Raw genomic sequence first — 45,458 nt, 5'->3', positions numbered from 1 at the left:
TTTTGTGATATCGTCTTGGTTAAACTATTTTCAGTCATTGCCGTTACTGTCCAATTTTTTAAATGGGCATCGATTCCTATATAAATGTTTTGTCCCTGAAAACTAATTGTTTTAACTTTCCCTTGCATAAGTGTTCATCTTTTTTTGTTTCGCAAAAACTAATTTACAAAACTTGGATGCTTATGCACTTTTACAAACATACAGCCTTTCGGGAGCTCCCCTCACGAGGGGAGCCGGCTACCAGGTTACACTAAGCGTTTCAATGAAGCTGTTTTCCCTTTTAAGGGAAAATGTCGATAGACAAAAGGGTAGTGTTTTTAATCAATCTCTTGACCCTGCACCCTTTCGGGAGCTTCTCTCGCGAAATGTCGATAGTTGAGCTTGCGAAATCCCGTACTTTACGTCGGGGACAAAGGGGTAGGGTTTAAAATTGCTGACGGCATCAACAAAATCCGGCCCACCCCAAAAAGGGCAGGCCGGAAAGATCAAAAATTTATGTCAAATAAGAAGATCTCGGTTGGATTGAAACTTATTCCGTGTCGTCGTTATCGTTCTCGTGGTTGCCACTGTTGTTTTGACTTTGTTTGGCAGCGGCATTGGCTTCGGCGATGTATTGCGACACTTCGGCCACCACCTCGTCGATGTTTTGTGGTTCTTGCATGGCTTGCATGGTATTCAGAATATTTTCCAGCAGTTCGAGCGATGTTTTCAGGTCTTTAAAAACCTGGGCATCTTGTACGGTATCGTCGGCCGAGCGGGCAGCACTGCGTTGCGTTGTTGCCGTTACATAAGCCTTGTTATCGTTATCCAGCTCGGTAAGCCAATCGGTAATGTGGGTAGTTGCCAGGTGTGGGGCGTTTTTGGGTTTTCGCAGGTCGGCCAGCAAACTCTCAGTAGCCGCAGTTTGTTTATCGCGGGACATGTTATAAAGTTTTAGGTCATTTTTTTCAAACTCGGGCCAAAGCGCTTCGCAGGCGGTGCGATAGGCTTCGTTCTGACGGCGTAAGCCGGCTTGAATTGTATCGCGCAACGAGCGGTAGGTGTTATCACGGCGTAAATCGGCTGCTGTTACAATTTCGGTAAGCGGTGTTTTTTTAGTACTGCCAATGGCCTGAACGGCGGTTTCGGCTTGTTGGATCAGGCGAGTAAGTATGTTCGCCATTAGTGGACTTTCGGCAAGATTTGAGCCTAAAAGCATAACGATTTTTTGAACCAATGCAGTTAATGCTGCAAGTGTAAAATAGGAGAAATAAATTTTTTTCATGATTTAGAAATTTATTATGTGTTAAGTAATTAGTCTTCAATTTACGGGCTATAGTTCAAAAAGACAATAGCTGGCATAATTTTTTTACAATACCAGTTGGTGATGGAAGAATTTGATGGCTTATTTTGTTGCCGACGGCTGTCGGGTTGAAAACTGACGGTTTATTTTGTTGCCGACGGCTGTCGGGTTAAAAACTGATGGTTTATTTTGTTGCCGACGGCTGTCGAGTTAAAAACTGATGGTTTATTTTGTTGCCGACGGCTGTCGGGTTGAAAATCGATGGTTTATTTTGTTGCCGACGGCTGTCGAGTTAAAAACTGATGGCTTATTTTGTTGCCGACGGCTGTCGGGTTAAAAACTGATGGCTTATTTTGTTGTCGACAGCTGTCGGGTTAAAAACTGATGGCTTATTTTGTTGTCGACGGCTGTCGGGTTAAAAACTGACGGTTTATTTTGTTGTCGACGGCTGTCGGGTTCCAGCTCAACGGTGATTTCTCCTTACGCTGTGCGGTGCAGAAAGCTTATGTTAACAGTTTTTACCCCCTAACTGCCTGAAACATAAAAAATATGTTTAGCTTTAAAGCACTAAAAACCAATAGTAGTGAATACTCGCCCTGCAATAACAGTAAAAAACAAGAAGAATAGATTAAGTGTGTTTTGCATTCCTCATGAGGAGTGGAAAAGCATTTTTTGTAATACGATAAGGAAAATTACAGCACTTGATGGCGGTATGCAGTAGCTAGGCAGCATTATGAAAAAACCAAGATTCTACTAATCAATGAATCCAATGAAAAAAATGATAAATTTGAGCTAAATCAAAAAAAGCAAGAATGAAAAATTTTGACACAAGAACGTACAACATATCTGATTTTATTGAATGGAGTGATAATGGACTTTTAGAACTTTCGCCAGATTTTCAAAGAAGGTCCGTTTGGACAGAAAAAGCAAAATCATATTTGGTAGATACAATTTTAAGATGCAAACCTATTCCTAAGATTTTAATTACGCAAAATTTGCAAGGAGCCAAGAATGTTCGTGTGGTTGTTGACGGGCAGCAAAGATTAAGAACGATTCTTGGATTTTATAATGGCGATTTCAAAATTAGTAGAGTTCATAACAAAGATTTTGGTGGTAGAACTTTTGATGAGTTACCAGAGGAAGTCCAAAATGAATTTCTAAAATATGAACTTGGAGTAGATATTTTATTTGATTTACCATATGAAGATATACTTGATATTTTTGCAAGAATAAATTCTTACACTGTTAAGTTAAAACCACAAGAAATCCTTAACGCGAGATATGTTGGGTATTTTAAACAAATTGTTTTTGGATACGGATTGAAATATGTAAAATACTACATCGACGGAAGTGTTTTAACTCGTGCAAATGTGACCAGAATGGCAGAAGCAGAATTAACAGCAGACTTATTTGTTGCTTTAATTGATACTGTTAGGACAAATAAAGGTATTGAGAATTATTACAAAAAATATGAAGAAGAAGAGGATAGTTTGCCTGAAGCAGCCCAAATGTTTGACAAAACTATGTCATATATTGGTTCTATCTATCCTCCTTTAGAATTAGCAAATACAAATTGGAAAAGACCTCAATTATTTTATACCCTTTTTACAAGTATTGCTCATTGCTTATATGGATTAAATGGTCTTAACAAAGATTCTCGAATAAAAATCAATGAGAAATCCATTGGTAAATTAAGAGTAATTCTTGATGAAATTTCGTTGAAATTTGATGAGTACACAGAGGATAAAGACGCTGAAATCCCAACTGGATATAAAGATTTTATTAATTATTCTAGGAGAGGCACAACTGACACCGCAGCAAGAACTTCAAGGGCAAATTTTCTTTGCAAAAAAATCCAAAATTCTCTTTCAGAATAATGGTAAGAAAAAGGATAAAAATATCTGCAGCTTATAATGATTTCAATAAAGAATTGAATAGACTAAAGTCATTTGATAGACAGAATCAAATTAACTTCCAAAATAGGTCACTTTCAAAAAAACAACTTCATTTTTTAACTGAATCCATTTTTTTCAATAGTTTCAGAGAATATGAAAATTTTGTTAGAGATGTGTTTTTATTATATACACAGGAGAAGAAAAACTCAAATAATGACAATGTTAAGTCATATTTAAAACCAAAAGATTTTGAACATGCAGAGCAATTAATTCAATCATCAATGAGTATTGTTGATTGGAATAGTCCTGATAGAATCATCACGCGTTCTGAATTATACTTAAAAGATGGCTTCCCGGTAAAAATCCCTTACTCATCAAATCGCACAAAGCTTTCTTCATATCGGATTTTAAGAAATCAAATCGCACATAATTCAAGCGTATCTTTAAAAAATTATATAAAAGTCCTGCGTGCATATTATGGCACTAATCCTTTGACAATTCCTTCCGTTGGAGAATATTTATTATTAAACTCACATACAAATCCTCATAACTATAATTTATTAGATTTTTTTGACACACTAGAAGATATGGCAAATAGATTAAAATAACGACTGCCAAGCAAAAGCTTTATCTAATGCGGGGTGCAGTGCGTAATCAAACGGCTGTGCTTCGTTGCAACACCGCCAATTCGTCTTTGACGATTTGGCTATAAAAACAAAATTTGAATAAACGAATTGGCTCAGTGGCAGACTGACAGGGAAGTATTTCAAAGTCGCGCACTACACTAGGTACTACCCAAAAAGCAAAAAAGCCAACGAAAATCATCGTTGGCAATTTTTTATTTCCTTCTTTTCTTCCTTTTCTGCCGTTCTTTTGTTCGCGAAAATTTATCTTCGAACGAACGTTTCGATGAGCCTTTTCGTTTTTTCTGATGAAAAGCGCCCTGAAACGTAGGATCGTCGATTTTTCGCTGACGGTCGATCTCGCGCAGCATATCCTGGCTTTCTTTAAACTCCGATTCAACCACTTCTATCCCTTCGGGCAAATCCAGCAGCTGAATTTCCTGGCGCATTAAACTTTCAATCTTTTTCCAGTGCCACTCGGCCGACGGGTCGATTAAAGTAATGGCATCGCCTTTATTTCCGGCACGTGCTGTTCGGCCAATCCGGTGAATATAGTCGTCGTAATCATTTGGCAAATCAAAGTTAATAACGTGGCTCACCTGGCTCACATCCATACCCCGCGCCGAAACATCGGTAGTAATCAGTATTCGGACTTCACCACTTTTGAAAGCCTGAATGGAATTAATCCGCGAGTTTTGTGCTTTGTTTGAATGGAGAATTCGTTTTTCGCCTTCCGCTTTTCGCTGAACCACTTTAAAAACGCCCTCGGCATGTTCTTTTGTTTTCACAAAAATTACCACACGCGTAAATTTCTCTTCATCCTGAAGCAGGTGTTTGATGAGGTTTAGCTTTGTACGATAATTCGGCACTTTGTAGCAGGTTTGCGTTACCAGCCCAACCGGTGTTGCCGATGGTGCTACTTCCAATTTATCGTAATGATCCAGAAATTCTTCTGCAAGTTTTTCAATTTTTTCCGAGAAGGTAGCCGAGAACAACAGGTTTTGCCTTTTCGACGGAATAATTTCCTGCAGTTGTTTGATCTGGGGTATAAATCCCATGTCGAGCATACGGTCGGCTTCATCGATTACCAGGTATTTTACCTTTTTTAATCGCAGCGCACCTGCCTGGTACAAATCCCACAGACGGCCGGGTGTAGCCACCAGAATATCGATTCCCGGCTCCAGCAAAGCTGCATGTTTTGTCCAGCCAATACCGCCAAATACCGCAGCATGGCGCAACTCCGAGTAACTTGTTAATTCGGCAATATCTTCACCTACCTGAATTGAAAGTTCGCGTGTAGGAACAAGAATTACCACGCGCGGATCAGTTCCTTCAGGCTTTTTTAAACGGGTAAGTAAAGGAAGCAGGTAAGCCGCCGTTTTTCCGGTTCCGGTTTGTGCCACACCAACAATATTCACCCCCGAATTAATTTTCGGAATTGCTTTTTGCTGAATAGGAGTGGGTGTTGTAAACCCAATGTCATCCAGCGATTTTAATATCGATTTTGCAACTTTTAAATCTTCAAAAGTCTTTTCCATTCTATAAAATTTAGAAAACAGCATTGTCTGTTTGGGTGCAAAATTAGAAAATAAAGCCGACTTACCTCAATTTGTACATTTTACCGGGAAGCGCGGTTAGCAGGTTTTTGAATTCGAGGTTTAATAACATCGCTGAAACACGACTCACCGGAAGTTTTATTTCTGCCGAAATCTGATCGATAAAAAGTTCGCCTTTTGCTTTTAACAGATCTACAACTTTTTGTTCATCGGGGTTTAAGTCGATAAACAAACTCGATTGCACGGCGTCAACTTTGTCGGTTTTTTCCCAGCCCATAAAATATTCCAGATCGTTAATGCCTTCAATTAATGTAGCGCCGTTATTTCTGATCAGCAGGTTACAGCCTTTCGAGTAAGTGTCGCCGGCGCGCCCCGGGAAGGCAAAAACATCGCGGTGATACGATGAGGCAATGTCGGCGGTAATTAGCGAGCCTCCTTTTTGGGCCGATTCCACCACAATTGTTGCATCGGCCAATCCGGCAATAATACGGTTGCGTTTAATAAAATTGGCCGGGTCAATTTTGGTGTTGCTCGGGAAGTCAGTAACAATGCCACCACATTCCAACATTTTTTGTGCAGTTTGCTGGTGTATAGCGGGGTAAAGCGTGTCGAGGCCATGAGCAATTACTCCAACAGTTGGCAGCTTGTAATTCAGGGCACAACGGTGGGCTTGTACATCAATGCCATAAGCCAGACCACTTACGATAACAATATTGTATTTCCGTTCGGCAAATTCGCGGCAAAGATTTTCTACGATTGACCGCCCGTATTCGGTAGCGTTGCGCGTGCCCACAATGCTGATTACCCGCTCCGAATCAAGATTCATATTCCCCTTCGTGTAAATAATAAGCGGTGCATCAATACAGCCTTTTAAGCGGCGCGGATAAGTGGCATCGGTATAAAAGTGAAGGTCTATTCCGTTTTTATCAATGTATTCCAGCTCTTTTTCAGCTTTAGGCAATACATCGCTTTTCTTTATCTGGCGGGCGTAAGCTTCTCCAATTCCGGGAACTTTTGTTAAGGCTTTGGCCGATTGCGCAAAAACACCTTCGGCGCTGCCAATGTAGGCCACCAGGTTGCGGGCAAGAATGCCTCCAATATTGGGAAGCATCGATAGGGCCACTTTGTATTTAAGTTCTTCGTTCATAAGTGCAGGGAGCTCCGATTTATGTTTTTAGGATTGAATTCAGCGATTCCTGAATACGTTTACGATCTTCAATATTTAAACCAGCTAAGCTTACAGTCGGATATTCAGCTATTCCTCTGTCGGTTTTTATTACCAAGGTTAAATCGGATAGGTTTCCAAAAAATGAATTTTCGAAGAGTGCTTTTCTTAAACGGTACTGTGGAAATTCAATGGAATTATAGGCCTTCCCGGTAAAACTGATCACTTTGTAATAACGAAGAATAATTTTGTCTGCATCGTCGGAATATTCGATGTATTGATAATCGGCCACATGAAAATAAAGGTACCACATGGAAAAGATGCCCAATCCGGCCAGTGCATACATAACATGGTTGAGTAAAAATAGCGCCAGAATACCCAGTGCAATTAGTATGGAAACCAGGAAAAATATTTTTTTGATCTTCGAAACCTTTTCGGTGTTTTTTATTGTCATTGTTCGTTATTAAATATCTAAAACTATTATCGCGAGCATCCTCAAAAAAAGGCAATGCCATTTTTATTGTAACTTTATCGCAATTTAGCAGCTACTTATGGGAAATTCAAAAATTTACTCTAAAATAATTTACAGCCGAAAGTTGGAACAGGAACTTCAGGCTTATATCAATAACTATCCGAAGGGCAAAGTATTTCTGGCAACAGAAGAAACTGTGGATAAACTTTGGATAGCCAAACTGGATAATTTTCTGGCAGAAAACAGCATAAAAAAGGTTGTTGTTCCGGCCGGTGAGAACAATAAAAAGATTGGCTCGGTTGAAATCCTCTGGCAGTTTTTGTCGGAAAACGAGGGCGACCGCAAATCGTTGCTTATTAATATTGGCGGCGGAATGCTTACCGATCTTGCCGGTTTTGCAGCCAGTACCTTTAAACGCGGAATTGATTTTTTGAACGTTCCAACAACCTTACTTTCGCAGGTTGATGCATCGGTTGGCGGAAAAACCGGGTTTAATTTTAACGGCCTAAAAAACGAAATTGGCGTATTTAAAGAGCCGGTTGCCGTTGTAATCAATACTGATTTTTTGAAAACCATCGATCGCAACAATTTTATTTCGGGTTTTGCTGAAATGATCAAACACGGACTGATTCACAGTCCGGAGCATTTGGCAGAGCTTAAAGAATTTGATTTCGACCATATTGATTACGACCTGTTGCAGGAGATTATCCGCCATTCGGTGAATGTGAAAGAACATTTTGTGGCTAACGACTTAACGGAAAACAACATCCGTAAAGCACTGAATTTTGGGCACACGGTTGGCCATGCTTTCGAAAGTCTGGCCATGAAACAAAACCGGCCAATACTACACGGTTATGCCGTTGCTTATGCCATGATAGCCGAACTTTTTCTATCTGTAAATAGGTGTGGGTTCCCGCAAACCGATTGCGATGAGCTGACCAAATGGATGCTGGATATTTACGGTAAGTTCGAAATTGAAGAATCAGATTTTGAAGCTTTGTATCAATTAATGACGCACGACAAAAAGAACGAATCGGGACGAATTAACTTTACACTGCTTCCAAAAGTTGGCGAAATTGCCATAAATCAGAATTGCAGCAAAGAGCTGATTCTGGAAGCGCTTAAATACTATAAAAGTCTGTAATCGACAGACCTAATTAACCTCATTATTACTTCTGACATGATTTACCAGGTAAAAACCGATAGAAAAGAAATTAAGGGAACCATTAATCTTCCGGCATCAAAAAGTATTAGCAACCGGGCACTAATTATAAATGCTTTGAGTTACAGCCCGTATCCGATTCGAAACCTGTCGGACAGCGACGACACCAAAGTGTTGCAGTCGGCACTGTTTTCCAACAGCAATAAATTCGATATCGGACATGCCGGAACAGCCATGCGTTTTCTTACCGCCTTTCTGGCAAAAATTGTTGGCGAGTGGGAGATCACCGGATCGGAGCGCATGCAGCAACGCCCCATTTCTATTTTGGTAGATGCGCTAAATCAGTTGGGAGCAAAAATTGAATACCTTGGTAATGAGGGGTGTCCGCCACTGAAGATTTTGGGTTCGCATTTAAAAGGACAAACCATTGAGTTGGACGGAAGTGTATCGAGCCAGTATATTTCGGCGCTTTTGCTCATTGCTCCAACCATTGAAAACGGACTGACCCTAAGGCTGAAAGGCAATATCACGTCGCGCTCGTACATAAAACTTACGCTGGAACTGATGGCAAAATTTGGCATTCAGTACCGTTGGGACGATAACGAGATTTTTGTGCCGGAACAAAAATATTTTGCCCTGGATTTTACCTGTGAAGCCGATTGGTCGGGAGCTTCGTACTGGTACCAGATTATGGCACTGGTTGACAACGGTGAAGTTTTGCTGGAAAATCTGTTACTCGACAGTTTGCAGGGCGATGCCCATATTGCATCCTGGTTCGAGCAGTTTGGCGTTACTTCAACACAAAAAGCAGAGGGGGTTCTGTTGGCAAAAAACAAAAACCGACAGCCGGAGAAACTGGTGCTTGATTTTATTGAAAATCCCGATGTGGCGCAAACCATGGCGTGTTTGTGTGTAGCTAAAAATATTCCGTTTCACTTTTCAGGTTTAAAAACTTTGAAGATCAAAGAAACCGACCGGATTGCGGCGCTGCAAAAAGAGCTGGCAAAATTTGGAGCTTCCATAGCCGAACCTGAGTTTGGAGAACTGGCCTGGGATGGAAAGCTGGATCAGGAACAAAAGGAAGAAAATCCAATTATAAATACTTACCACGATCACCGGATGGCCCTGGCTTTTGCCCCAATGGCTTTGGCGGGCTTTTCGATGCGAATTGATGATCCGATGGTAGTTACCAAGTCGTATCCGGGCTTTTGGGAAGATTTGAAACAGGTGGGTTTTTCGGTTGAAGCGGATTAGAACGCAGATGACGCTGATTGATAAGATAATCGCTGATAAAACGCTGTGAAAATCATTTTTATCAGTGTCATCCGTGTTCAAATCTTATAATTTTATAAATATCTTCTTTTTATAAAGTATCCAGGCCGGGATAAAATTAAAGCCAATAAACAGGGCGGCAAATAAAAAGCTACCCAGTTCCAAACTCCAACCGGCGTTTTCAAACCAATTCATCCAGTGGTTGTTTAGGCTGCTTCCGCCAAATTTCCAGGAGTAAAAAGGCAGACGCCAAACATCAGCCAAAACATAAACGGCAATGGCGTTCGAGCCAAATATAATTCCCGGTTTGGTTAAACGCGTGCGGCCAAGCATATCAACAAAAAAGATGCTCGCTGCCAAAACCATTCCGGCCAATCCGGAGGTAACCAGCACAAACGAGCTGGTCCAGATATTCTTATTAATTGGGAAAATATAATTCCAGAAAAAACCAATGATAAAAGCAAAAAACGAGAAGGCGAAAAGGTAAATGACTTTTCGTTCGGCAGTCATTTTGCTGAGTATTAAATGACCTGCGAGCATGCCGGTAATTCCGGTTGCAATGGCCGGAAGTGTACTTAAAAGTCCTTCAGGATCCCAGGTTTTCTGCCATAAATAGCCGGGCAGAAATTTACTGTCGATCCAGGCGGCAATGTTGGCACCGGGCTCCAGCATAACTTTTCCGTAACCGGGTGTTGGTATGAATAGCATCACCAGCCAGTAAATTACCAGTATAGCTCCGGCAACTATGGCCTGTGTTTTCCATTTCGAGTTCAGAAACAGAAAGGCACAGGCTAAAAACACGATGGCAATTCGCTGCAGTACTCCGGCAATCCGTACCTCTTCGAAGCTGAAGCTGGGGAACAACCAAAGCAAAATACCAACTGCAAATATTTTTATCGAGCGAAAAACGATTTTTTTGTACATCGGGCCTTTAGCAACTCCGGCGTTCAGGCGTTTTGTATATGCCAATGCAATTGATACACCAACGATAAAAATGAAAAAAGGAAATATCAGGTCGGTTGGTGTTAAACCATTCCAGCTGGCGTGTTTCAGTGGCGGATAAATATGTGCCCATGTTGCAGGGTTGTTAACCATAATCATTGCGGCAATTGTAAATCCGCGGAAGGCATCAAGCGAAATAAGTCTTTTAAATTCAGTCATTTTATTTAATTGGTATGGTAAGGAATTCTAATAGGTCTAAAATTGTTTTAGAAAATATTAGAAAGTCAAACTTAGCAAAAATATTGAGAGGAGAAAGATGGCCGTTTTAAATTATTCGAGGAGTTCAAAGATATGAGAACGAGACTTGATTCTAATTTGCTCCTCCTGCCAGGAGGAGTGCACGTCTATGCCGGGCACTGTCATTACGTTAAGGCTGTAAGCCTATGTTAATTCAGCCCAAGGCAACGCCTTGGGGACAAGGATTGATGTTTTTTGGTCGCCCTGATAGGGCGGCTAAATTGCCCTTTCAGGGCGCTGTTCTTGTTTGTCGCTTATTACCCAATGCGTTGCATAGGGTTAAAATAAATATAATTTTCAGTCATTTTGTTCATTAACTTAATGACATTGCTATGCCCGGGGGAGGCGGTGTAATGGATGTTACAGATGATGTGGTCTGAGCTTTTTATTTTCGTTTTTTCTGAAAAAACTCCTGCAATAATTCAGCGCACTCGGTTTCAAAAACACCACTAACAATCTCTGTTTTTGGGTGAAGTGCTTTGGCTGCAAACTTTTTAAAACCACGTTTTTCGTCGGAGGCACCATAAACGATTTTTCCAATTTGTGACCAACCCAGCGCTCCGGCACACATTACACAGGGTTCGAGTGTTACATAAAGCGTGCAGTCGTTCAGGTATTTTCCGCCCATCAAGTTGGCAGCAGCAGTAATGGCCTGCATTTCGGCATGCGCAGTTACGTCATTCAGGGTTTCGGTAAGGTTGTGGGCACGTGCAATTATTTTTCCTTTTGATACCACCACGGCTCCCACCGGAATTTCGCCTTCGTCAAAAGCCTGAACAGCTTCTGCAAAGGCCTTTTTCATAAAATATTCGTCGTTAAACGGTTCAATCATAATCCAGAAATATTACTGCGAAGTAAATAAATCTTTGTGTTACTTCGTATCTTCTTCGAGTAACTTTGTGGTTAATTTCTCTTTTCGGCTACAAAGATTCTCCAATAACAAGATAGAACTACAGAATTCGCTGAAAAGCTGCTAAATGTTTCAGGTATAATTGCCAAAATATCACTATTTTCGCACCCTGAATAATATTGCAAGAAAACGTAGGTGTCTGATAAGAAAAGCGCAAATTCAAGGCTTGCGAAGACCGAAAAAACGGAGTTTACTAATGTAATCGAGTATTTTTCGGGCTGGCATGATGCCGAGGTTGAGCTTTTGTTGCAGACATTAAATAAAAGAAAGATATCATGTACAGAACACATACTTGTGGCGAACTTCGAATAGAGAATGCAGGAAATGAAGTAACTCTGGCCGGTTGGGTGCAACGCGTCCGCGACCTGGGAGCCATGACTTTTGTTGATTTACGCGACCGCTACGGGATTACCCAGCTGGTGGTTGACGAGAATACCGATAAAGCAGTTGCCGAAGCACTTGAGCAGTTGGGACGCGAATTTGTGATCCAGGCAAAGGGAACAGTTCGCGAGCGTCAGAGCAAAAACAAAAATATTCCAACCGGCGAAGTGGAAATCGCTTTATCGGAGATAAAAGTGTTAAGCCCGGCAGAACTTCCGCCGTTTACCATTCAGGACGATACAGATGGTGGCGACGATTTGCGGATGAAATACCGTTACCTCGATTTGCGCCGCGATGTAGTACGTGAAAACCTGGTGTTACGTTCGAAAATGGCTCATGCCGTTCGCAATTACCTGAATGCAAAAGATTTTATTGAAACGGAAACGCCGGTATTAATTAAATCGACTCCTGAAGGAGCACGCGATTTTATTGTTCCATCGCGTATGAACGAAGGCCAGTTTTATGCATTGCCACAGTCGCCGCAAACATTTAAGCAGTTGTTGATGATTGCCGGTTTCGACCGCTACTATCAGATTGTAAAGTGTTTCCGCGACGAAGACCTGCGTGCCGACCGTCAGCCGGAGTTTACACAAATCGACTGCGAAATGTCGTTTGTAGAGCAGAAAGATGTGCTGGAAATGTTTGAAGGATTAACCCGCCACATGTTCAAAGAAACGCTGAATGTGGAAGTGGATGAATTCCCTTGGATGCCTTATGCTGAAGCCATGGAGAAATACGGATCGGACAAACCCGACACCCGTTTCGAAATGCTGATCAACGATATTACCGAAACTGTAAAGGGAAAAGATTTTGTGGTGTTCGACTCGGCCGAATACATTGGTGCCATTTGTGCCAAAGGATGCGCCGAATACACACGCAAACAACTTGATGGCCTGACCAATTGGGTAAAACGCCCGCAAATTGGTGCCAAAGGTTTGGTTTATGTGAAGTGTAACGAGGACGGTTCATTCAAATCGTCGGTAGATAAGTTTTACTCGCAAGACGACCTGAAAGACTGGGCCGAAAAAACCGGTGCTGAAGCCGGCGACCTGATTTTGGTAATGAGTGGCGACAAAAAACACATGCTGGATGCATTGGGTGAGTTGCGCCTTGAAATGGGTAAACAACTTGGATTGCGCGACAAAAATGTGTTTAAACCATTGTGGGTTGTTGACTTCCCGTTATTGGAGTGGGACGAAGATACCAAACGTTTTTACGCGATGCACCACCCGTTCACCTCGCCAAAACCTGAGGATATTCCACTGATGGAAACAGATCCGGGTAAAGTACGTGCCAATGCTTATGATCTGGTTATTAATGGTGTTGAAATCGGTGGTGGTTCAGTTCGTATTTTTGATGCTGAGTTGCAATCGAAAATGTTTAGCCTGCTTGGTTTTACCAAAGAAGAGGCCGAAGCACAGTTTGGATTCCTGATGAATGCCTTTAAATATGGTGCGCCGCCACACGCCGGAATCGCTTTTGGTTTCGACCGTTTGGTGTCGTTATTTGCCGGCTTGGATACGATTCGCGACGTTATTGCTTTCCCGAAAAACAATTCCGGCCGCGATGTAATGATCGATTCACCATCGGCAGTTGCCGAAGCTCAGTTGGAGGAACTAAATCTGAAACTGGATTTAAAAGAAAAGAAGTAATTTCTACCACATACAATTGATTTAAAGGAGCCTTCTCGGGCTCCTTTTTTGTTGAAACCGTTAAATCTGACGAAGAATAACAAAAGTTTGTATCGTTGATTAAACTTCCGGTTAATTTTGCACGAAAATCAAAAAACAGAAGGCCAACCTTTACTCATAAAAATTATGCATAAAATAGTACGAAAAAGAATACTGAACCCTGCCGTTGAGGAGATCGTTGTAGAAGCGCCTTACGTGGCCAGGAAATGTCAACCCGGACAATTTATTATCATTATTGTTGAAGAAGGTGGCGAGCGCATTCCTTTAACGATTGCCGATTATAATCGTGAAGAGCAGTCGGTAACAATGATTTACCAGGTTGTAGGGCACTCAACAAAGTTGCTTCAGCAGAAAAATGTGGGTGATTATATTAGCGATGTTGCCGGCCCGCTGGGATTACCTTGTGTGGATCACAAGCCCAAAAAAGTACTTGCAATTGGCGGTGGCGTTGGTGCCGCTCCGTTGTATCCGCAAATAAAAATGCATGCTGAAAACGGCGCTGAAATTGATGTGGTTCTGGGAGGTAGAAGCTTCGAATTTGTAATTCTGCAGGAAGAATTCTCGAAACTGGCAAACCATGTATTTGTTGCCACTGATGATGGAAGTCTTGGAACGAAGGGTTTTGTTACTACGGTTGCGCAAAAATTGTTGGAGGAAGGAAATCAATACGATGAAGTAATTGCCATTGGACCGATTCCGATGATGAAAGCGGTGGTTAATGTGGTAAAACCATTTAATATTCCGATTTCTGTTTCCTTGAATCCTTTGATGGTGGATGGAACCGGAATGTGCGGCGGTTGCCGTGTAACCATTGCCGGAAAAACAAAATTTGCCTGCGTTGATGGCCCCGATTTTAATGGTTACGAGGTAGATTTCGACGAGATTACAGGCCGTCAGGGAATGTACAAAGATCAGGAAAACGGCCATAAATGCAGAATCGGCTTGTCGGGTGAAAATAATAAAGCAGCAAAGCCTGCTGCGCCACTAGCTGCCCAAATGAAAGGCAAATTTAATATGCAGCCACAAAGAACGCCAATGCCGGAGCTCGACCCGATTGAACGCAGTAAATCGTTTGGTGAAGTGGCCATGGGCTATTCGGTGGAAGAGGCGATAAACGAAGCTAAACGTTGTATTCAGTGTAAACGACCTTCGTGTGTAAGCGGTTGCCCGGTAAATGTGAATATCCCCGAGTTTATTGGTCATATTGCACAAGGCGATTTTCAGGAAGCGTACAAAAGCATCAAATCATACAATAGTTTGCCGGCCGTTTGTGGCCGTGTGTGCCCGCAGGAAAACCAGTGCGAAGCCATTTGTGTGCGCGGCAAAAAAGATGAACCTGTGGCCATTGGCCGTTTGGAGCGTTTTATTGCCGATTATGCACGTGAACATATTTTTGAAGAAGAAATACCACAGCACAATTCGGGAAGAAAAGTGGCTGTTATTGGCGCCGGACCTGCCGGAATTGCCTGTGCCGGCGAACTGGCAAAAAAAGGCCACGAGGTGGTTGTTTTCGAAGCGCTTCACACGCCCGGTGGGGTATTGATGTATGGTATTCCGGAATTCCGTTTACCCAAACAAATTGTGCGTGAAGAAATTGACTCCATTAAAAAGATGGGTGTTAAAATTGAGAAAAACGTAATCGTGGGAAAATCGCTTACTGTGGAAGATTTAAAAGTAGATGGTTTTGAAGCCATATTTATTTCTACTGGTGCAGGATTGCCACGTTTCCTGAATATTGAAGGCGAAAACCTGAATGGTGTGTATTCGGCCAACGAATTTCTGACCCGCGTGAACCTAATGGAATCGTTTAAGCGCGAAACACCAAGTCCTGTGCAGAAAGGCGACAAAGTAGCCGTTGTAGGTGGCGGTAATGTAGCAATGGATGCCTGCCGGACTGCCCTGCGTTTAGGAGCCGAAGAAGTTTTCATCATTTACCGACGTGGTGAAGATGAATTGCCGGCGCGGGCTGAAGAAATTGAACATGCCAAAGAAGAAGGCATTCAGTTTAAGTTGCTGGCCAACCCGGTAAAAATTCATGACAATGGTAACGGTTGGGTAGGAGCCATCGAAAATCAGCAAATGGAACTGGGCGAGCCCGATGCATCGGGACGGAGAAGGCCGGTGCCGGTTGAAGGCGAGACTTTTATGCTCGATGTAAATAAGGTTGTAATTGCGGTGGGGCAGTCGCCAAACCCCTTAATTACGCAAAGTACAAAAGGGCTTGATTTGCATTCGTGGGGCGGAATTATTGTGGATGAGCAAACCATGAAAACCAGCAAGGAAAATGTATATGCAGGAGGCGACGTGGTAACAGGTGCAGCAACCGTAATTCTGGCCATGGGAGCCGGAAAAACCGCAGCACAAGCTATCGATGAGCAATTGAATTCGTAGAGCCGTGATGGTTTCACTAAAAGTGAGGCTATCACTAGTGGCAAGTCAACTATGTTGTTACTTCGCTACGTCATGCTGAATTTATTTCAGCATCTCTTAATCAATAAGGATTCCGAAACAAGTTCGGAATGACGAATCCGAAGGTTGAGGATTGACTCAACACTAGTCTGGTACACTCTGGAGATCACAGAATATAAAATAGAAAGGAGCTTTCGGGCTCCTTTTTTATGGGAATTTTACGAAAGTTACTGTGTTTTACTGCCCCCCCCCTAATCCCCCGACTACGGTGTACACACAATTATTCTAGGGATCCTGTTTTACAATCGACCTTTAATATGCGGCGCAAGATAGGGTTGTATTTCAAAAACCGGTAGCAGTTGCGCCTTTGTCATTTTTCTCTTCTGTCCCCGGGGCTGCGCTCCCTGCGGGTGCTTCCCCCGGGCTATTGATTACGCACCCTTGGTGCTTAAAGCCCCGAAGCGGGCGACAGGCAATAGCCCGGTGCGAGTGGCTGAGTTTACGAAGACACAAAGCGCCGGGTAAAAGATCGATAAAAAATCGTTCGGCGTCTAAAATTGATTAGAATTGGTCAGCTTGTTCCGAACGAAAAATCGTTGCAGAATCATTTGAAAAATGGGAATATTTAGGTTGTGTGTACACCGTGGTAATCCCCCGAAGGGGGACTATTCCTCTCCGCCAGCTGGCGGAAGGTTAGGTGCGATGCAAATATTATTGGAATTGATATCTAAAGTTTATTTCTCAACCGTCAAAACCAAAATTTTATCACCAGCCTGCAACGAGCACTCAGAAGAGAACAGTCTGATCTTTCCTTTTTTATCCTCAATCAGAATGGGCAACGTTTCTTGCAGATTAATTTTGTTATCGGCTATCCATTGTTTGCACGACATTTCCTTTTCAACGAGAAGGCTACTTTCCCCGGCTTCATCGAGCTGCATTTTGTGCATCCACTCATCGAGGCCAACCGGCGCAGCAAACAACAGATTTCTGTTTTCAGGTTCTGTATCATTAAGCTCCCCTGACGGTGATTGGCTTATAGCAATTTGTGGCACAAGGAACTTTTCTTTTGCCATTTTACCAGCCAGGTAGTTTACCCGGTTATTGGTTGTCATTCCAACAACTGTTGACACGTTATCAGCATGAATATCTTCCCAGGTGGTTTCATTTAAGGCATTTCCAAACAGGCTGTTAAATCCGGCCTTTTCGGCCCTGGCAACCTGTTCCGGGTTGTTATCAATAAGCGTAACCGGCTCCTGGTCTTTGAAATATTTGGCCAGAATAAGGCTCAGCGGATTCACCCCCAGGAAAACAATTCCGTTTCGTTCTTCCATGTACACCAATTCGCCCCGTTTGCGTAGCCATTTGGTGGTCCAGCTTAAAAGCACAGGTACGGTAAGTGTGGTAAAAATGGCCATAAACACCAATATGGAGAAAATAGTTTTGTCGATAATGCCCATTCCAAGGCCGATTTCTGCAATAATAATTTCAACAGCTCCGCGGCCATTCATCCCCGTTCCAATGGTAAGCCCTTCGCGCCAGCCATTTCGCGAGGGGAGGTAAAACAAAGCAGTACCCACAATTTTACCCACAATTGCCAGTGATGTAATCAGTATCAGCAATCCCAGGTCGGTTTGAAATACGGTAACATCAACAAAAAATCCGGCTGTAACAAAGAATATCGGGGCCATAAATCCGATCGAGACATCGTAAAATGCTTTGTTCAGTTCTTTCGAAATCTTTTTGGGGAACAGGTTGTCTTTAATAAATAAACCGGCCATAAATGCTCCTAAAATGCTGTGCATTCCGGCTAGCTCTGCCAGCTCGCAATAACCAAAAGTAACGATCAGGATTATGGTGAAATAGGCAGTGCTACTTTTCATGCCCGAACGCGAAATATACTTTCCGAGGCGGGGCAAAAGGAAAACGCCAATGGAAATGGTAAGCCCAAAAAATACCAGGATTTTCCCGCCAATCAGGAGCAGTTCGCTAATGTTTAGCACATTGGTTTCGGCAAAGTTGGTGATGCCCGAAAAGATAACCAGTGCCAGCGTATCGGAGATGAGTGCGCCGGCCATTAACACATAAGCAATACGGGTGTTCAGCAGTTTCAGGTCGATAAGAATTCGGCTTTTGGTGGCCAGCGATGTTACACCAATGGCAATGGCAACAAATAGCCCGGCAATGGGCGTTCCGCCCGTCCAGACGATCGCAAAATAGCCCAAAACAAAGGGGACAAAAAATCCACCTATGGCGGCCAGCAATCCCGCCCAGGAAGCTTTCTTCAGGTCGCGAAAATCGATTTCCATCCCGATGTAAACCATCAACAGGATAATACCAATTTCGGCCAGCACTTTAACGGCCTCGGAATATTCGAGCCATCCCAACACGGCAGGTCCCAGCACAATACCTATCAGCAATTCGCCGAGAATGGCGGGGTAACCAATTTTTCGTATCGCTACACCTCCAAGATATGCCGCAAGTAATACCGCAGAAATATTAAGAATGTTAATGTGAAATTCTTCCATCGTGCTGTTTTTAAGTTATACCAATTGTTTTTCAGTGTGAGCCTTAAGCAAAACGGTGAAATGACATTGGTTAATGCCGATTGAAGAGGTGAATTATCATAGATAAGGCTCATTCTGATCTCACATCTGTATTATCTCCCTGCTACAATATATGAAATTTAGTCCAAATAGAATACCTGCTAGTATTAAATGAATTGTTAATGTGTTAGCAGCTGTATTACTGCATTAAGAAAGGGGAGGAGCGGGTTGGAAAATAATGATCCGGCTATTAATCCGGGTTTTCGTTTTTTCCAAATGGCGAAGGAATATAGGGTTCGCCATTCAGTACTTTTACGGTATTTGTAATTGAAAGCAAGGTGTTTATCAGAAGCACCCCCAGGAGCGGAGTAGTAACATTTGCTTTCCAGTAAACCCACAGGCAACCTATAAGAACGCCACAAATCATAAGTTGAAAGCTGATAACCGAACGGTAGTGGCGTGACATCGCTTTTGTTTTGTGCTTTTTTGCCCGCCACATCAGCACCGTTGGAAACACTATCGGAATAATGCCACTCAAATGTAAAAATCCTAACCAGGTGTTGTTGTTGTGTTCCCTTTCCTCACTTTCCCCGGCTTCATTGGCTGTGAACAAACAAAAATCGACTTCCAGTGCTTTTGCAATCATCTGCAGGGTATAAGCCCGCGGATCAACCTGCCCGTTTTCAATACGCTGAATCGTTCGGGTGCTCACTTCCGTTTTTTCGGCCAGCTCTTCCTGGGTCATGCCCTTTTTAATTCGCAGTTCTTTAATGAGTTTTCCGGTTTCCATAATGGTTTTTTTATTACTTCAAATGTCTCACTCCTTCCGATAACTTACAACAGCACATGCACGACATTTACACGACATATTAATTTTTCCAGGCCTTTCTTAGCCTATATCAACTGATTTTTCTATTCAATTTTCGATGCCTTCCTTCCCTGTACATTAAAGCCGCTTATTAAATCTCCGTCGTTGGTGAAATTGATATACTCGCCATCGTTTTTGTCAAAGAAGGTATATTCCGATTCGGGTAGTATAAAAACTGGTTCGTCGAGGAAGTCTGCTGAAAGTTCCAGCCCGTTATTTTTTACTGTAATCTGAACCATCCCCAAGCCCTCTAATGTGTAGTTTCCTGCAAATTGTTGAAGTTGTTCTTCCGACTGTTCTTTTATTTCCCGAATCATTGGATCAACTCCCGGTAAATCATATTCCCTGGCTATACTCAGTAATATCTCCTGTATAATACTCCCATTATCCGAGTTAACCATAACAACAACTGCATGTGGAGTTTCTTTCCAGGCCACCAATTGTGCACGGAAACCTTCATCAGCCCCTCCATGTCCGAAGGTATGTTCGCTAATGCCCGGGCCAAGTCCGTGATTATTTTTTCCCGGTGTAAGCATTTCATTAACCGTTTCTGTTTTCAGCAATCCGTCTTCCTGCTTTTGATAAATGTGCTGAATTTCTTTTGCCCACAATATTAGTTGCGATGGAGTTGTCCAAAGTCCTGCAGCCGCCATTTCGGGGTAAATAGGCCATTTCCCTTCAACTTCATCGCCGTTACCCCGGTAACCTGTTGCTGCTATGTAATGATACTTTTCCGGCAGCGGATTTTCAAAAGTACTTGATTTCAGGCCCAGCGGATCGAGAACATTTTCCTGCATTATTTCAGGGAAAGGCTTTTGCCCGATATCCGTAATCATTAGTTGCATAATGGTATATCCGCCTCCCGAGTACATCCAGCTATCTCCGGGTTCTTTGTATACCCGTACCGAATCGGTGTTACCTTTCCCGTCAAGCACATCGGCAACAGTTGGTATTGTGTCCCCTTGGTCGTATCCAGGAAATCCCCAAACGGTCAAGCCGGCGGTGTGATTCAGAATTCTTCGTGTAGTAACTTTTTCTTTTTCAGTAAATTCATTCTCGGGCAGTTTCCAGCTGGTGAGGTAATTATTAATATTCGAATCCAGACTGATTTCCCCGGTTTCGGCCAGTTGATGTGCCCTGAGTGCTGCAACCGGTTTGCTTATAGAACCCGCCAGAAACATGGTTTCGGCAGTTACTTCGCGGTTTTCGGAACGATCGGCCATTCCGTATCCTTTAGCCCATTCAATTTCGCCATTCACCAGCATTGCAATACTTGCCCCGGGAATATTAAGCTCTTTCAGGCGTTCTTCAATATTGTAATGGGGCACGCTGTCTCCTTCTATCTGCAAATTGGGTTGAAGTCCGTTTTCGATTCTAAGAATCTTTTCTTCCAATAATTGCTTTTCCTTTTGCTGAGAGCAACTAGTCAGAAGTAGTAAACCGAGGAAAAGATAAGGTATACGCATCGTTTTTGTTTTAATTATTTTGATTTAGAACGGTCACTTGCAAGTTGTCGTTGCGGATTTCGAAGAGCGTCAGCGTCCGCCAGGACGAAGACGGCCAGGAAAGGAGCAGTGACTACATGCCGAACTATTCCCGAAATGAACTTTGCTAATTGTTAGTTTGAATTAATTTTCACTGATCGGGCAAAATTAACCTGTGCAGGTTTTCAATCGTTCAATTTTTGTTTCTATTTTATCTTGTGCACCAGCTGTTTTAGGTATGTCTAATGCTTCAATGCTAAAACATATCGTTAACATTATTTCTAAATGTTGTGAAACATGCATTAAATCAGTATGTTCACATATTTACCCAGCAGCCTTATCAATTTATTTGTTTCGATGGGTTTTGAGATATAATCGTTACTTCCTATTGCTAAAAACTTATTCCTGTCGGTGGGCATTGCATAAGCTGTTTGCGCAATAATAGGAACGTTTTGATTAAAAGTTCTGATTTGCCGGATGGCTTCTTCGCCATTCATAACAGGCATTTTAATGTCCATCAGCACCAGTGATATTTCATTGTCATTCCGAACCATTTCAACCGCTTCTGCTCCATTTTTAGCATATGCAATCCTGAATCCCTTTTGCTTCAACAGATTTTTAAGGAACTGATAACTCATTTCATCATCCTCGGCAACTAAAATCTTGTGGTTGTCTTTCACGCTTTTTTCTATAGTTTCAGGTATAATTGTTTCGGGTTTCTCCGGCTTTGCTTCAGTTTTTGGCAGGTTAAAAAAGAAAGTACTTCCTTTCCCTACTTCCGATTCCTCCCATAAATCGCCACCAAGCAACTGTGCATAAGCTTTGGCAATCGACAAGCCTAAGCCCGCTCCTTCGTGTGCCCTGCTTAATGATAAATCAGCCTGCACAAAGCGGTCGAAAATGGCATGAAGTCGATTTTCCGGGATGCCTACACCCGTATCTTTTACAAAAAATACAATGTCATTCTCTTTGTCGTAGCTTCCAATTTCTATGCTTCCGTTGTTGGTAAATTTTATAGCATTACTTACCAGGTTTATAAAAATACCTGAAAGCAGGTTTTTATCCGTATGTAACATGGTATTTGTGTCCATGTATTTGCTGGTGCATGTAATTTTATTACTTTTTTGTGCAGCGAGAGGTGTACTTGTGCTTACTATATTTTCCAATATATCTGAAATAATAATACCTGATTTATGCGCTTTTATTTGTTGGGTTTCTATTTGAGAAATATCAATTAAATCGTTAACAGTAGTGAGTAGTCGTTCGCCACTTTTGTTTATTATATCATAGAAATGTATCCGCGTTTCTTCATCAACCGGCGAATCTTTTAACAGGCTCATAAAGCCAATAATGGCATTCATTGGGGTGCGAATTTCATGACTAATGTTTTGCAGGAACACACTTTTTAAGCGGTTACTTTCCTCGGCTTTTTCCTTCGCTTCTTTCAGTTTGGTAATTATCGCATTTTTTTCGGTAACATTTTCGCCCAAAACGGATATGCCTTTCATTTTTCCCTTTTTGTCTTTTACCAGCATGATGTGCGACATTACATGAAGCAATTTATTGTCTTTGGTTCGAATTTTTCCCTCGTGGTAATACACATCTCTATTGGTTTTTAATAATTCAGTGACAAGGTTTTCCGCTTTTTGTTTGTCATCATCAGGCACAAAAATTTCTTGGGCACTTTTTCCAATCAGCTCTTCTTCCGTATAGCCTGTATTTTTAATCAGGTAGTTGTTACAGGATATAAAATTGCCGTTTAAATCGAGGTTGAAAAAGAACATATTAATGTTTTGCATTATGCGCACAAACCGTTGTTCCGGTTCGATAAACCTGTCTTTTGCTTTTTCGTTTTCCCAGTTTATCAGTTGCCTGTTCATTAATATTCCTATAAACCAGGGTGATAAGCGGATATATTAACATTACCGGGAAGACTAATCGTTGCAGAAAATTAACGAATTCTTCTTTGGGCAATATAATCAGCCATAAAAGCATAACAGCATGTGTTAAAATGCCCAAAATATATAGCGATAAAATGCCATTGGGCTTGCCTCTTTTTTGCTGAAAATGGCGCCACCCAATGCCCAGTAAACCCGACGACGCAATTAATAGAAGGCCAAGAACCACAAGGTCGCCGCCAATTATAATCCGGTAAATAGCCATAAGAAGCATGGCAACAATAGTAGGTATAGCCCCAAGGTATAAACCCGAAATGGATAATAAAACAGTACGTAAATCTAAACTATGTCCCGGCTGATACATCCAGCGGTTATACATAAAAAACATACCAATAACCCCCACAACAACCCCAATTAATACCTTCGGTAAAATACGCTCTGATCGGATGTTTTCAATCCACCGTTTACCATAGAAAAAAGTAAAAACCAAAAGAAAGGCTACATTTTGAATCAATTCTACAACAAATGATTTTTCCATAGTTTTTTGTTTACAATGGTCTAAATATACGAATTTGGCTTTGTATTGAGAAGTTCCCCAACGAATCAGTATTTATTTACCGGCCAGTTCGCGAAGGGTTTGCCGCAGAATGGTTACTTCCAGCTCGAGCTCCCGTACCCGGTTGTGCAGATTTTCATTTTCTTTTAGCAATTCGGTATCGGTGCAGTCGGGTTCCGAAGTGGAGGCGTAAATATGGTTTTTTAATAAAAACCATTGCGTGGCCACTTTGGTATTATATTAGAAATAAAGCGGTAAATATCACCGCTTTTAGTGGCTGCTACAAATCTTCAATATCGCAATTATACCACGTTTTGTCTACTGTAAATCCGCTTTTTTCGTAGAGTTTGATTGCCGACTCATTCCAATTCAGTACTTGCAGACGGAAGCGTTTGCACTTTTCGGCTTTGGCTACTTCAAACATTTTATCCATTAAGCGGGTGCCCAATCCGTTGCCGCGGTAGGCTTCTTTTACGTACAGGTCGTCGAGGTACAAGGTTTTTCCTACCCAGGTATAGTACGAGAAATAGTAAAGTGCCATTCCTATAATTTCTTTTTCTTCGGTTTCGGCCACATAACAATTAAAGTAGTCTTTCTGCTTGTACATTAGTTCCAGCGAATTACTCACCTTGTCAAGGCTTTCTTCATATTCTGCCAGTTCCGTAATCAGCCCGAATATTGCCGGGAAATCTTTATCTGTCGCTTTTCTAATATTAATATCCATGTATAAAATTTAATTAAGTTGAAGTTTGGCCGAAGCTTTTATAGCTCCGTTTATAACAATTTCGAAAGTATGCTGGCCGGGGTAGTGTTTGCGTGTGCTCATATTTTTGAAGGTGTGTTTTTTGCTGATGGTGTGTACGCCCGGTTTCATTTCTACTTCTTTAATCTGAAAAACTTTGGGCGATGTTTTGCCGCTGGCTTTTACAAAATGAACAATGTATTCGATGCGCACTTTTTGTTTTTGTTTGGTATCGATGGCGAGTTTGAAATGAAACGAAATATCGTCGCCAATTGCCGGTGCAGTGTTCGAAAGTTGAAAATCCTCTACTTTCATCAGTTCCGGATTGGCAAACCCAAACAGCAACATTGCTCTTTTATTTCCTTGTTTAAGCAGGGTGCGGCAAGCGTGTTTTATAATCCAGTCGGTATTTTCGGATTTTCCCTGCCAGCGCTCGCAAATATCGAGCACCAGTTCCGGGTGATCTTTTGATATGTCGTTAAGGTTATTGGCCACACTTTTTTGAACAAATTCTTCAGGATCGTCTTTCAGCTTTTCCAGAATTGGCAAAATCAGCGACGGATCTTTTTTCAAAGCCGGCACACCTGATGCCCATGGCAGGCGGGGGCGACATCCTTCGCTGGCAAAGCGCCTTACCCGAAAATCGTCGCTCCCGGCCCAGGCGAGCATGTATTTCATGGCACCTTCCAGGTCTTTATTTAAAAACGGCCTGATTCCAAATTCCGAACTTCCGCACTTGGTGAGTTCGCCCAGTGCGGGCAAAGCAATGTACCAGTGCTCTTGGCCGTAAACTTCAACATAATCGGGTAAAACAATGGCTTCGAAACCGGAAACTTTCGGAACGATAGCGATCAGTATTTGAACTGCTTTCCCAAAGTTGTGTGGCAGAAACTGGTGCAGGCATAAGGTAGTATGCCGCATTTTTTCTTTTAACTCGCGCTCGGGCCAGTCTTTATCGCATACTGCGGCAACAAATTCCTCCGACTGAAACGGCGGATACACATCTTTTAAAACGGTTCCGAAAAGTTGAACTTTCTCCAAAGGAAACAAAGTGTCTTTAAGTTTGTCGGCCATGGTAGTAGTTTTTAGCTAAGTTTATTCAGTTCATCAAAAAGTTGTTCCTGCTGTGTTTTTAACGTTTGCCACACCTGTTTTCTGAATGTTTTCAGGATGAAAAGTCGTGCTCTTCCAATTGTTTTTAGCAACAGAATGTACCAGCGAAAAGCCAGTTTTCCAACAAATGGGAGCGATATAAAAAACAATAGTTTATGCCACCACAAAGGGAGCCAGCCGGATATTGCCCAGGTCTCGATTAAATAAACAATAGGGAAGAGCGTAAAGCCCAGTACCAGAGCGAATGAACTCCAGAAGGCAAAGTCTTTTATTTTTTTCCGAACAATGGAGTCGATGGCAAAAAACGGAATGGCGTTAAACAGAAATCCAAAAGCAAAAACCGGCAAGGTAATTAGCAAAAGCAGTTTGTTGAGGCCTAATTTCCAGAAGTTGTTTTCATGACTTTCAACCAGCCACGAGCGCAGGCCATATTTTCGTACATTGGTGTCGAAATGTTTGGCGGCGCTGCAAATCTTTTCTGTTTTTTCGTTGTTGCTGGTGTCCAGTTCATCCAGGATTTTTACCAGTTGCTGGTCGGTTTTGAAACGATTAAGAAATCCATTTCGCTCACCTGATTTTTTTGCAAACGCTTTTCCGTAAATCGCCCGTATTAGCTCGAAACATTCGTAATGCTCTTTACTTTTAATGTTTATTGTAAGTGGCTCAATGGCTTTTTCAAGTGCATCGCGCAAGGCCAGTGTTGCGGCGCTGGGGTTTTCGTTATAGGCTTCCAGAAAATCATTGACCAAAATTGGCTCACCAAAATTAACCAACACGCTGCGGTTAAATTTCCAGTAACTGCTGTAATAAATTCCGGTTGGCACAATGTGGATGTCGAGGTTATTGTCGGCTTTTTCTTCGGCCTGAAAAACAATACGCGGAACAGCTTTTTTGTGCGATAACATTTGTCGTTTTGCCGAGTGGGCCGCTTCGGGAAAAAGGGCCAGGGCACAATTATTCTCCAGTACTTTTATCGAGTCGGCAAAGGTTTTGTCGTTCTTCGCAAGCTGATCTTTTCCGTCGCGCATGCGGTAAACGGGCATGATTTTCAGAAAACGTAAGGCCAGCGTTATAATGCCCGGTTTAAAAATATCGGCACGTGCCAGCCACACCGGCTGATAACGGGTGTGCAAAAGTATAGCCATCGGGTCGCTCAAAGCATTCTGATGGTTAGGTGCAAAAAGTATCGGTTTGTTTTTTGGGATGTAAGCCTGGCCGTTTAAAATAATTTTATCATGAATAATCCAGTCGACAAAACGGATGTACTGCTTTAACAGCCAGTATCCCAATGACCACTTTTCGTATTTCATTTTAAAATTGAGTTTATCTGGTTAGCTTAAACCGCGCCATAAACGAAGATACGGCAAATCCGCTTAAAATATGCCAAACACCCCACCAGGCTGCAATAATAGTCATTCCGCCAAGCTCCAGCTCGGGAGGGAATATTTTGGGATTAAACATGAGCACGAGTGCCAGGCCGGAGTTTTGGATGCCGGTTTCTATTGTAATGGTTCGTTTGTCAATACGTGGTAATCGGAAAATGCTGCTAATGCTGAAACCGGCCAAAAGTGCCAGTCCGTTATGAATAAGAACAATAAGAAACACCAGGTGAATAAACTTCATAAAATGTTCGAAATTGGCACTTAGCAATGCAACTACAAAACCGATAAAAATAACAATTGAAATTTTGCGAATGGGTTTTTTGATTTTATGCGTTATCACCGGGAAATATTGTGCGATCAGCAATCCGGCAACAACCGGAATACCCAACAATATTACCACCGTTTGCACCATCTGGAAGAAATCGATTTTTATGGGTACGAGGTAATCACCGGCACCTTTGGTGTTGTAAAAGTTTATGAACATATCGCCCCAAAGCGCAAAATTTATGGGAGTCATAAAAGTGGCTGCAAGTGTTGCAATGGCCGTTAAACTTACCGATAAGGCCAGATTGCCTTTTGCAAGGGCGCTCATAAAATTCGAGATATTACCACCCGGACATGAGGCAATTAACAACATACCGAGTGCTACGGTTGGCGTTGGATTTAGCAATATAACAAACAAAAAAGTTACCGCCGGAAGAAGCACAAATTGTGAAACAACACCAACAATAACCGATTTGGGGCGCATTATGAGTTGTTTGAAATGCTCGATCTTAATGTCGAGGGCAACACCAAACATTATAAATGCAATGGTGATATTAAGGGCTAATAAACCTGATGGCGAAAAATTGAGCCTGACATTGTCAAGAACTTCCAGTGCTTCTTTCATGTAATTAGTTTTGAGGCGCCAAAATAGTAAACAATGCTGATATATCATAAAAAAAACCGGCATTGAACGCTAATGATCAATGCCGGTTTTGGTAATTATAAGGTTTTTCCTATTTGCTGAGAAGCAACTTTTTCATCTTGTCGTGAACGTCGGTATTTTCCATAATACCCATAAATTCCTCAGCTCCCGGTCCGTATGCAAAAACCGGAACCATAACCGCCGAGTGGCTGGTTGTTGGGTAATCGGCTTTTACCATTCCGGTGCTCATGTCGCCACCTGTTAAAGCCATTCCTCCGGTTTCGTGATCGGCAGTAACCACTACAAGGGTCTCACCATCTTTGGCTGCAAACTCAAGGGCTTTGCCAATTGTACGGTCAAAGTCGAGCATATCTTCAACAATGTAAACCGTGCTGCTGGCATGGCCACCCCAATCAATTTGCGAGCCTTCAATCATCAGGAAGAATCCTTTTTTGCTATTGTCAAGAATGTTAAGTGCTGTAGATGTTGCAATCGGTAGCATATCGCCACGTTCTGCCACTCTTCCGTTGTGAACTCCGGCAGTTAAACCGGCCAGTTTTCCACTTTTTACTTTGGCTATCTTATTGATGTCGGTTTCATAAGTGTAACCTTTATCTTCAAGCTCTTTAACCAGATTACGTCCATCTTTGCGTTTGGTAAAATGATCGTTTCCACCGCCGATAAACACATCAATGTCGGTGTTCAGGAAATCTGTAGCAATGTTTTCGTACATATTTCGGCTGGGCTGATGCGCTATAAACGATGCAGGAGTGGCGTGTGTAATTGCCGCAGTGGCAATCAGTCCAGTCGCCAATCCTTTATCAGCGGCTTCTTCAAGTATTGATTTTACTTTAACGGTATCGGCATCAACGCCAATTGCGCCGTTGTATGTCTTTACACCACAGGCCAGGGCTGTTCCGCCGGCTGCCGAATCGGTAATATAATTATCGGCCGACTGGGTTTTTGAAAAACCAATGTGGCGGAAGTTTTCGAGAAATAAATGTCCCTGGTTTGCTGTAATTCCGGAAAAAACCTGGCTTACTCCCATACCGTCGCCAATAAGGAAAATAACGTTTTTGGGTTTCTTTGCTTTAAACTTTTGTGGATAAATTTTTACCTCGTAAGGGGTGTTGCCCGGGTAAATTTTGTCTGTATTTTCTGATTTTGCATTAAGGTATGCATCTTGCCCAAATGTCCCGATAGTGAGGGCACAAAAGGCAAATAATAAAAATAATTTTTGTAACATGTTTTTTTTATTTAATTGCTGTAAAAGTACTGTATTTCAATTATAGAACCTTAAATTAACAATAATAAACTGTGAATAGTTTTGTAGAGTCAGCTGAATTTTTCAATTTCTTCTTTATCGAACTCGGTGTTTAGCGTAAAATAAGTTCCGTCTTGCGTAGTATGCATTTTTATGATGTCGATAATTACAAAGTTGCTTAGTATTTCTTCCGCTTTGTTACGCGATAAACGTGCTTTTCGCATAAATTTTGAAAAGGTGATGGATTCATTTTTTCGCAAATAGTCGATCAGAAAACGCTCGTCGTCGGAGTAGCTAAAGTAAACGCCTTTTGGGCTTTTCTCCTTTCTCCACACTTCCAGCTGTATTTTGTGGGCCAGAATATTTTCGTCCTTTTGCCTGATATAGGCCAGCCATTTTCCGTTTTCATCTTTTGCAAAATGTGGTTTTTTATCGCTGGCTTCAATCCCGATCTCTAAAACGGTTTTCCCCTCAATGTGCCATTGATGGGTGGTGAAATTAATCTGAGGCTTGCTGTATATTTTAGCTGCCGCTTCAATCATGTAAAACTCTTCGTCGCTGCTAATGCCGGCAATTTTGCCATTGTCTTTTACGCCAATAAGCAAACGCCCTCCATCGGTATTGGCAAAGGCCACCAGCGATTTGGCAATTTTTTTCGAGTCGTTAATACAAAACTTAAAATCCTGCTGCTGATGCTCTCCTTCTGCAATAAGTTTATAAATATAACTGCTCATGTGTTACTTGTTTTTTTGGGCTTAATAAATACCGGTCACTACTTCATCCACTCAAACGTTACATAGTGGTCCTGGTTCATTCCCAGGTTTTCGTAGGTGTTTTGTGCTGCCACATTTGTTTTGTCGGCATAAAGGCGAATTCCGTTAAGGTTGTCGGCTTTCAGTACCCTATCTTTTATGTGAGCATACATTTTTCGGTAAACACCTTTGCGTCTGAATTCGGGGCTAACATAAACCGACTGTATCCACAAAATTGTTCCGTTGCGCCAGTCGCTCCACTCAAAAGTGGTTAATAGCGAACTTACCACCTGCCCGTTAATTTCAGCTACGTAATAGTGGCCTTTTTTGCTGTCGTTTAAAACAGCTTCAACACCTTTCTCAACGGTTGGTGCGTGCAATTCAATACCTTCTGTTTCGTGCGCCATTGCCAACTGAAATGTTACCAGTGTTTTGTGATCCTGTAAAGTTGCCTGTCGTATTATCATATTTTTAGTTTGAAACCAGCGAAATTAATAATTCCACAGAAATCGTTAATTTTCGCCAAAAGTTATACCAATTGTACTTTATTTTGCCGCATGGCAAAAAGAAAGTTTACAATAGCCTGTCCCGAAATCTTTTCGGGAGTTAATGCCGATAATACAACAAAGGAGGAGACTGAACGAAGTGAAAGTATGCGACATTTTGTTGTTAAATCGGTATTAATTTATGTGAGTTGCTGAATGTATTTAGGATTTTTGAATAGTTAGAAATCGAAAAAATAAAACAGATGAAGATAGTAGTAGCCTCAAAAAATCCGGTAAAAATTAATGCCGCCGTTGAGGGATTTTGTACCTATTTTGAAGACGTTGAAGTGTTGGGTGTTTCGGTTGAATCGGGTGTTTCGGACCAGCCAAAAGGCGATGAGGAAACACTTAAAGGTGCGTTAAATCGTGTGGAAAATGCGAGAAATGAATTTGGTGATGCCGATTATTGGGTGGGTATTGAAGGTGGACTTTCGGTGAATGGTTTGGATATTGAAGCTTTTGCCTGGATCGTTATCACATCGAAAGAAAAAACCGGGAAGGCGCGAACAACAAGTTTTCAGCTGCCTGTAAAGGTGGCCGAATTAATTGCCGAAGGTTATGAACTGGGGCACGCCAACGATATTTTGTTTAAACAACAAAACTCGAAACAAAAAAGCGGTGCTGTGGGCTTGTTAACGGGGAATAAAGTTAACCGGACCGCCCTTTATAAACAGGCGGTTCAGCTGGCATTGGTGCCATTTTTAAACCCCGGTTTATATTAGCTTTCTATCCGATCCATAATTTCGTCAACACGAATGCGCTCTTCGTGTAAAAGTACTAACTGTAGTTTTTCTTTTTCTAAACGTTCGCTAACCATTGGCCCAACTTCGCCGGTTACAATGGTGGTTACCCCCTGTTCTTTTAAAAAATCAACTAATTTAATACCACTGTGCGATTCGTTTAAAAATTTATTTTCCTCAATGGAATACTGGTTTTTCTCCACATCAAACAATACAATGTATTCACACTTTCCGAAACGGAGATCAAGAAATGACTTTTCTGTTTTGCCCGAGGATGTAATCGCAAATATTTTACTCATAGTATAATCGTTTTAGATTTTAATAATAACAATTATATCCCAAATTGTTTAATCTTTTTTTAATTTGTTTAGTTCTTCCCAGTATTCAACGGCTCGTCGGGTGTGCGGAATACAAATGGTTCCGCCAACCACGTTAGCAACACTAAACACTTCAAAAACTTCATCGGTGGTAACATTTAGCTCGTGGCATTTCTCGAGGTGGTATTTTACGCAGTCGTCGCAGCGCAGCACCAACGATGTGGCCAGTCCCAGCATTTCTTTTACATTGGCACCCAAAGCGCCTTCTTTGTAAGTTAGCGTATCGAGACTAAAAATGCGCTTCATTACTTTATTGTCCGAAGCCAGAATTTTCTCATTCATTTTTGCCCGGTAGCTGCCAAATTCTTCCACTAAATTTTCCATATCTTCATTGCCATTATGTTGCGGTAAAGTTAGGCTAAGTTTTAAAATCATGAAAAAGCCGGCGAAAAAATATCAACAGTTAAAAGTTGTATTTCGCCCCGCTCATATTACTTCTACTTTAAGGCAATGTTATGTGGATAAAAACCGTTCGTGTTTTAGATGTTTTTAAATTATATTTGCGCACTCAATAAAAAAGGAATAATGAGGACTTTTTTGCTGGTTTTAGTTGGTCTGTTGGCCACAAATTTCTTGTTCGCCCAGGTTAATCTTTCTGAAGAAATAGTTGCAGATACATGCAATATTGCTCTACTTGAGCGGCTGAATGTGAACAGAGATGCACGGCTCGACAAAATGCTAAAATGGCATGTTGAAAAGAACCAAAAAAGAGAGGGGATGGATGGATACAGGGTTGAAATCTTTTTTAGTTCGAGTTTGGACGCTAAAGAACAAGCCCTTAACCTAAAAACTGAATTTCTGACAAACTACCCGGATTTTCCTGTTCATATAAAATTTATTGCCCCAAACTTTCGGGTTCGGGTAGGCGATTTTAGAACGAAAAACGAGGCGCTGAAGTTGTATAAGCAAATTCAAAAAGATTATCCTGCAGCTTTTATTGTTCCTGATGTAATCGAATTTCCATTGTTGAAACAAAATCAGTATGAGTGACCAGATTAAACACGAGTGTGGCATTGCTTTAATTCGTTTGTTAAAACCGCTTTCTTACTACCATAAAAAGTATGGCACCTGGAAGTACGGACTGAACAAGTTGTACCTTTTAATGGAGAAACAGCACAATCGCGGACAGGATGGCGCCGGAATTTGCTGTGTAAAATCCGACCTCGATCCGGGGAATCCGTACATAAGCCGGTTTCGCTCGGTTGAGCAAAATCCAATAAAAGATGTTTTTGATAAGGTGAACAAACCTTTGAAAAAAGCCAAGCGCAACAACTTCGATATTAACGACCCGGAATGGGCCGAAAACAATTTCCCGTTTGCCGGAACACTTTACCTGGGGCACTTGCGCTATGGTACCTTTGGGAAAAACAGCATTGATTTTACGCATCCGGTAATGCGCCAGAACAACTGGAAATCGCGTAACCTGGTATTGGCTGGCAACTTTAACCTTACCAATACCGACGAGCTTTTTAATGTGCTGCTTAATCTGGGGCAGCATCCAAAAGCTTACACCGACACCGTAACGGCACTCGAAAAAGTAGGGCATTTTCTTGATGAGGAAAACCAGCTGCTTTTCAGAAGATACAAAAACGAAGGCTACGATAACAACGAGATTTCGCCGTTGATTGAGCAAAACCTCGATATTCAGAATATTCTGGAACGTGCATCGAAAGACTGGGATGGCGGTTATGCTATGGCTGGTTTAATCGGGCATGGCGATGCTTTTGTGGTTCGTGATCCGTGGGGAATTCGCCCGGCACATTACTATGCCGACGATGAAATTGTAGTGGTAGCTTCCGAGCGCCCTGTAATTCAAACAGTAATGAACCTTGGAGAAGACGATGTTCAGGAAATTGGTCCGGGTGAGGGACTGATCATTAAAAAGAACGGAAAAGTTTCGCGAGAAATGATTCGTGTGCCGCACAAACGGAAGTCGTGTTCGTTCGAGCGTATTTATTTTTCGCGCGGTAGCGATAAGACAATTTATCAGGAACGAAAGCAGTTGGGGCGTTTGCTCACTCCAATTGTTTTGGAGGTTGTTGATTACGATTATGAAAATACCGTATTCTCGTACATTCCTAACACCGCAGAAACCGCTTTTTATGGTTTGGTTGATGGCGTTCGCAGTCAGTTGGTAGATTGGAAAATCGGCCAGATACAGAAGAAGAACGGTTCGTTATCCGATAAGGATATTAAGCGAATTTTGTCGTTTGAGCCGCGGGTAGAAAAAATTGCCATTAAAGATGTGAAGCTGCGAACTTTTATCGCCGACGATGCCAGTCGCGACGATTTGGTAGCGCACGTTTACGATGTTACTTATGGTGTAATTCAGAAAGATAAAGATACACTGGTAATTATCGACGACTCGATTGTGCGCGGTACAACCCTGAAAAATAGTATTTTGAAAATACTCGACCGGTTGAAGCCGAAAAAGATCATTGTTGTTTCGTCGGCACCGCAAATTCGTTACCCCGATTGTTATGGAATCGATATGGCGCGTTTGGATAAATTTATTGCTTTTAATGCCGCTATCGAGTTGCTGAAAGATCATGGTAAGGAATCGCTGATTCAGCAGGTTTATAAAAAATGTAAAGAGCAGGAAAATTTACCAAAAGAAGAAATGGTAAACTATGTGCGCGAAATTTATAAACCATTTACGGCCGAGCAGGTATCGGCTAAAATTGCCGAGTTGCTGAAACCGGAAGACTGTAATGCAGAGGTTGAAATTGTTTATCAGTCGATCGAAAACCTGCACAAAGCTTGTCCGAACGATTTGGGCGACTGGTATTTTACCGGGAATTACCCAACTCCGGGAGGAAACCGGGTGGTGAACGGTTCGTTTATCAATTACATTGAAGGAAAAGACGCCAGAGCATATTAATTCTGGATTTGCAGATAAAAAAAATGGCCCGGTGCTTTAAAAAGTACCGGGCCATTTTTGTTTTTGGTAAACAGTATTTTATTCAACCGTTGGCCATTCATCGTCTTCCTTACCTTTTATGTAGGTTTCAATGTGGCGGTCAACTTTTACCTCGTAAATATCTTTAATCGTTAAAATAATTCCGGTTTCAAGTACGTTCCCAAACACCTCGTTTTTAATGGTTCCAAAAGTTTTCATCGATGGTGAAAGGTTCATGTAGGCATTAACCAGCGGAGGGATATTTTCGCCAAAAGCGCGTACGTTTTGTACCAGAATTTTGTAGTCGTCCTTGTATTCCGGGCCAACAAAAAGTTTTTTCATGGCATCCATATCGATGTTGAACTCAACAGGATTTAACGGATACACCAGATTTTCTTTGTCGCGGAAATATTTCTTAAAGAAATACTGAATCAGGTTGCGGGCTTCGTTATGAAAATGCTGGTACATTGTAATTTTCCCAAAGAAATATTTTACTTCCGGATGGTCAACAGTAAGTGCGCCAAGTCCGTCCCAAAGGTTGTCGAGTGCAAAAAGCGCTTTGGCTCCGGCTTTGCTCGACTGGTAGGCCGGTTGCACAAATGAACGTCCGAGTTCAAGTGTGTATGGCAGGTAGTTCTCTTCAAATTCTTTAGAAAAGTGAAAAACCCGCGAAGTGGCCAGTTTAATATTTCCTTCTTCGTCGCGTGGCGCATCGGCGCACAACACATAGCGGTAGCCGCCCAGGATTTCTTTTGCGTCCGGATCCCAAACAATCAATTGTTTGTAAGGGTTTTTTGCTGTGTCGTAAGCGTCGATATCGGTTTCTTTACCGGTACCACCACCTGCATCTCTGAACGTGATTTCGCGCAAACGGCCCAGCTCGTGCATAATTGCAGGCGAGTCGTGTGCTGTTACAATATATATATCGTTACCACCTTTGTTGGTTTTGCGAAGCAGTTTTTCAGGCGTTAGCTCAGCGTAAATTTCTTCTCTTGCGATAGGTGCTATTATGTCCTTCATTTGAATCTTTTTATCTGTCTGTGTCCCCGAACTCCCAAAACATAGTGTGAAAATATGTGTCTCAGTGACATTACGCTATTTCCTCTTACTTGTTTCGAGTTCCCTTTCTTTTTGAAAATTGGAATACAAAATTAAAAAAATCATGTGAATGCGGTTCGATAATGCTGTTTAATTTACAGTATCAGAACTTTCTTTTAGTTTGTAAACTTTTTGTTTTACCCAATCGGCCCATTCCTGATGCGTTTTTGTGTGGTCGAAAGTGGTATAGGGAATGGGTTTCCCGAAATAAAGATGTACGTCGGTGTTTTTATGTTTTATGGTTTCGTCGGGAAGAAAAAACATTTCGAGGTTCCATTTTATTCTGAAAAACTTACGGAATTTAGCCGTGCGGTAAAACCGGTTCGAGTTTTTGCCGCTGATAAAAACGGGAATAATATCGCGTTTGTGTTTTATCGATTTACTGATGAAATGTTTTTTCCACTCCAAATCCATGATTTGCCCTTTAATTTTTCGCGATGCCAGTCCTGATGGAAAGATTAAAATCTGATCATCTGAATTGTAGCATTCCGAAAGCTTTTTCGCCGCTTCGCGTGCATGTCCGCCGTGTTTGTTTACCGGCACAAAAACCGGACTTAGCTGTGGAATATTGAGTAAAATATCGTTGGCTAAAAACTTGAAGGGTCCCAGACGTGCTTCTACATTTTTCATGAGTAGCATCCCGTCGAAACCGCCCAGCGGATGGTTGCTTGCAAAGATGTAACGTCCTGATATCGGGATGTTTTCGCTGTTGTGAACAAATTCGCGAACATTAAATTCCTCCACTACCTGGTCAACAAATTCAATTCCTTGCAGATGGCCATACTTCTCAAGAAAAGTATTCACTTCGTCAAGGTGCAGAATGTTGTTCAAATAGCGATATACAAATCCCGGGATGAATTTTGCCAGTCCCGGATTTTTGGCGGCAAATACCTCTCTTATCCGAATTGGCTTGTAGCTCTTTATGCTATTATCTGTTGTCATTTCTGCTTATTTGCGCCGGCAATTAACTAAAAATTGCTTAATCTGAAAAATGTCACTATCCGGATATTTTCCTAAGCCCTCCCTTGTTGTGTTTTTTAGTTAACTGATTTGCTCATTGTTTAGGATTGTTGATAAAATAAATTGTGTGAAAAAGCGAGTTATTAACGATGCGTGAGTTTGGTTTGTGAGTTTGCAATGTATTGATTTATAGTGGTAAAAAATGTGTAATCAACAGAATTGAACAGGTTATAAACATTTTATGATCAGGTTATTAACAGAAAGTGCTAAGTGCTAGGTGGAATGAAATGGAATAATATGGCAGAGAATGGAATAAAATTGTATTTTTACACTTGATAAAAAGATTTTTAAGGATTTATGGCATTTTTCGCAGGAACATATCAGGCTACCATCGACGACAAAGGGCGCGTGGTTCTTCCGTCGGCTTTTAAGAAGGCGATGGGCGAAAATATTCCTGATCAGGTTGTTCTGGAGAAAAACCGTCTGGGAAAATGCCTCGATATTCATCCGATGGAAGTGTGGCAGGAAAAAGTGGAGAAATTCCAGGCGAAGGTGCGCGCCAGTACCAATCCTGCGCATTTTGCCGCTTTGCGTCAGTATTTCCGGAATTTTGCTCCGGTTAGCCTTGCTGCAAACGGTCGGATAAATATTCCTGATGAATATTTAAAGTACGCGAACCTGGAGGGCAAGGTGACATTCCTGGGAATGGGCGCCTCGATTAGCCTGAGCAACGAAATCGTGGCAGAAGCCGACGATATATCTGATGATGCTTATTTGGACATGTTGAGAGAATTTGATTTGTAGGGAAGATGTCTGCTATTTATCACATACCGGTTCTGGCAGCCGAAAGTATAGAAGGGATGAATCTGCATCCTGGTGCCAGTGTTGTCGATGCAACCTTTGGAGGTGGCGGTCATTCGGCAATGATATTGAATGCGCTTGACAGTGGTGGTCGTTTGTTTGCTTTCGACCAGGATGAAGACGCTGCCGGGAATGCCATAGAGGATGACCGGCTTTTTTTTATTCGTCATAATTTTCGTTACGTACGGAATTTTCTGAAGTACTACGATGTTGAACAGGTGGATGCCGTTTTTGCCGATCTTGGTGTTTCATCGCACGAGTTTGATGAGGCAGAGCGCGGATTTTCATTTCGTTTTGATGCACCACTCGACATGCGCATGAATCGCGAAGCAACTCTTGATGCCGCAAAAGTGGTGAATGAGTACGACGAAGAAAAACTTCAGATGATATTTCGGATGTACGGCGAAGTTAAAAACGCCCGGAAACTGGTTGCACAAATTGTAAAAGCCCGAAACGAAGCGCCGATTAAAACAACTACACGCTTAAAAGAGATCGCTTCATCGTGCGCTCCAAGGGCAATCGAGAATAAATATCTAGCACAGGTTTTTCAGGCACTTCGCATTGAGGTGAACGAAGAGATGGAAGCCTTGCGCGAATTTCTGGCTACTACGCTCGAAATCCTAAAACCCGGCGGTCGCCTGGTGATTCTTACCTATCACAGTTTGGAAGACCGCCTGTGTAAGAATTTTATGAAGTCGGGGAATTTTGAAGGGAAAATCGAAAAGGACTTTTACGGAAATGTGCAGTCGCCTTTCAAAATCATAAACCGAAAGGTGATTGTGGCCGGAGAGCAAGAACTGGAGGCGAATCCACGATCGCGAAGTGCAAAACTGAGAATAGCAGAACGGATTTAACGATGGCTGAGCAAAATAAAAATACAAGAAAACGCACAGGAATGAAATCCTTTATCGGAGGTACCATTCTTACCGATGAGCGCACGCTGAAGCAGATGCCGTTTGTGGGTTTTCTGGCGGTGTTGGGCTTGCTGCTGATCGCCAATCGCAACTGGTCGGAAAGTACACTGCGCGAGATTGTAGTGTTGCAGGAAGAATTGGAAGAGTTGCGTTCGGAATCGGTAACGCTTTCTGCCAAATTGATGGATGCCAGCCGCCCGTCGGAAGTAGCAAAACGGGTTGAGCAGGCCGGAATTGGTTTGCAGGAACCAATGCGTCCTCCGCAAAAAATAACGGTTGAAAAAGAAGATTAGAAGTGGGGATCAGGAAAACCATATTGTCGCGTATTGCAATTGTGTACTTCGTGTTGACGTTGTTCGGAGCAGTGGTTGTTTTCAAACTTATTTCTGTGCAGCAGATAAAAAATGAGCGCTGGCAGCAAATTGAGAAAAACCTGACGAATAATACGGTGATTATTCCACCGGTGCGGGGAACCATTTGTGCCGACGATGGTAGTGTTTTGGCTACCTCGGTTCCGGGGTATAAAATCCGCATCGACCTGGCAGCCGAAGGAGTTAAGAAGGTGTTTGATAACGAGGTGGATTCGTTAGCCTGGTATTTGTCGGGTTTTTATAAAGATGCTTCAAAAAATGAATATGCCAGGCGGTTGCGCTCGGCGTACAAAAACCGAAACCGGGGTTACCTGCTCACTCCTGAAAAAATAGATTACAATCAACTGCAGGAATTTAAAAACTTCCCGATTTTGCGCCGCGGACGGTTTGGTGGCGGGTTGATTATTGAGCAAGAGAACAAGCGTCTGAATCCTTTGGGAATGCTGGCTCAGCGAACCATAGGAAGTTTGAATAAAGAGAATGCCTTAACTCCCGTTCCGGTTGGTTACAACGGATTGGAACGTTCGTACGAAATGTATCTGCGTGGTGAAAACGGTGTGAGTTACAAACAAAATCTTTCCGGGCGTTGGGTAACCCGCACCGAAATTGAGCCGCAAAACGGAATGGATATTATTACCACCATTAATGTAAAAATGCAGGACATTGCGGAAAGTGCTTTGTATAAACAGGCGCTAAAATCGAATCCGGAATGGGCAACCGCCGTTTTGATGGAAGTGAAAACCGGCGAAATCAAAGCAATAGCGAACCTTGGTAAAACCGAAGACGGCTTTTACGAAAAGGATAATTATGCGCTGGGGCATCGTGGGTGTTACGAGCCGGGATCAACGTTTAAACTGGTTTCGCTAATGGTGGCGCTTGAGGATGGCGTAGTTGATACCAGCGATGTATTCGATACCGGTAATGGTTATTGGGCGCAGGAAAATATTACCGACGACCATGCTTGCGGTAGAGTAAATGTGAAACAGATTCTGGAGCAGTCGTCGAACATTGGAACGGCAAAAGTGATTTTGTCGAAATACACTAACAATCCAAAAGATTACGTTGACCGGATTTATGGATTTGGTATTCAGAAACCTTTGGGATTGGAACTGGCCGGAGAAGGACAACCATATATAAAGTACCCCGGAAATGCCGATTGGTGGGGTACTACCACTTTGGGGCGTATGTCGTACGGTTACGATTTGCGCCTTACCCCACTGCAAATTTTGAATTTCTATAATGCTGTTGCCAACGATGGCGCGATGGTAAAGCCGCGTTTGGTTAAAGAAATTCGAAATAGCGGGGCTTTGGTAAAAACATTTAAACCTGAATTGCTGAACCCGATGATCGTGTCGAAAGAGACAATCGGAAAAGCGCAGGCAATGCTCGAAGGGGTTTGTCAGAACGGAACCGGGCGTGGTGTTCAGGGCGAACATTTTAAAGTAGCCGGAAAAACCGGAACAGCACGCGTTGCCCGTTCGGATGGCAAAGGTTACGAATACGGAGCTTACTATGCGTCGTTTGTAGGGTATTTTCCTGCAGACAATCCGATGTATTCGCTGATTGTGACCTTTAAAAAACCACGAAACTCGATTTACGGAGCAGCGGTGGCCGGCCCGGTTTTTAAAGAGATTTCGGAGAAAGTTTACGCCAGTCAGATTATGAATGCCACACCCGAGGATGATAATCATGAAGGCGAAGACATTCCTCAGATAAAAAGCGGCCAGCGCGATGATATTCTTCGTTTGGCCGAAGAGCTGGAGCTGAAAAATGTGCGTGGATTGCCCGATTCAAGGATGGTTTCGCTGAATACACAGGATAGTACTATTGTGCTGGAAGAGAATGTGGTGCCGGTGAATACGGTTCCCGATGTAGTTGGAATGGGTGCCAGTAACGCCATTTTCCTACTGGAAAATGCCGGCTTGAAAGTGAGAATAAGCGGAATAGGAAAAGTAAAAAAACAATCGTTGAAACCCGGTAGCTCCTATCGCCGGGGACAAACGGTATATCTCTCATTAAGTTAAGATGAAACTAGAGAAGTTGTTGGAACATATAGGGATTGTTGATTGTATTGGTGAAACCGATATTGACGTTGCCGGTATTCAATTCGACTCAAGGAAAATCAACCCGGATAATTTATTTGTGGCGCAAAAAGGTGTTTCTGTTGACGGGCATCGTTTTATTAATGTTGCCATAGAAAAAGGCGCTACAACAATCGTTTGCGAAAATCTTCCTGAAGAAACAAAACCAGAAGTTACTTATGTGAAGGTTGAAGATTCCAACAAGGTGTTGGGCGAAATTGCTGCGGTTTTTTATGGTTCGCCATCCTTAAAAATGAAAGTGGTTGGCGTTACCGGAACAAACGGTAAAACCAGTATTGCCAGTTTGCTGCACAAGCTTTTCAGATTGCAGGGCTACAATGTTGGTCTGCTTTCAACAATTTCATACAAAATAAACGAGAAAGAGGAAGTTGCTTCGCATACCACACCCGATGCGCTAAAAATTCAGCAGTTAATGGCTGAGATGGTGGAGGCGGGTTGCGAGTATTGTTTTATGGAAGTGAGTTCGCATGCCATTCATCAGCAGCGCATTGCCGGAATTCAGTTTGCAGGTGGTATTTTTACCAATATCACGCACGATCACCTCGATTACCACAAAACTTTTGCTGAATACATTAAAGCAAAAAAGGCCTTTTTCGACGGATTGACCAAAGATGCTTTTGCACTGGTAAATGCCGACGATAAAAACGGTCTGGTGATGCTACAAAATACAAAAGCCCGAAAACTGACCTATTCCAACCGTACCATGGCCGATTACCGCTGTAAGGTAATGGAAAGTCATTTTGATGGGATGCTTTTAAATATGGACGGGCAGGAAATATGGACACGATTCGTTGGGCTTTTTAATGCCTCGAACTTATTGGGGGTTTATGCAACAGCTGTTGAGCTGGAGCAGGATAAAAATGAGGTGTTGACCATTATCAGCAATTTACAATCGGTGCAGGGCCGTTTCGAAACCATCAGGAGCGAAGATGGCAAATATGCCATTGTTGATTACGCACACACGCCCGATGCTTTGAAAAATGTGTTGGAAGCCATTTCCGAAATAAGAACAAGAAACGAACAGGTGATTACGGTGGTTGGCGCCGGTGGCGACCGCGACAAAACAAAACGCCCCGAAATGGCGCAGGAAGCACTGGCCGCCAGCGACAAAGTGATTCTTACTTCGGATAATCCGCGAAGCGAAGATCCTGAAGCGATTATAAAAGACATGGAAGCCGGCGTTGAGCCACAATACAGAAATAAGGTGGTTTCGATTGTAAGTCGTCGCGATGCCATTAAAACGGCAGTAATGCTGGCGCAACCGGGCGATATTATTCTTATTGCCGGAAAAGGGCACGAAGACTACCAGGAAGTAAATGGTGTAAAACATCATTTCGACGACAGAGAAGAAGTAAGGAACTGTTTTGGACTAAAAAATTAAAAACTAGATATGTTTTATTGGCTATACGAACTTTTGGCAGGACATGATATTCCGGGAATTGGAATGCTTCCGGGCATTTCATTTCGCTCGGCAGCGGCTATTATCCTTTCGTTGTTTATTACAACAATTTTCGGGAAAAAGCTGATTCGTATTTTGCAGCGTAAGCAAATTGGCGACGAGGTACGCGACCTTGGTTTGGAAGGGCAAATGCAGAAACAGGGAACGCCAACAATGGGCGGAATTATCATCCTGATGGCCATTATTATTCCAACATTGCTTTTTGCCCGCCTCGATAATATCTACATTCTGTTAATGCTGATCACTACTGCATTTTTGGGAATGATCGGTTTTATCGACGATTATATCAAGGTTTTCAAAAAGAATAAAGAAGGACTGGCCGGAAGGTTTAAAATCCTTGGTCAGGTAAGTTTGGGGCTTATCGTTGCCGCCACACTTTTTATCAGCGAAGATGTAAAAGTTCGCGAACACCTAACGGATGAAAATGGTGCTTTTCTGACCGAACAGGTTACTGATGCTGCCACCGGGGAAACTATCGAGCAGTTTGTTATGGAAGATGTGAAGTCAACCAAAACAACCATTCCGTTTATTAAAAAGAACGAGTTTGATTATGCGTGGCTGGTGGCTTTTGCCGGCGATGCTGCCGATTGGTTGAAATGGTTGGTTTATGCCGTTGCAATCATTCTTATCATCACTGCGGTATCAAACGCGGCCAACCTTACCGATGGAATTGACGGGCTGGCAACCGGAACGTCGGCGATCAGCGGGGCTACGCTCGGAATTCTGGCCTATGTAAGTGGTAACGTCATTTATGCCGATTACCTGAACATCATGTACATCCCGAATATTGGTGAACTGACTGTGTTTATTGCGGCATTTATCGGTGCAACAGTTGGCTTTTTGTGGTACAACTCTTTCCCGGCTCAGGTATTTATGGGCGATACAGGAAGTTTGGCGCTGGGTGGAATCCTTGCTGTGTTTGCCGTTATCATCCGCAAAGAAATTCTGATCCCGCTATTGTGTGGAATTTTTGTGGTAGAAAACCTATCGGTAGTTATACAAGTGAGTTGGTTTAAATACACCAAACGTAAATATGGCGAAGGACGCAGGGTATTTCTCATGAGTCCGATTCACCACCATTTTCAGAAAAAAGGTTTCCCCGAACCAAAAATTGTAACACGCTTTTGGATTGTCGGAATTATTCTGGCAGTGATAACAATTGCAACATTAAAAATGAGATAGAGTGAAAGGACTGGTAGCCATATTAGGAGGAGGTGAAAGCGGCGTTGGAGCAGCCATTCTTGCACAAAAAAATGGATACGATGTGTTGGTGTCCGACCTCGGAAAAATTAAGGAGAAATACAAAGACGTTCTTTCAAATTATAAGATCGGTTTTGAAGAAGGCCAGCACTCGGAAGAGAAAATTCTGAGCGCCGAACTGGTAGTAAAAAGTCCTGGAATTCCGGAAACGGCACCGCTGGTGCAGCAACTTAAAGAACAAGGCACTCCGGTGATTTCGGAGATTGAATTTGGCGGCCGTTTTTCATCGGCCAAAACCATTTGTATTACCGGAAGTAACGGCAAAACAACAACGACTTTGCTCACTTACCATATTTTGCAAAAAGCAGGAGTAAATGTTGGCCTGGCCGGAAACGTTGGAAAAAGTTTTGCCTGGCAGGTAGCCGAAGAAAATTTTGATGTGTATGTTATTGAGTTGAGCAGTTTCCAGTTGGATGGAATGTATGAGTTCAAAGCAGATGTAGCAGTATTAATGAATATTACACCTGATCATCTCGATCGTTACGGCTACGATATGCAAAACTACACCGATTCAAAATTCAGGATTCTTCAAAATCAAACAGCAAATGACTACTTCGTTTATTGTGCCGACGACGAGGTAATTCAAAAAGAAATAAATAAGAGAGAGATAAAACCTGTTCAACTTCCTTTTGGGTTGGGAGAGGCTGCCGGGCCTGGAGCAGGTGTGAAAGACAATCGGATAATTATCAACTTTAATCAAAATCAATTCAGCATGTCGATACTGGATTTATCACTACAGGGGAAACACAATACCTACAACAGCATGGCCGCAGGCATTGCAAGCATGGTATTAAAAATCAGGGATGAACAATTGAGAGAAAGCCTTTCGGATTTTACAGGCGTGGAACATCGTTTAGAGCGTTTTCTGAAAGTTCATGGCATCGAGTTTATCAACGACTCGAAAGCAACGAACGTTAATTCATCGTGGTATGCGTTGGAAAGTGTACACAAACCGGTGGTTTGGATTGCCGGTGGGGTAGACAAAGGAAACGATTACTCCATGTTGCAGGGGCTTGTAACCAACAAAGTGAAAGCCATTGTTTGTTTGGGTAAGAACAATGCCAAATTACACGAAGCTTTTGGCGATTGTGTTTCTGATATTGTAGACGCGTCAAGTATGGAAGAAGCTGTAAAAGCTGCTTACTACCTGGCCCGAAATGGCGACACCGTGCTGTTATCGCCGGCGTGTGCAAGTTTCGATTTATTTGAGAATTACGAAGACAGAGGAAATCAATTTAAAAAAGAAGTAAGGAATTTGTAATGCAACATTCCATTCTGAAATTATTTAAGGGCGACCGAGTGCTTTGGATGGTGCTGATGCTGTTATCAGTGTTGTCGCTGCTTATTGTGTACAGTTCAACAGGCGCACTGGCTTATCGTGTGGCACAGGGTAATACGCTTAAATACTTATTTCGCCAGGTGGTGTTTTTGGGTGCCGGAATTGGTGTAATTCTGCTCATGGTGAATGTGTTACCTATAAAATTGTATTCAAAACTGGCATGGTGGGCTTTACTGGCCAGTATCGGATTTTTACTTTTTTCGATTGTAATGCGCGGAACATCGTTTGTTTCTTCCAGCGGGCGTACACTTAATTTCTGGGGTGCAACATTTCAACCGGCCGAAATGGCAAAGATTTCGCTGGTATTATTCTCGGCCAAAATTTTAGGGAAACGCCAAAAAACAAAAGGCGATTTGTGGGAAGCATTTAAGAAGATAATTTTTTATACGGCCATTGTCTGTGGTTTGATTTTTATATCCGATTTCTCAACCTCGGCATTGCTTTTCGCAACGATTATGACCATGATGTTTTGCGGCCGGATTCCATTAAAATATTTGTTTTCGCTAGTTGGTATTGGAATCGCTTTGGTAGTAACAATCTATTTTACAGCTGATCTTTTGCCGGATAGTATTGGTCGTGTGCATACCATAAAAGGAAGGATTGAACGATTTATAAATCCGCCACCTCCCGAAGCTTCGCAGGGAATTACTCAAGCCGACTATGCAAAGCTTGCTATTTATTCTGGAGGAATTTTTGGAAAGGGGCCTGGCCATTCTGATGTAAGTAACTATATGGCCGCTGCATATAACGATTTTATTTTCGCCATAATCGTAGAAGAATATGGTTTGTTGGGAGGTCTTGCAGTAATTATGCTTTTCCTTATTTTCTTTTTCAGGGGAGTGGTAATCGTCCGGCGGGCCACCCGAACATTTCCGGCGTTTATGGTTATTGGATTAACGCTGGTGTTGGTTTTTCAGGCCATGATAAATGTCGGCGTATCAAGTGGGGCATTGCCGGTAACCGGACA

The 45,458-nt window shown here is 42.3% G+C and carries 40 protein-coding genes (1 of these 40 only partly in view); 17 read left to right on the top strand and 23 right to left on the bottom strand.

Annotation, left to right across the window (positions count from 1 at the left end):
* Nucleotides 1-529 precede the first annotated feature (529 nt).
* On the bottom strand, nt 530-1,264 hold the full coding sequence (locus BMW53_RS11335) for a DUF6261 family protein (RefSeq protein WP_038558488.1): 735 nt from the start codon (nt 1,262-1,264) through the stop codon (nt 530-532).
* 830 nt (nt 1,265-2,094) lie between these two features.
* Between BMW53_RS11335 and BMW53_RS11330 the strand changes: the two genes are divergently transcribed.
* Together BMW53_RS11330 and BMW53_RS11325 are read left to right on the top strand one after the other, a co-directional pair.
* Nucleotides 2,095-3,159: a DUF262 domain-containing protein gene (locus tag BMW53_RS11330; RefSeq protein WP_038558490.1), complete on the top strand. Its 1,065-nt coding sequence runs from the start codon at nt 2,095-2,097 to the stop codon at nt 3,157-3,159.
* Nucleotides 3,159-3,785, top strand: coding sequence for a hypothetical protein (locus BMW53_RS11325; RefSeq protein WP_038558491.1), 627 nt, complete (start codon nt 3,159-3,161; stop codon nt 3,783-3,785). Before BMW53_RS11330 ends, BMW53_RS11325 begins: the two co-directional genes overlap by 1 nt.
* A gap of 230 nt (nt 3,786-4,015) precedes the next feature.
* On the opposite strand, the gene BMW53_RS11320 is transcribed toward BMW53_RS11325, so the two are convergent.
* The 3 genes from BMW53_RS11320 to BMW53_RS11310 all read right to left on the bottom strand — a co-directional run bounded on the left by BMW53_RS11320 (nt 4,016) and on the right by BMW53_RS11310 (nt 6,975).
* On the bottom strand, nt 4,016-5,338 hold the full coding sequence (locus BMW53_RS11320; RefSeq protein WP_038558493.1) for a DEAD/DEAH box helicase: 1,323 nt from the start codon (nt 5,336-5,338) through the stop codon (nt 4,016-4,018).
* Nucleotides 5,339-5,399: 61 nt separating this feature from the next.
* The gene (gene dprA, locus BMW53_RS11315) at nt 5,400-6,503 is read right to left on the bottom strand and encodes a DNA-processing protein DprA (protein WP_038558495.1); all 1,104 of its coding nucleotides are present in this window, start codon (nt 6,501-6,503) and stop codon (nt 5,400-5,402) included.
* 19 nt (nt 6,504-6,522) lie between these two features.
* Entirely contained in the window at nt 6,523-6,975 is a 453-nt protein-coding gene (locus tag BMW53_RS11310; protein ID WP_038558497.1) for a hypothetical protein, read from the bottom strand.
* Between the two features lie 97 nt (nt 6,976-7,072).
* On the opposite strand from BMW53_RS11310, the gene aroB reads away from it, so the two are divergent.
* Together aroB and BMW53_RS11300 are read left to right on the top strand one after the other, a co-directional pair.
* Nucleotides 7,073-8,137, top strand: coding sequence for a 3-dehydroquinate synthase (gene aroB / locus BMW53_RS11305; RefSeq protein WP_038558499.1), 1,065 nt, complete (start codon nt 7,073-7,075; stop codon nt 8,135-8,137).
* A gap of 36 nt (nt 8,138-8,173) precedes the next feature.
* A complete protein-coding gene (locus BMW53_RS11300; protein WP_038558501.1) occupies nt 8,174-9,409 on the top strand; it encodes a 3-phosphoshikimate 1-carboxyvinyltransferase in 1,236 nt (411 codons plus the stop codon).
* Nucleotides 9,410-9,493: 84 nt separating this feature from the next.
* Here the strand turns inward: BMW53_RS11300 and BMW53_RS11295 are convergent, their stop codons facing one another.
* Nucleotides 9,494-10,588, bottom strand: a complete 1,095-nt coding sequence (locus BMW53_RS11295) for an acyltransferase family protein (protein ID WP_038558510.1) — start codon at nt 10,586-10,588, stop codon at nt 9,494-9,496.
* Nucleotides 10,589-11,051: 463 nt separating this feature from the next.
* Nucleotides 11,052-11,498: a nucleoside deaminase gene (locus tag BMW53_RS11290; protein WP_038558512.1), complete on the bottom strand. Its 447-nt coding sequence runs from the start codon at nt 11,496-11,498 to the stop codon at nt 11,052-11,054.
* Nucleotides 11,499-11,851: 353 nt separating this feature from the next.
* Here BMW53_RS11290 and aspS point away from each other — a divergent pair, with 353 nt between their 5' ends.
* Both aspS and gltA read left to right on the top strand, forming a co-directional pair.
* The gene (aspS, locus tag BMW53_RS11285) at nt 11,852-13,609 is read left to right on the top strand and encodes an aspartate--tRNA ligase (RefSeq protein ID WP_038558514.1); all 1,758 of its coding nucleotides are present in this window, start codon (nt 11,852-11,854) and stop codon (nt 13,607-13,609) included.
* 165 nt (nt 13,610-13,774) lie between these two features.
* Entirely contained in the window at nt 13,775-16,039 is a 2,265-nt protein-coding gene (gene gltA / locus BMW53_RS11280) for an NADPH-dependent glutamate synthase (RefSeq protein ID WP_038564624.1), read from the top strand.
* A gap of 752 nt (nt 16,040-16,791) precedes the next feature.
* Here the strand turns inward: gltA and BMW53_RS11275 are convergent.
* The 13 genes from BMW53_RS11275 to BMW53_RS11220 all read right to left on the bottom strand — a co-directional run bounded on the left by BMW53_RS11275 (nt 16,792) and on the right by BMW53_RS11220 (nt 30,033).
* Nucleotides 16,792-18,582, bottom strand: coding sequence for a cation:proton antiporter (locus BMW53_RS11275; protein WP_051567826.1), 1,791 nt, complete (start codon nt 18,580-18,582; stop codon nt 16,792-16,794).
* 268 nt (nt 18,583-18,850) lie between these two features.
* Nucleotides 18,851-19,390, bottom strand: a complete 540-nt coding sequence (locus BMW53_RS11270) for a type II toxin-antitoxin system RelB family anti-toxin (protein ID WP_038558516.1) — start codon at nt 19,388-19,390, stop codon at nt 18,851-18,853.
* A 122-nt stretch (nt 19,391-19,512) separates the two neighbouring features.
* Nucleotides 19,513-20,934 (bottom strand): serine hydrolase, encoded by a 1,422-nt coding sequence (locus tag BMW53_RS11265; protein WP_081804830.1) that lies wholly within the window; start codon nt 20,932-20,934, stop codon nt 19,513-19,515.
* A 320-nt stretch (nt 20,935-21,254) separates the two neighbouring features.
* On the bottom strand, nt 21,255-22,832 hold the full coding sequence (locus BMW53_RS11260; protein ID WP_074780658.1) for a PAS domain-containing hybrid sensor histidine kinase/response regulator: 1,578 nt from the start codon (nt 22,830-22,832) through the stop codon (nt 21,255-21,257).
* On the bottom strand, nt 22,738-23,388 hold the full coding sequence (locus BMW53_RS11255) for a LytS/YhcK type 5TM receptor domain-containing protein (protein ID WP_038558518.1): 651 nt from the start codon (nt 23,386-23,388) through the stop codon (nt 22,738-22,740). The genes BMW53_RS11260 and BMW53_RS11255 overlap by 95 nt, the downstream gene beginning before the upstream one ends.
* 72 nt (nt 23,389-23,460) lie before the next feature.
* On the bottom strand, nt 23,461-23,634 hold the full coding sequence (locus tag BMW53_RS20950; RefSeq protein ID WP_157470798.1) for a hypothetical protein: 174 nt from the start codon (nt 23,632-23,634) through the stop codon (nt 23,461-23,463).
* A gap of 52 nt (nt 23,635-23,686) precedes the next feature.
* Nucleotides 23,687-24,130: a GNAT family N-acetyltransferase gene (locus BMW53_RS11250; RefSeq protein ID WP_038558520.1), complete on the bottom strand. Its 444-nt coding sequence runs from the start codon at nt 24,128-24,130 to the stop codon at nt 23,687-23,689.
* Between the two features lie 9 nt (nt 24,131-24,139).
* On the bottom strand, nt 24,140-25,222 hold the full coding sequence (locus tag BMW53_RS11245) for a DNA alkylation repair protein (protein ID WP_038558522.1): 1,083 nt from the start codon (nt 25,220-25,222) through the stop codon (nt 24,140-24,142).
* Between the two features lie 11 nt (nt 25,223-25,233).
* Nucleotides 25,234-26,571, bottom strand: coding sequence for a 1-acyl-sn-glycerol-3-phosphate acyltransferase (locus BMW53_RS11240; RefSeq protein WP_038558524.1), 1,338 nt, complete (start codon nt 26,569-26,571; stop codon nt 25,234-25,236).
* Nucleotides 26,572-26,584: 13 nt separating this feature from the next.
* Nucleotides 26,585-27,532, bottom strand: a complete 948-nt coding sequence (locus tag BMW53_RS11235) for a bile acid:sodium symporter family protein (RefSeq protein WP_038558526.1) — start codon at nt 27,530-27,532, stop codon at nt 26,585-26,587.
* Between the two features lie 109 nt (nt 27,533-27,641).
* On the bottom strand, nt 27,642-28,796 hold the full coding sequence (locus tag BMW53_RS11230; RefSeq protein ID WP_038558528.1) for an alkaline phosphatase: 1,155 nt from the start codon (nt 28,794-28,796) through the stop codon (nt 27,642-27,644).
* 89 nt (nt 28,797-28,885) lie between these two features.
* Nucleotides 28,886-29,548 carry an AlbA family DNA-binding domain-containing protein gene (locus BMW53_RS11225; RefSeq protein WP_038558530.1) on the bottom strand — a complete coding sequence of 221 codons (663 nt, stop codon included), beginning with the start codon at nt 29,546-29,548 and terminating at the stop codon, nt 28,886-28,888.
* A 38-nt stretch (nt 29,549-29,586) separates the two neighbouring features.
* The gene (locus tag BMW53_RS11220; RefSeq protein ID WP_038558532.1) at nt 29,587-30,033 is read right to left on the bottom strand and encodes a GNAT family N-acetyltransferase; all 447 of its coding nucleotides are present in this window, start codon (nt 30,031-30,033) and stop codon (nt 29,587-29,589) included.
* A 281-nt stretch (nt 30,034-30,314) separates the two neighbouring features.
* Here BMW53_RS11220 and yjjX point away from each other — a divergent pair, with 281 nt between their 5' ends.
* Entirely contained in the window at nt 30,315-30,833 is a 519-nt protein-coding gene (yjjX, locus tag BMW53_RS11210; protein WP_038558536.1) for an inosine/xanthosine triphosphatase, read from the top strand.
* On the opposite strand, the gene BMW53_RS11205 is transcribed toward yjjX, so the two are convergent.
* Complete coding sequence (locus tag BMW53_RS11205) at nt 30,830-31,150, bottom strand: NifB/NifX family molybdenum-iron cluster-binding protein (protein WP_038558538.1); 321 nt, start codon at nt 31,148-31,150, stop codon at nt 30,830-30,832. The genes yjjX and BMW53_RS11205 overlap by 4 nt on opposite strands.
* A 48-nt stretch (nt 31,151-31,198) precedes the next feature.
* Complete coding sequence (locus tag BMW53_RS11200) at nt 31,199-31,552, bottom strand: carboxymuconolactone decarboxylase family protein (RefSeq protein ID WP_038564636.1); 354 nt, start codon at nt 31,550-31,552, stop codon at nt 31,199-31,201.
* Between the two features lie 201 nt (nt 31,553-31,753).
* Between BMW53_RS11200 and BMW53_RS11195 the strand changes: the two genes are divergently transcribed.
* Together BMW53_RS11195 and BMW53_RS11190 are read left to right on the top strand one after the other, a co-directional pair.
* Nucleotides 31,754-32,218: an SPOR domain-containing protein gene (locus BMW53_RS11195; protein WP_038558540.1), complete on the top strand. Its 465-nt coding sequence runs from the start codon at nt 31,754-31,756 to the stop codon at nt 32,216-32,218.
* On the top strand, nt 32,211-34,109 hold the full coding sequence (locus BMW53_RS11190) for an amidophosphoribosyltransferase (RefSeq protein ID WP_038558542.1): 1,899 nt from the start codon (nt 32,211-32,213) through the stop codon (nt 34,107-34,109). The genes BMW53_RS11195 and BMW53_RS11190 overlap by 8 nt, the downstream gene beginning before the upstream one ends.
* Before the next feature lie 78 nt (nt 34,110-34,187).
* On the opposite strand, the gene glsB is transcribed toward BMW53_RS11190, so the two are convergent.
* Both glsB and glsA read right to left on the bottom strand, forming a co-directional pair.
* Entirely contained in the window at nt 34,188-35,147 is a 960-nt protein-coding gene (glsB, locus tag BMW53_RS11185; protein ID WP_174416371.1) for a glycine N(alpha)-acyltransferase GlsB, read from the bottom strand.
* 168 nt (nt 35,148-35,315) lie between these two features.
* On the bottom strand, nt 35,316-36,167 hold the full coding sequence (glsA, locus tag BMW53_RS11180; RefSeq protein ID WP_051567830.1) for a lyso-glycine lipid O-acyltransferase GlsA: 852 nt from the start codon (nt 36,165-36,167) through the stop codon (nt 35,316-35,318).
* 375 nt (nt 36,168-36,542) lie between these two features.
* On the opposite strand from glsA, the gene BMW53_RS11175 reads away from it, so the two are divergent.
* From BMW53_RS11175 to BMW53_RS11140, 8 genes are all read left to right on the top strand, one after another.
* Nucleotides 36,543-36,989: a division/cell wall cluster transcriptional repressor MraZ gene (locus BMW53_RS11175; RefSeq protein ID WP_038558544.1), complete on the top strand. Its 447-nt coding sequence runs from the start codon at nt 36,543-36,545 to the stop codon at nt 36,987-36,989.
* Between the two features lie 5 nt (nt 36,990-36,994).
* A complete protein-coding gene (rsmH, locus tag BMW53_RS11170; RefSeq protein ID WP_074780656.1) occupies nt 36,995-37,900 on the top strand; it encodes a 16S rRNA (cytosine(1402)-N(4))-methyltransferase RsmH in 906 nt (301 codons plus the stop codon).
* Nucleotides 37,901-37,941: 41 nt separating this feature from the next.
* Nucleotides 37,942-38,253, top strand: a complete 312-nt coding sequence (locus tag BMW53_RS11165) for an FtsL-like putative cell division protein (RefSeq protein WP_038564646.1) — start codon at nt 37,942-37,944, stop codon at nt 38,251-38,253.
* 95 nt (nt 38,254-38,348) lie between these two features.
* The gene (locus BMW53_RS11160; RefSeq protein ID WP_168136410.1) at nt 38,349-40,355 is read left to right on the top strand and encodes a PASTA domain-containing penicillin-binding protein; all 2,007 of its coding nucleotides are present in this window, start codon (nt 38,349-38,351) and stop codon (nt 40,353-40,355) included.
* Between the two features lies 1 nt (nt 40,356).
* Nucleotides 40,357-41,814: a UDP-N-acetylmuramoyl-L-alanyl-D-glutamate--2,6-diaminopimelate ligase gene (locus BMW53_RS11155; RefSeq protein ID WP_038558548.1), complete on the top strand. Its 1,458-nt coding sequence runs from the start codon at nt 40,357-40,359 to the stop codon at nt 41,812-41,814.
* A gap of 9 nt (nt 41,815-41,823) precedes the next feature.
* Complete coding sequence (gene mraY, locus BMW53_RS11150) at nt 41,824-43,074, top strand: phospho-N-acetylmuramoyl-pentapeptide-transferase (RefSeq protein WP_038558550.1); 1,251 nt, start codon at nt 41,824-41,826, stop codon at nt 43,072-43,074.
* A gap of 1 nt (nt 43,075) precedes the next feature.
* The gene (gene murD / locus BMW53_RS11145) at nt 43,076-44,413 is read left to right on the top strand and encodes a UDP-N-acetylmuramoyl-L-alanine--D-glutamate ligase (RefSeq protein WP_139178112.1); all 1,338 of its coding nucleotides are present in this window, start codon (nt 43,076-43,078) and stop codon (nt 44,411-44,413) included.
* Nucleotides 44,413-45,458 carry the 5' portion of an FtsW/RodA/SpoVE family cell cycle protein gene (locus BMW53_RS11140; protein ID WP_038558552.1) on the top strand. The gene runs 178 nt beyond the window's last position, so the window shows 1,046 of its 1,224 coding nt (coding positions 1-1,046); it begins with the start codon at nt 44,413-44,415; its stop codon lies off the right edge, out of view. The genes murD and BMW53_RS11140 overlap by 1 nt, the downstream gene beginning before the upstream one ends.

Origin of the sequence: Draconibacterium orientale (genome assembly GCF_900111425.1) — a bacterium.
In the GTDB taxonomy this organism is placed as follows: Bacteria; Bacteroidota; Bacteroidia; order Bacteroidales; family Prolixibacteraceae; genus Draconibacterium; species Draconibacterium orientale.
Note: the sequence above shows the minus strand (reverse complement) of the source record. Positions and strands in the feature narration are given on the sequence as shown.

Excerpts from the sequence above, each read along its gene's own strand:
- BMW53_RS11235 (WP_038558526.1), bottom strand. The coding sequence starts at position 27,532 with ATGAAAGAAGCACTGGAAGTTCTTGACAATGTCAGGCTCAATTTTTCG.
- BMW53_RS11155 (WP_038558548.1), top strand. The coding sequence starts at position 40,357 with ATGAAACTAGAGAAGTTGTTGGAACATATAGGGATTGTTGATTGTATT.
- BMW53_RS11260 (WP_074780658.1), bottom strand. The coding sequence starts at position 22,832 with ATGAACAGGCAACTGATAAACTGGGAAAACGAAAAAGCAAAAGACAGG.
- BMW53_RS11200 (WP_038564636.1), bottom strand. The coding sequence starts at position 31,552 with ATGGAAAATTTAGTGGAAGAATTTGGCAGCTACCGGGCAAAAATGAAT.
- BMW53_RS11290 (WP_038558512.1), bottom strand. The coding sequence starts at position 11,498 with ATGATTGAACCGTTTAACGACGAATATTTTATGAAAAAGGCCTTTGCA.
- BMW53_RS11245 (WP_038558522.1), bottom strand. The coding sequence starts at position 25,222 with ATGGCCGACAAACTTAAAGACACTTTGTTTCCTTTGGAGAAAGTTCAA.
- BMW53_RS11225 (WP_038558530.1), bottom strand. The coding sequence starts at position 29,548 with ATGAGCAGTTATATTTATAAACTTATTGCAGAAGGAGAGCATCAGCAG.
- yjjX (WP_038558536.1), top strand. The coding sequence starts at position 30,315 with ATGAAGATAGTAGTAGCCTCAAAAAATCCGGTAAAAATTAATGCCGCC.
- BMW53_RS11270 (WP_038558516.1), bottom strand. The coding sequence starts at position 19,390 with ATGGAAACCGGAAAACTCATTAAAGAACTGCGAATTAAAAAGGGCATG.
- aroB (WP_038558499.1), top strand. The coding sequence starts at position 7,073 with ATGGGAAATTCAAAAATTTACTCTAAAATAATTTACAGCCGAAAGTTG.
- BMW53_RS11175 (WP_038558544.1), top strand. The coding sequence starts at position 36,543 with ATGGCATTTTTCGCAGGAACATATCAGGCTACCATCGACGACAAAGGG.
- BMW53_RS11205 (WP_038558538.1), bottom strand. The coding sequence starts at position 31,150 with ATGAGTAAAATATTTGCGATTACATCCTCGGGCAAAACAGAAAAGTCA.
- BMW53_RS11165 (WP_038564646.1), top strand. The coding sequence starts at position 37,942 with ATGAAATCCTTTATCGGAGGTACCATTCTTACCGATGAGCGCACGCTG.
- BMW53_RS11295 (WP_038558510.1), bottom strand. The coding sequence starts at position 10,588 with ATGACTGAATTTAAAAGACTTATTTCGCTTGATGCCTTCCGCGGATTT.
- BMW53_RS11250 (WP_038558520.1), bottom strand. The coding sequence starts at position 24,130 with ATGGATATTAATATTAGAAAAGCGACAGATAAAGATTTCCCGGCAATA.
- BMW53_RS11335 (WP_038558488.1), bottom strand. The coding sequence starts at position 1,264 with ATGAAAAAAATTTATTTCTCCTATTTTACACTTGCAGCATTAACTGCA.
- BMW53_RS11310 (WP_038558497.1), bottom strand. The coding sequence starts at position 6,975 with ATGACAATAAAAAACACCGAAAAGGTTTCGAAGATCAAAAAAATATTT.
- gltA (WP_038564624.1), top strand. The coding sequence starts at position 13,775 with ATGCATAAAATAGTACGAAAAAGAATACTGAACCCTGCCGTTGAGGAG.
- BMW53_RS11320 (WP_038558493.1), bottom strand. The coding sequence starts at position 5,338 with ATGGAAAAGACTTTTGAAGATTTAAAAGTTGCAAAATCGATATTAAAA.
- BMW53_RS11220 (WP_038558532.1), bottom strand. The coding sequence starts at position 30,033 with ATGATAATACGACAGGCAACTTTACAGGATCACAAAACACTGGTAACA.
- BMW53_RS11255 (WP_038558518.1), bottom strand. The coding sequence starts at position 23,388 with ATGGAAAAATCATTTGTTGTAGAATTGATTCAAAATGTAGCCTTTCTT.
- BMW53_RS11230 (WP_038558528.1), bottom strand. The coding sequence starts at position 28,796 with ATGTTACAAAAATTATTTTTATTATTTGCCTTTTGTGCCCTCACTATC.
- glsB (WP_174416371.1), bottom strand. The coding sequence starts at position 35,147 with ATGAAGGACATAATAGCACCTATCGCAAGAGAAGAAATTTACGCTGAG.
- BMW53_RS11265 (WP_081804830.1), bottom strand. The coding sequence starts at position 20,934 with ATGCGTATACCTTATCTTTTCCTCGGTTTACTACTTCTGACTAGTTGC.
- mraY (WP_038558550.1), top strand. The coding sequence starts at position 41,824 with ATGTTTTATTGGCTATACGAACTTTTGGCAGGACATGATATTCCGGGA.
- BMW53_RS11240 (WP_038558524.1), bottom strand. The coding sequence starts at position 26,571 with ATGAAATACGAAAAGTGGTCATTGGGATACTGGCTGTTAAAGCAGTAC.
- BMW53_RS11325 (WP_038558491.1), top strand. The coding sequence starts at position 3,159 with ATGGTAAGAAAAAGGATAAAAATATCTGCAGCTTATAATGATTTCAAT.
- BMW53_RS11195 (WP_038558540.1), top strand. The coding sequence starts at position 31,754 with ATGAGGACTTTTTTGCTGGTTTTAGTTGGTCTGTTGGCCACAAATTTC.
- BMW53_RS11190 (WP_038558542.1), top strand. The coding sequence starts at position 32,211 with ATGAGTGACCAGATTAAACACGAGTGTGGCATTGCTTTAATTCGTTTG.
- dprA (WP_038558495.1), bottom strand. The coding sequence starts at position 6,503 with ATGAACGAAGAACTTAAATACAAAGTGGCCCTATCGATGCTTCCCAAT.
- aspS (WP_038558514.1), top strand. The coding sequence starts at position 11,852 with ATGTACAGAACACATACTTGTGGCGAACTTCGAATAGAGAATGCAGGA.
- BMW53_RS11300 (WP_038558501.1), top strand. The coding sequence starts at position 8,174 with ATGATTTACCAGGTAAAAACCGATAGAAAAGAAATTAAGGGAACCATT.
- glsA (WP_051567830.1), bottom strand. The coding sequence starts at position 36,167 with ATGACAACAGATAATAGCATAAAGAGCTACAAGCCAATTCGGATAAGA.
- BMW53_RS11330 (WP_038558490.1), top strand. The coding sequence starts at position 2,095 with ATGAAAAATTTTGACACAAGAACGTACAACATATCTGATTTTATTGAA.
- BMW53_RS11275 (WP_051567826.1), bottom strand. The coding sequence starts at position 18,582 with ATGGAAGAATTTCACATTAACATTCTTAATATTTCTGCGGTATTACTT.
- rsmH (WP_074780656.1), top strand. The coding sequence starts at position 36,995 with ATGTCTGCTATTTATCACATACCGGTTCTGGCAGCCGAAAGTATAGAA.